At 65.4% G+C, this 57,671-nt stretch carries 47 protein-coding genes; 14 read left to right on the plus strand and 33 right to left on the minus strand.

Going from position 1 to position 57,671, the window contains the following annotated elements; all coding sequences use genetic code 11:
- Positions 1 to 172: 172 nt before the first annotated feature.
- Together map and PMN64_RS12950 are read right to left on the minus strand one after the other, a co-directional pair.
- Positions 173 to 997, minus strand: a complete 825-nt coding sequence (gene map / locus PMN64_RS12945) for a type I methionyl aminopeptidase (RefSeq protein ID WP_016844429.1) — start codon at positions 995 to 997, stop codon at positions 173 to 175.
- Positions 998 to 1,164: 167 nt separating this feature from the next.
- On the minus strand, positions 1,165 to 2,481 hold the full coding sequence (locus tag PMN64_RS12950) for a mechanosensitive ion channel family protein (RefSeq protein WP_411780969.1): 1,317 nt from the start codon (positions 2,479 to 2,481) through the stop codon (positions 1,165 to 1,167).
- Positions 2,482 to 2,720: 239 nt separating this feature from the next.
- Between PMN64_RS12950 and PMN64_RS12955 the strand changes: the two genes are divergently transcribed.
- Positions 2,721 to 4,514, plus strand: a complete 1,794-nt coding sequence (locus tag PMN64_RS12955) for a potassium/proton antiporter (RefSeq protein WP_028340443.1) — start codon at positions 2,721 to 2,723, stop codon at positions 4,512 to 4,514.
- Between the two features lie 9 nt (positions 4,515 to 4,523).
- Here PMN64_RS12955 and PMN64_RS12960 read toward each other — a convergent pair whose 3' ends face one another.
- From PMN64_RS12960 to mepA, 6 genes are all read right to left on the minus strand, one after another.
- Positions 4,524 to 5,753 (minus strand): hypothetical protein, encoded by a 1,230-nt coding sequence (locus PMN64_RS12960; RefSeq protein ID WP_411780970.1) that lies wholly within the window; start codon positions 5,751 to 5,753, stop codon positions 4,524 to 4,526.
- A gap of 94 nt (positions 5,754 to 5,847) precedes the next feature.
- Positions 5,848 to 6,519, minus strand: a complete 672-nt coding sequence (modC, locus tag PMN64_RS12965; RefSeq protein ID WP_411780971.1) for a molybdenum ABC transporter ATP-binding protein — start codon at positions 6,517 to 6,519, stop codon at positions 5,848 to 5,850.
- A 103-nt stretch (positions 6,520 to 6,622) separates the two neighbouring features.
- Positions 6,623 to 7,318 carry a molybdate ABC transporter permease subunit gene (gene modB / locus PMN64_RS12970; protein WP_168858344.1) on the minus strand — a complete coding sequence of 232 codons (696 nt, stop codon included), beginning with the start codon at positions 7,316 to 7,318 and terminating at the stop codon, positions 6,623 to 6,625.
- Positions 7,319 to 7,481: 163 nt separating this feature from the next.
- The gene (modA, locus tag PMN64_RS12975; RefSeq protein WP_411780999.1) at positions 7,482 to 8,267 is read right to left on the minus strand and encodes a molybdate ABC transporter substrate-binding protein; all 786 of its coding nucleotides are present in this window, start codon (positions 8,265 to 8,267) and stop codon (positions 7,482 to 7,484) included.
- 205 nt (positions 8,268 to 8,472) lie between these two features.
- Positions 8,473 to 8,982, minus strand: coding sequence for a hypothetical protein (locus tag PMN64_RS12980; RefSeq protein ID WP_411780972.1), 510 nt, complete (start codon positions 8,980 to 8,982; stop codon positions 8,473 to 8,475).
- Positions 8,983 to 9,112: 130 nt separating this feature from the next.
- Positions 9,113 to 10,075, minus strand: a complete 963-nt coding sequence (mepA, locus tag PMN64_RS12985; protein ID WP_411780973.1) for a penicillin-insensitive murein endopeptidase — start codon at positions 10,073 to 10,075, stop codon at positions 9,113 to 9,115.
- 252 nt (positions 10,076 to 10,327) lie between these two features.
- Between mepA and PMN64_RS12990 the strand changes: the two genes are divergently transcribed.
- Entirely contained in the window at positions 10,328 to 10,708 is a 381-nt protein-coding gene (locus tag PMN64_RS12990) for a L,D-transpeptidase (RefSeq protein ID WP_016843321.1), read from the plus strand.
- A gap of 356 nt (positions 10,709 to 11,064) precedes the next feature.
- Entirely contained in the window at positions 11,065 to 13,263 is a 2,199-nt protein-coding gene (locus PMN64_RS12995; protein WP_411780974.1) for a putative bifunctional diguanylate cyclase/phosphodiesterase, read from the plus strand.
- A gap of 6 nt (positions 13,264 to 13,269) precedes the next feature.
- Here PMN64_RS12995 and PMN64_RS13000 read toward each other — a convergent pair whose 3' ends face one another.
- The 3 genes from PMN64_RS13000 to PMN64_RS13010 are packed head-to-tail and all read right to left on the minus strand — an operon-like array spanning position 13,270 to position 15,151.
- Positions 13,270 to 13,716, minus strand: coding sequence for a DUF1801 domain-containing protein (locus PMN64_RS13000; RefSeq protein WP_411780975.1), 447 nt, complete (start codon positions 13,714 to 13,716; stop codon positions 13,270 to 13,272).
- A 35-nt stretch (positions 13,717 to 13,751) separates the two neighbouring features.
- Entirely contained in the window at positions 13,752 to 14,534 is a 783-nt protein-coding gene (locus PMN64_RS13005) for a sulfite exporter TauE/SafE family protein (protein WP_411780976.1), read from the minus strand.
- Between the two features lie 11 nt (positions 14,535 to 14,545).
- The gene (locus PMN64_RS13010) at positions 14,546 to 15,151 is read right to left on the minus strand and encodes a TetR/AcrR family transcriptional regulator (protein WP_304498388.1); all 606 of its coding nucleotides are present in this window, start codon (positions 15,149 to 15,151) and stop codon (positions 14,546 to 14,548) included.
- A gap of 107 nt (positions 15,152 to 15,258) precedes the next feature.
- On the opposite strand from PMN64_RS13010, the gene PMN64_RS13015 reads away from it, so the two are divergent.
- Positions 15,259 to 16,167, plus strand: coding sequence for a sterol desaturase family protein (locus PMN64_RS13015; protein WP_411780977.1), 909 nt, complete (start codon positions 15,259 to 15,261; stop codon positions 16,165 to 16,167).
- A gap of 218 nt (positions 16,168 to 16,385) precedes the next feature.
- Here the strand turns inward: PMN64_RS13015 and PMN64_RS13020 are convergent, their stop codons facing one another.
- From PMN64_RS13020 to lepA, 5 genes are all read right to left on the minus strand, one after another.
- On the minus strand, positions 16,386 to 18,353 hold the full coding sequence (locus PMN64_RS13020) for a cache domain-containing protein (protein WP_411780978.1): 1,968 nt from the start codon (positions 18,351 to 18,353) through the stop codon (positions 16,386 to 16,388).
- A 747-nt stretch (positions 18,354 to 19,100) separates the two neighbouring features.
- Positions 19,101 to 20,273, minus strand: coding sequence for an acyl-CoA dehydrogenase family protein (locus PMN64_RS13025; RefSeq protein ID WP_411780979.1), 1,173 nt, complete (start codon positions 20,271 to 20,273; stop codon positions 19,101 to 19,103).
- Positions 20,274 to 20,424: 151 nt separating this feature from the next.
- Entirely contained in the window at positions 20,425 to 21,651 is a 1,227-nt protein-coding gene (locus PMN64_RS13030) for an MFS transporter (protein WP_411780980.1), read from the minus strand.
- A gap of 252 nt (positions 21,652 to 21,903) precedes the next feature.
- Positions 21,904 to 22,236: a hypothetical protein gene (locus tag PMN64_RS13035; protein ID WP_411780981.1), complete on the minus strand. Its 333-nt coding sequence runs from the start codon at positions 22,234 to 22,236 to the stop codon at positions 21,904 to 21,906.
- Positions 22,237 to 22,336: 100 nt separating this feature from the next.
- Complete coding sequence (lepA, locus tag PMN64_RS13040; RefSeq protein WP_411780982.1) at positions 22,337 to 24,148, minus strand: translation elongation factor 4; 1,812 nt, start codon at positions 24,146 to 24,148, stop codon at positions 22,337 to 22,339.
- A 276-nt stretch (positions 24,149 to 24,424) separates the two neighbouring features.
- Between lepA and PMN64_RS13045 the strand changes: the two genes are divergently transcribed.
- Together PMN64_RS13045 and PMN64_RS13050 are read left to right on the plus strand one after the other, a co-directional pair.
- On the plus strand, positions 24,425 to 24,598 hold the full coding sequence (locus PMN64_RS13045; RefSeq protein ID WP_411780983.1) for a M15 family metallopeptidase: 174 nt from the start codon (positions 24,425 to 24,427) through the stop codon (positions 24,596 to 24,598).
- A 109-nt stretch (positions 24,599 to 24,707) separates the two neighbouring features.
- Complete coding sequence (locus PMN64_RS13050) at positions 24,708 to 26,321, plus strand: glycosyltransferase family 39 protein (RefSeq protein ID WP_411780984.1); 1,614 nt, start codon at positions 24,708 to 24,710, stop codon at positions 26,319 to 26,321.
- A gap of 168 nt (positions 26,322 to 26,489) precedes the next feature.
- Here PMN64_RS13050 and PMN64_RS13055 read toward each other — a convergent pair whose 3' ends face one another.
- From PMN64_RS13055 to PMN64_RS13075, 5 genes are all read right to left on the minus strand, one after another.
- The gene (locus PMN64_RS13055) at positions 26,490 to 26,816 is read right to left on the minus strand and encodes an HPr family phosphocarrier protein (protein ID WP_028340460.1); all 327 of its coding nucleotides are present in this window, start codon (positions 26,814 to 26,816) and stop codon (positions 26,490 to 26,492) included.
- Complete coding sequence (locus PMN64_RS13060) at positions 26,813 to 27,214, minus strand: PTS sugar transporter subunit IIA (protein ID WP_021076632.1); 402 nt, start codon at positions 27,212 to 27,214, stop codon at positions 26,813 to 26,815. The genes PMN64_RS13055 and PMN64_RS13060 overlap by 4 nt, the downstream gene beginning before the upstream one ends.
- 214 nt (positions 27,215 to 27,428) lie before the next feature.
- On the minus strand, positions 27,429 to 27,869 hold the full coding sequence (locus PMN64_RS13065; protein WP_411780985.1) for an HPr kinase/phosphorylase: 441 nt from the start codon (positions 27,867 to 27,869) through the stop codon (positions 27,429 to 27,431).
- Positions 27,866 to 29,674: a stimulus-sensing domain-containing protein gene (locus tag PMN64_RS13070; RefSeq protein WP_411780986.1), complete on the minus strand. Its 1,809-nt coding sequence runs from the start codon at positions 29,672 to 29,674 to the stop codon at positions 27,866 to 27,868. The genes PMN64_RS13065 and PMN64_RS13070 overlap by 4 nt, the downstream gene beginning before the upstream one ends.
- Positions 29,675 to 29,784: 110 nt before the next feature.
- Positions 29,785 to 30,486, minus strand: coding sequence for a response regulator transcription factor (locus PMN64_RS13075; protein ID WP_016843287.1), 702 nt, complete (start codon positions 30,484 to 30,486; stop codon positions 29,785 to 29,787).
- A gap of 241 nt (positions 30,487 to 30,727) precedes the next feature.
- Here PMN64_RS13075 and PMN64_RS13080 point away from each other — a divergent pair, with 241 nt between their 5' ends.
- Positions 30,728 to 31,474, plus strand: coding sequence for a HugZ family protein (locus PMN64_RS13080; protein ID WP_411780987.1), 747 nt, complete (start codon positions 30,728 to 30,730; stop codon positions 31,472 to 31,474).
- Between the two features lie 923 nt (positions 31,475 to 32,397).
- Complete coding sequence (locus tag PMN64_RS13085) at positions 32,398 to 34,014, plus strand: phosphoenolpyruvate carboxykinase (RefSeq protein WP_304498400.1); 1,617 nt, start codon at positions 32,398 to 32,400, stop codon at positions 34,012 to 34,014.
- 223 nt (positions 34,015 to 34,237) lie between these two features.
- On the opposite strand, the gene rocF is transcribed toward PMN64_RS13085, so the two are convergent.
- The 3 genes from rocF to PMN64_RS13100 all read right to left on the minus strand — a co-directional run bounded on the left by rocF (position 34,238) and on the right by PMN64_RS13100 (position 38,818).
- Positions 34,238 to 35,215 (minus strand): arginase, encoded by a 978-nt coding sequence (rocF, locus tag PMN64_RS13090; RefSeq protein ID WP_411780988.1) that lies wholly within the window; start codon positions 35,213 to 35,215, stop codon positions 34,238 to 34,240.
- A gap of 102 nt (positions 35,216 to 35,317) precedes the next feature.
- On the minus strand, positions 35,318 to 36,139 hold the full coding sequence (locus tag PMN64_RS13095; protein ID WP_411780989.1) for an acyl-CoA thioesterase: 822 nt from the start codon (positions 36,137 to 36,139) through the stop codon (positions 35,318 to 35,320).
- Positions 36,140 to 36,274: 135 nt separating this feature from the next.
- On the minus strand, positions 36,275 to 38,818 hold the full coding sequence (locus PMN64_RS13100) for a glycogen/starch/alpha-glucan phosphorylase (RefSeq protein ID WP_411780990.1): 2,544 nt from the start codon (positions 38,816 to 38,818) through the stop codon (positions 36,275 to 36,277).
- Between the two features lie 270 nt (positions 38,819 to 39,088).
- Between PMN64_RS13100 and PMN64_RS13105 the strand changes: the two genes are divergently transcribed.
- Positions 39,089 to 39,322: a hypothetical protein gene (locus PMN64_RS13105; protein ID WP_016843279.1), complete on the plus strand. Its 234-nt coding sequence runs from the start codon at positions 39,089 to 39,091 to the stop codon at positions 39,320 to 39,322.
- 291 nt (positions 39,323 to 39,613) lie between these two features.
- Here the strand turns inward: PMN64_RS13105 and PMN64_RS13110 are convergent, their stop codons facing one another.
- A complete protein-coding gene (locus PMN64_RS13110) occupies positions 39,614 to 39,907 on the minus strand; it encodes a GIY-YIG nuclease family protein (protein WP_411780991.1) in 294 nt (97 codons plus the stop codon).
- Positions 39,908 to 40,101: 194 nt separating this feature from the next.
- On the opposite strand from PMN64_RS13110, the gene PMN64_RS13115 reads away from it, so the two are divergent.
- Positions 40,102 to 40,533 carry a hypothetical protein gene (locus PMN64_RS13115; protein WP_016843277.1) on the plus strand — a complete coding sequence of 144 codons (432 nt, stop codon included), beginning with the start codon at positions 40,102 to 40,104 and terminating at the stop codon, positions 40,531 to 40,533.
- 131 nt (positions 40,534 to 40,664) lie between these two features.
- On the opposite strand, the gene PMN64_RS13120 is transcribed toward PMN64_RS13115, so the two are convergent.
- On the minus strand, positions 40,665 to 41,453 hold the full coding sequence (locus PMN64_RS13120; protein ID WP_411780992.1) for a DUF2865 domain-containing protein: 789 nt from the start codon (positions 41,451 to 41,453) through the stop codon (positions 40,665 to 40,667).
- Positions 41,454 to 41,641: 188 nt separating this feature from the next.
- Positions 41,642 to 42,205 carry an orotate phosphoribosyltransferase gene (gene pyrE / locus PMN64_RS13125; protein WP_018269561.1) on the minus strand — a complete coding sequence of 188 codons (564 nt, stop codon included), beginning with the start codon at positions 42,203 to 42,205 and terminating at the stop codon, positions 41,642 to 41,644.
- 226 nt (positions 42,206 to 42,431) lie between these two features.
- Here pyrE and PMN64_RS13130 point away from each other — a divergent pair, with 226 nt between their 5' ends.
- Positions 42,432 to 43,058 carry a glutathione S-transferase family protein gene (locus PMN64_RS13130; RefSeq protein WP_092122897.1) on the plus strand — a complete coding sequence of 209 codons (627 nt, stop codon included), beginning with the start codon at positions 42,432 to 42,434 and terminating at the stop codon, positions 43,056 to 43,058.
- Between the two features lie 250 nt (positions 43,059 to 43,308).
- Here PMN64_RS13130 and PMN64_RS13135 read toward each other — a convergent pair whose 3' ends face one another.
- From PMN64_RS13135 to PMN64_RS13160, 6 genes are all read right to left on the minus strand, one after another.
- Positions 43,309 to 43,944: a LysE family translocator gene (locus tag PMN64_RS13135; protein ID WP_411780993.1), complete on the minus strand. Its 636-nt coding sequence runs from the start codon at positions 43,942 to 43,944 to the stop codon at positions 43,309 to 43,311.
- A 243-nt stretch (positions 43,945 to 44,187) separates the two neighbouring features.
- On the minus strand, positions 44,188 to 47,226 hold the full coding sequence (gene polA / locus PMN64_RS13140) for a DNA polymerase I (protein ID WP_411780994.1): 3,039 nt from the start codon (positions 47,224 to 47,226) through the stop codon (positions 44,188 to 44,190).
- Positions 47,227 to 47,449: 223 nt separating this feature from the next.
- Positions 47,450 to 48,187: a response regulator gene (locus PMN64_RS13145; protein WP_028333805.1), complete on the minus strand. Its 738-nt coding sequence runs from the start codon at positions 48,185 to 48,187 to the stop codon at positions 47,450 to 47,452.
- Complete coding sequence (locus PMN64_RS13150) at positions 48,184 to 49,932, minus strand: DUF3369 domain-containing protein (RefSeq protein ID WP_411780995.1); 1,749 nt, start codon at positions 49,930 to 49,932, stop codon at positions 48,184 to 48,186. Before PMN64_RS13150 ends, PMN64_RS13145 begins: the two co-directional genes overlap by 4 nt.
- Positions 49,902 to 51,968: an ATP-binding protein gene (locus PMN64_RS13155; RefSeq protein WP_411781000.1), complete on the minus strand. Its 2,067-nt coding sequence runs from the start codon at positions 51,966 to 51,968 to the stop codon at positions 49,902 to 49,904. Before PMN64_RS13155 ends, PMN64_RS13150 begins: the two co-directional genes overlap by 31 nt.
- 34 nt (positions 51,969 to 52,002) lie before the next feature.
- Complete coding sequence (locus tag PMN64_RS13160) at positions 52,003 to 52,959, minus strand: TRAP transporter substrate-binding protein (protein WP_411780996.1); 957 nt, start codon at positions 52,957 to 52,959, stop codon at positions 52,003 to 52,005.
- A gap of 228 nt (positions 52,960 to 53,187) precedes the next feature.
- Between PMN64_RS13160 and ugpB the strand changes: the two genes are divergently transcribed.
- The 3 genes from ugpB to PMN64_RS13175 all read left to right on the plus strand — a co-directional run bounded on the left by ugpB (position 53,188) and on the right by PMN64_RS13175 (position 57,595).
- Positions 53,188 to 54,507 carry a sn-glycerol-3-phosphate ABC transporter substrate-binding protein UgpB gene (gene ugpB, locus PMN64_RS13165; protein ID WP_028340479.1) on the plus strand — a complete coding sequence of 440 codons (1,320 nt, stop codon included), beginning with the start codon at positions 53,188 to 53,190 and terminating at the stop codon, positions 54,505 to 54,507.
- 267 nt (positions 54,508 to 54,774) lie between these two features.
- The gene (locus PMN64_RS13170; protein ID WP_411780997.1) at positions 54,775 to 55,725 is read left to right on the plus strand and encodes an aminoglycoside phosphotransferase family protein; all 951 of its coding nucleotides are present in this window, start codon (positions 54,775 to 54,777) and stop codon (positions 55,723 to 55,725) included.
- A gap of 247 nt (positions 55,726 to 55,972) precedes the next feature.
- The gene (locus PMN64_RS13175; protein WP_411780998.1) at positions 55,973 to 57,595 is read left to right on the plus strand and encodes an ABC transporter substrate-binding protein; all 1,623 of its coding nucleotides are present in this window, start codon (positions 55,973 to 55,975) and stop codon (positions 57,593 to 57,595) included.
- Positions 57,596 to 57,671 lie beyond the last annotated feature (76 nt).

Consider the following 57,671-nt stretch of genomic DNA (forward strand, 5'->3'; position numbering starts at 1 on the left):
CCATGGGCGTCGGCAGCGTCAGATGTGTATAAGAGACAGGGGTGGGGGTGTCGCCACAAGCGAGATTCTTCTTAGGGGGAAAGCCCCCACCCGGATCGCATCTATCGATGCGATCCGACCTACGAGCGAGCTTCGCTCGTCTCGACCCCGCAAGCGGGAGAGGTAACAAGGACTACACCTGAACCCAGGGCTTCTCGCCATGGCGTTCGGACAGCGTGAAGATCTCGACGCCGTCGGCGGTGACGCCGACCGAGTGCTCGAATTGCGCCGACAGCGAGCGGTCGCGGGTCACCGCGGTCCAGCCGTCGGACAGGATCTTCACATGCGGCTTGCCGAGATTGATCATCGGCTCGATGGTGAAGAACATGCCGGGCTTCAGCGGCGCGCCTTCGCCGGGGCGGCCGATATGGATGATGTTCGGCTCGTCGTGGAACAGGCGGCCGAGGCCGTGGCCGCAGAAGTCGCGCACCACGCTCATGCCCTGCGGCTCGACATAGCTCTGGATGGCATGGCCGATATCGCCGGTGGTGGCGCCGGGCTTGACCGCGGCGATGCCGCGCATCATCGCCTCATAGGTCACCTCGATCAGCCGCTCGGCCTTCCGCGCGATGGCGCCGATCGCATACATGCGGCTGGAGTCGCCGTACCAGCCGTCGACGATGAAGGTGACGTCGACATTGACGATGTCGCCTTCCTTCAGCGGCCGGTCGCCCGGCATGCCGTGGCAGACCACATGATTGATCGAGGTGCAGGTCGAGTAGCGATAGCCGCGATACATCAGCGTCGCCGGATAGGCGCCGTGATCGAAGGCGAACTTGCGGACGAACTCGTCGATGACCGAAGTCGGGATGCCCGGCTTGACGATGTCGGTGAGCGCGTCGAGGCATTTCGACACCAGGGCGCCCGCCTTGCGCATGCCGGCAAAGCCGCTCGGTCCGTGCAGCTTGATCTGGCCGGTCTTGCGAAGCGAGGTGTCGGTGGCGTCGATATAGCTCATGGGCGGGCTGTTTCTGCGGGCAAGGGGCTGATTTCAGGCCCTAATTTAATGATCGGCGCGCCCGGCGCAAGCCAAGCTTGGGCATGGGGACATGTCCAAACGGCTTGATTTCCGGGCACAATCCGGAACAGCGGTCACCGGTCCTGCAAAAAGATTGTGCTCGAGGGTCAGTTGGAGACCTCGACCACGCTCTCGACCGGCAGCGCGCCGCCGCGGATGCGGAGTTCCCGCACCGGGTAGGGCACCCGGATGCCCTGCTGCTTGAAGGCGTCCCACAGCGCCAGCATGACGTCGCTCTTCACATTGTCCATGCCGTCAGGGTCGGCAATCCAGAAGGTCAGCGAGAACTTCATGCCGAGCTCGGCGAATTCGGTGAGGATGCAATTCGGCGGCTTGCCTTTGAGCGCGCGGGCGTGGGCTGCGGCGGTATCGATCGCGAGCTTGCAGACCAGCCTTGGATCGGCGTCGTAGTTGACGGCGAAAGCGATCTTCACCAGCGTATTCTTGTCGGTGTAGGTCCAGTTGGTGACCTTCTGCGTCACCAGGTCCTCGTTCGGGATCAGGAACTCGCGGCCGTCGCCGGCGGCGACCGAGATGTAGCGGGTTTTCATCGCGCTGATGCGGCCCTGGCTGTCGCCGATGGTGACGAGGTCGCCCGGCTTCACCGACTTGTCGACCAGCAGGATGATACCCGAGATGAAGTTGGCGACGATCTTCTGCAGGCCGAAACCGATGCCGACGCCGACGGCGCCGGACAGCACCGCCAGCGCCGACAGATTGATCCCGACCGCGCTCAAGGCAATGGCGACCGCGACCACCATCAGGCCGATGCGAATGATCTTGACCAACAACACCTGGATCGACGGGGTCAGGTCGGTCGAGCGGGTGATCTGGCCGTCGATGAAATTGCTGGCGATATTGCTCAGCCACAGCGCCACGATCAGCAGCGCGCCGGCCTTGATCAGCAGCAGCGGCGTCAGCCGCAGACCGCCCACCACGACGGCGAACGAATCCAGAGTCTCGGCGGCCCAGTCGAGCTGGCCGATGATGCTGAGGGCGGCAACCACCCAGGCTGCGATCGAGACCAGCTTGACGATGAAGGCGTTGTCGATCACCGAGGTGACGAGGCGGATCACCAGCCAGGCCAGCGCCAGCTTGGCGGAGACCGCGATCAGATAGCTGCGGCTCGGCCAGGTCGCGTGCCACATCACGATGCGCGAGATGATCATCAGGACCGCGAACACGGCGGTGGAGGCGCTCTTCACCATCACGCGGGCGAAGTGCCGGAGCGGCAGCGGCCAGCGCATCGCCAGCGACGCCGTGTCGACCCGCGCATGAATGGCGGTATCGGCGGCGTAGGCGAGGCCCGCGGCGGCGAGGATGATGCCGAACTGCAGATAGAACCAGGGCGAGGCGACCTCGGCGCCAACCGAGCGCGCCGCCATTTGGATCGATTCCAGGACGTCCTTCAGGCTCATGTCCATCGGCAAATTCTCAACTTGCAGTGCGGGTCAGCCAAATGTGATTCGAATGCCCAGCGAGAATCCCACAAAGGCGCTCACGCGACCATCGATACAACACAGTGTGGAGGCGACCTAGGGCTGATGAGACCGGGCACATTGCCGCTCATGTCAGAAATCGGTTGGCGTCCCAGTGTGGCGACGATAAGGATGCAATTGCAAGTATTTGAGACCTCCCAAGTCCTTGAGACCTCCGAAGGCGCATGGCATCCCTCGACTCCGTCAGTATAGCGATCCTGCTCGGTGCGGTGCTGGTGATGGCCGGCATCCTGTCGAGCCTGCTGGCCTTGCGGTTCGGCGCCCCCTTGCTGCTGGTGTTCTTGCTGGTCGGCATGCTGGCGGGCGATTCCGGTCCAGGCCGGCTGCAGTTCGACGACGTCCGCACCACCTATCTGGTCGGCTCGGTGGCGCTGGCGCTGATCCTGTTCGACGGCGGATTGAAGACGCGGTTTGCCAGCATCCGCACCGTGCTGGTGCCCTCGATGGTGCTGGCGACCGCCGGCGTGCTGTTGACCGCGCTGATCACGGCGCCGGTCGCCCGCTTTGTGCTCGACCTCAACTGGACCGAGTCATTGCTGGTCGGCGCCGTCGTGGCCTCGACCGACGCGGCTGCCGTGTTCCTGCTGGTGCACACCCAGGGCCTGCGCCTGCGGCCGCGCGTCGGCGCGACGCTGGAGGCGGAATCCGGCACCAACGATCCGTTCGCGATCTTCCTCACTTTGATGCTGGTCGAGTTCATCTCGATCGGCCAGAGCTCGGCCTCGCACATCGCGCTGGAGTTCATCCAGGAGGCCGTGTTCGGCGCCATCATCGGGGTGATCGGCGGCCGGCTGGTGGTGATCGCGCTGAACTATGTGGCGCTGCCGCAGGGCCTGCATGCGCCGTTCGTCACCACCGCGGCATTGGTGATCTTCGGCGGCTCGCAGATCGTGCATGCCTCGGGATTCCTCGCGGTCTATCTCGCCGGTATCATCATCGGCAACCGGCCGACCCGCGCGCATAATTCGGTGGTGACGTTCCTCGACGCCGCGACCTGGCTGGCGCAGATCGTGATGTTCGTGCTGCTCGGCCTCTTGGTCTCGCCGCATCGCCTGCTCTCCAGCGCCGGCGGCGCCGTGCTGGTGGCGTTCGCGCTGATGCTGGTGGCGCGGCCGCTGGCGGTGCTGATCTGCCTCGCACCGTTCAAGTTCAACTGGCGCGAGAAGGTCTTCATCGCCTGGACCGGGCTGCGCGGCGCGGTCGCGATCTTCCTCGCCTCGATCCCGATGCTGGTCGGACTGTCGAAGGCCTATCTCTATTTCGACGTCGCCTTCGTCGTCGTCATCATCTCGCTGCTGCTACAGGGCTGGACGCTGGCGCCGGCGGCGCGGCGGCTGCATGTCGCGCTGCCGCGCGCCGAACGCGGCCCGCGCCGTGTCGAGCTCGATCTGCCGGGCCAGCTCGAGCAGCAGCTGGTCGGTTATCCGGTGCGGCCGAAGAGCCTGTACTTCCGCCGCGGGCTGATCCCCTCCTGGTCGAAGCCGACGCTGGTGATCCGCGACGAGCGGATCCTGACGCCGACCGAGGCCGATCCGGTCGCGCCCGGCGACTACATCTACCTGCTGGCGCCGCCGAAGCGCGCCGAGGCGCTCGATCGCTTCTTCGTCGACATGGCGCCGTCGAGCGCGCCCGATCCGCATCTGCTCGGCGACTTCATGGTGTCGGCGGAGCATACGCTCGGCGAGCTCGCCGAGATCTACGGCGTCAAGGTCGACGAGCACCAGGCCAAGCTGACGCTCGCCGACTATTTCGACGTCAATCTCGACCGCGCGCCGAAGGAAGGGGCCGAACTGGCGCTCGACGAGATCGTGCTGGTGGCGCGCAGCATCAGCGGCGGCCGCGTCAACGTGGTCGGCCTGCGGTTGCCGGAGGAAGAGGAAAAGGTCGCGCCGCAAACGCGGATGCAGATCGTCAAGCGCAAGCTCGCCGATATCTGGGCGTCGGTGGCGGGGGTCTGAGCCGCGCCGTTACGTCTTGCGCAGGAAGTTCGAATCCGGGGCGAACTTCTTGATCATGTCGGACAGCCCGTCGTCCGGCGGACCGGATGGGCCCTTGGACGCTGAGTCCGGCTTGGGCTCGCCCTTGATCTTCTGACCGGAAATCTCGGCCAGCGCCGCGAGCAGCGTCTCGTCGAGATGATCGGCAGGTGTCTTCCCAGGTGGTGCCGGCGGAGGGGCAGGCGCGACGCTACCAATCTCGGGCTCGCGTTTCGCCGGCGACGGCGCGGGCTCCAGCGCCGGCTTGGGGGTGTCCTTGGCGTCCGCCCGCCGGACGGCGGCCTCGCTGACGGCGGCGATCAGCGATGCTTCGAGATCGGCGGGCGTCTCGGCCGGCATCGGCGGCGGTGCCGCTGGCATTGGCGGCGGCGAGGCTGGCATCGGCGGCGGCTCGGCGGGTTTGGCGTCCCGGGGGGCGCGACCGAATAGCGGTTGCCGCTGGCCCGCCGCCTGCGGCCGGCTGTCGGTTGCCTCGCCGGGCTCCTTGTTGAGCTCCTTGTTAATCTCCTTGGCAGGCTTGAAGAGACCCGCACGTTCGGCGGCGATCCTGGCGGAAGCCTCCTCGACCGTGGCGAGCAGGGACGCTTCCAGCGCATCGGCGGAATTGCTCGGCGAAGTCGCCGGCTTGGTGGCAGGGGCGGCCACCGGCTTCTTCGGCTCTGGCCGAGGCGGCAACGGCGGTGGCCGAGATGCTTCGACTGGTGCGGGCGGCGTCGGGATCGGCTGACCGTCGCGGGCACGCGCGATGATGCGGTCGACGATCGCCCCCAGGCGGCCCTTGTCGGGGGCGGCCAGATAGCTCGCCGCCAGCTCGTCGACATATTGCGGGCCGTAATCGGCGAGCACATTGGCGATTTGGGCGAGGTCGGGATCGCTCTCGACCAGCCGCCGCCACGCCTCGCGATCGTAGGGCGCGTCGTTGTTCTTGTCGGGCCAGGCCACCCGGCGCGGCTGACGCTGCCCGGTATCCTGGCCTGCGACCGGGTCGAGGGTCGGCGGCTGCAGCCCGTCGCTGAGGTGAGGCGGGGTAAATCCCGAGACGCCGGCCGGCACGGCAGCATCGGCCGGACGCCGGCGCCGCTCGGCGACCTGCAGCGCGATCAGGCCGACGCCCATCAGCAGGAAGCCGAGCGCGGCCCACGAAATCGTGGCGCACAGCAGCCCGCCGATCAGCAGCAACACCCAGCCAGTCAGTCGCACAAATTCACCCTTCCCCATGCCCGATCGGACGTCCCGACGCGGGCCTAGCAGACAAGATAGGCTATCTTATGCCGACTTTCGGAAAAACGGCCAGCTACCCGCCAGCCGTCAGCACCTTGACACCGCCGAACGCGGTCACCTGGCCGCCGCGCAGCATCACGATCTGGGTGGCGAGCTGGCGCAGCTCGGCGGCGTCGTGGCTGACATAGACCATCGGGACGCCGGCTTCGTCGCGCAGCCGGACCAGGTAGGGCAGGATCTCGAGCTTGCGGCTTTCGTCGAGCGCGCCCAGCGGCTCGTCAAGCAGCAGCAGCCGCGGCTTGGACAGCAGTGCCCGGCCGAGCGCGACGCGCTGGCGCTCGCCGCCGGAGAGCTTTCCGGGACGGCGGTCGAGCAGGGCGCCGATGTCGAGCAGGTCGACGACGCGCCGGTGTTGCGCGGGATCCTCGGTGAGGCCGTTCATGCGGCGGCCGTAGTCGAGGTTCTGCCCGACGTCGAGATGCGGAAACAGCCGAGCGTCCTGGAACACGTAACCGATGCGGCGGCGCCAGGTCGGGACGTGGATGCCGGTCGCGGTATCGTCGACGGTCTCGCCGTCGATCACGATAGTGCCGCGGTCAGGACGCAACAGCCCCGCGATGGTGTTGATCAGCGAGGTCTTGCCGGAGCCGGACGCGCCGAACAGGCCGGTGACGCGGCCCTCGCTGGTGAACGAGGCCGCGAGCGAGAACTCGCCGAGCTGCTTTTTGATGTCGACGCGCAGCATGGCTAAAGCGCGATGAGATTGAGTTGAACCGTCATCGCGCTTTAGCTCCTTGTTCGAGCATGATCTCTTCGGAAAACCGCTTCACACTTTTCCGGATCATGCTCTATTGCCCATGCAGGCGCGCGGTGGCGCGACGCGCGAACACTTCAGCCGCGACCAGTGCGCCGACCGCGAGCACGATCGAGATGATCACGAGCCGCGCGGCGGCGGTGTCGCCATCCGGCGTCTGGATCAGCGAATAGATCGCCGACGAAATGGTCTGGGTCTCGCCGGGAATGTTGGAGACGAAGGTGATGGTCGCGCCGAACTCGCCGATCGCCTTGGCAAAACCGAGCACCATGCCGGCCAGCACGCCGGGCAGCGCCAGCGGCAGCGTCACCGTTGCGAACACCCGCCAGGGCGCGGCGCCGAGTGTCTCGGCCGCCTGCTCGAGGCGGCGGTCGACTGCCTCGATCGAGAGACGGATCGGCCGCACCAGAAGCGGAAACGACATCACGCCGCAGGCGAGCGCAGCGCCGGTCCAGCGGAACGCGAACACGATGCCGAGATGGTCGGCCAGCCAGCCGCCGACCAGGCCGCGCTTGCCGAAGGTCAGCAGCAGCAGATAGCCCGTGACGACGGGCGGCAGCACCAGCGGCAGATGCACGGCGGCATCGAGCAGCGACTTGCCCCAGAAATCGCGCCGCGCCAACAGCCAGGCGAGCGCTACCCCGAACGGAGTCGCCACCAGTGTTGCGATGACGGCGACCCGCAGCGACAGCAGGATCGCCGTCCATTCGGCCGGCGAGATCTCGAACACTAGCGTCTGTTCCCGAAGTTCGTATGCAAGTGCGGCTCCTCAGTTACGAACTTCGGGAACAGACACTAGTAAGAGTCAATAGGCCAGTGCCGCTGGTCGATTTGACGTTCCTCACGGTGCGTGCGGCCATCACTGGAGGAACGTCAAATCGGCGGCGCTGGGCTTACGTCGTCGGGCTGATCAGGAACTTGAAGCCGTACTTCTCGAGGATCGTCTTCGCCGTCGAGGAGCGCAGGAAGGCGAGATACTCGGCGGTCTCGCCCTTCGCGGTCGTGGTCGCCGCGACCGGATAGATGATGGCCGGATGGGTGTCGGCCGGGAAGGTGCCCACGATCTTGACGCCCGGCTCGACCTTGGCGTCGGTCGAGTAGACGATGCCGAGCACGGCTTCGCCGCGGGCCACCAGCGTCAATGCGGCGCGGACGCTCTCGGCCATCGCGAATTTTGGCTCGGCCGCCTGCCAGGCGCCGAGCTTCTCCAGCGCGGCCTTGGCGTATTTGCCGACCGGCACCGCCTTGACGTCGCCGGTTGCGATCCTGCCGTCGCCGGCGAGCTTGGCGAGATCGAAGCCGGGTCCGATGTTGACGTTGTCGATCTTGGAATCCTTCGGCGCGATCAGCACGATCGAGTTGCCGAGCAGGTTCACCCGCGTCTGCTCATTGATGTTCTTCTGCTTGATCGCATAGTCCATCCAGTCGGTATCGGCGGAGACGAACACGTCGGCCGGCGCGCCCTGCTCGATCTGTTTTGCCAGTGCCGAACTCGCGGCATAGCTGGCGGTGATCTTGACGCCGGTCTTGGCGGTATAGGCTGCATCGATGTCGTCGAGCGCGTTCTTCATCGAGGCGGCGGCAAAGACGGTGAGCGTCTTGTCCTCCGCGCTCGCGGGCGAATGCAGCGCGCCGAGCAGGATGACGAAGGCGGTGAAAAGTCCGGCAAGCCTTGAAATTGAAAGTCGTGACATGGAAAGCGCTCCGTGCGAGTTCACGCGCGAACGGGCGCGCAAATCAGGCGTTGGGTGAGGTCTGGCCTGCGACGGACGGAAGCGCTGTTCCGCTGGTCCCCGACGGACTTACGGTCCTCAGGAATATCGCACTGCAAACATAGCAGACTGAGGCTTGCGGTAAAGGCGACCCTTTGACTAACGGATCGTCCTATTCATCCGACGGCTGGATCGCGACCGACAGCGAGTTCTCTTTTGAGCCGCTGACCTGCAGCACGAAGGGGCTGGCGGCGAGGTCATATTTCACGGTCTTGCGGATACCGTCGCAATCGGTCGCGCCGCTGAACGCCTTCGGCTTCAGGAAATGCCCGTCCTGCACCAGGTCGACCCAGGCCCCGGCCGACAGGCTGACGGTATAGATCCCGGCCTTCGGCGCGGCCTTGAAGCTGGTGAAGCCGGCGAAGGTGCCTTCCTTCGGCGCGCGCTCCGGCGGGCTCGGCAATTTGGCGTCGCCGGGGGCCACCAGCGCCAGCGTGATCGCGGTCGCCGGCAGCGCGGTCTGCTCGCTTCCCGATACGACCTTGGCACGATCGGGCGCGGTCAGCGCGGCGCGTGCGCGCTCGATCGACCATTTGAACTTGTCGCAGCCGCTCGGCTCCTCCGCCGCGAAAGCGGGAGCCGAGACGAGCAGCAGCGATGCGGCGAGGAGCGATTTGCGCATGTCTGGTCCATTCATGATGACGGATGAATAGATCAGCGGCCCCGATCCATCGCCCGAACGCGCTTACGGCGCGACGGCACGAGATCATATCGCAGTTCGAGCCGGCCGGCATAGCCGCCTGACGAAGATGTTATTGCCCTGGCAGCTGCTGTTTGGCGTCGGGGGCGTTCAGCACCGTCCTGCAGTCGGCCGGCATCTGCGCCAGCGTCATCGGCGGGCGGGGTTTCGGCGGCTTCGGCGGCGGCTTCGGGTGCAGCACCGAATCCTTGAACCAGAAGGCGAGATCGGACGCCTTGCAGCCTTCGCCCTCCGCTTGCGGCTTCTGTCCCTCGCAGCCAGGGCTGCCGGGCGGACATCGCATGCGAATGTGGAAGTGGTAGTCGTGGCCCCACCACGGCCGGATCTTCGACAGCCAGCCGCGATCGCCCTTGGCCTCGCGGCACAGCGCCTTCTTGATCGCGGGATTGACGAAGATGCGCTGCACCGCCGGCTCCCGCGCCGCGTCGCGGATGACCAGCACATGGCCCGGCGTGAAGACGCGTGGATCGATGTCGAGCCGGTCGTCGCGCACCATCATCACCGCCGACATCTCCTCGCGGTCCTCGCGCGACAATTTGCGATCGGGCATCGGCGTCAGCCAGATATCGGCGTCGAGTCCGATCTGGTGGCTGGCGTGACCGGAGAGCGCGGGGCCGCCGCGCGGCTGGCCGATATCGCCGACCAGGATACCCGGCCAGCCGGCGTCCTTGTGCGCGTTGGCCGCCAGCCGCTTCAGCAGCGCGACCATGTTGGGGTGACCCCAGTAGCGGTTGCGCGACAACCGCATCACCTGCCAGGTGTCACCGTTGAGCGGCATCTGCGCGGCGCCGGCGAGACAACCCTTGGTGTAGCCGCCAATCGACCGGGTCGGCAGCGCCGCCGGCAAAACCTTGCGCGCGAACAGCTGCTTCGCCCCGATCTTTGGATCGTCAGGGTTGGCGAGCGGCGGCAGCGGCTGCGGATTGAGCGAGCCCCTGTCCTGCGCCCGCGCGGAGATGGTGCAGGCGACGAGGGCTAAGATCAGGAGTGGGAACAGACGCAGGCGGGGTGTCATTCGGATCACTCTGTCGGCGCAAGGCTAGCATGGATTCGGAGCAGGCGGACCGCGCTTTCATCCCATTCGCTTGATCGCCCACGGGGTGGATTAAGATTACCCGCGGCTTCCAGGCTCCGATGTGAGCCACGCCACTTTACAAGCGCACGTTGTGGGCGACATCATGTCCGCAATAATTTCAGGGTAGGCGTTATTGTGACAAGCGTATCGTGCGTACGGCCGGCATTTGCCGCCGCGATAGCTGCGTCGATATTGGCGCTCTCCCCGGCGCGGGCCGACGTCGTCGTTCACATCGATAAATCATCGCAGCGCATGGCGGTCAGCGTCGACGGCGCGAGACGCTACAACTGGCCGGTGTCGACCGGCCGCCGCGGCTATGGCACGCCGAGTGGAGTGTTCCGCCCGCAGATGCTGGCGCGCCGCTGGTACTCGAAGAAGTACTATAACTCGCCGATGCCGCATTCGATCTTCTTCCATGGCGGGTTTGCCATTCATGGAACATACGAACTCACGCGCCTTGGCGGGCCGGCCTCGCATGGCTGCGTGCGCCTGCATCCCTCGCACGCCGCAATGCTCTATGGATTGGTCGAGCGCAATGGCCGCGGCGGCACGCGGATCGAGATCACCAACTAAGGTACGATTCGGCAAAAATGCGAAGGCTGAAGCGCACCGCGGCTTAACCGCACGATAACCCTGCCGCACGCTGACAAACATTGGTGCGCTTGAAGCGTCTTCGGCGCATTCATTGTGCAATCGCGCGCCGGTTTACGCTTCCTTCACCAAGCGCAGGCGCTTCCATGCTGCGATTCTGTGCCGTGCGCCGCTGGCGCGCCGCAAGCAAACTCACGCCCGGCGTGAATTCGCCTGCAAAGCAGGCATGCAAGGCTTCTCAGGCAGCGCAGCTACTCGCCAAGAGATACCAATTTTTCAGAGACTTATCGCAGATATATCGCCGAACTGGAATGCGCGTGGGGCGTGCGATACCGATGATGCGGCCGAAGAAAAACACCAAGAAACCGAACCAGGCCAAACTGTCCCGTCCTCGGGGCCGTCGGCCCACACCGATGCCGAAAGTGTCGGGCAGATCGCGCCGCCCCGCGGTCGAGATCGGCGAACTGGTGCGCCAGCGCGCGCAGGCCGAGGCCGCGATCGCCGAGGCGCGCAAATCCAACGCGCGGCTGCGTGAGGCGATCGACATCCTGCCGCAGGGCATCGTGTTCCTCGACCCCGAAGGCCGCTACACGCTCTGGAACAAGAAATACTCGGAAATCTACAAGCGCAGCTCCGATCTGTTCGAGCACGGTGCGCGCCTGGAAGACACCATCCGCGTCGGCGTCGCGCGCGGCGACTATCCCGAGGCTGCCGGCCGCGAGGAGGCGTGGATCGCCGAGCGGCTCAGGAAGATGTACCAGCCGGGCGAGCGGCACGAGCAGGTGCTGGCCGACGGCCGTGTGGTGCTGATCGAGGAGCGGCTGACCTCGGATGGCGGCATCGTCGGCCTGCGCGTCGACATCACCGAACTGAAGCAGCGCGAGGCGTCGTTCCGCCTGCTGTTCGACGGCAATCCGGTGCCGATGATCCTGTGCGCGCTCGACGGCGAGCGGATCCTCGCGGTCAACGACGCCGCGATCGCGCATTACGGCTACGTCCGCGCCGAATTCGAGCGGATGACGATCAGGAGCCTGCAGGCGTTCGATGCCGAGCTGCCCTGGGCGGCGGGTCGCAGCAGCGACGAGCAGGCGGCGCGGACCTGGAAGCATGTGCGCGCCGACGGCACGCTGATCGACCTTGCGATCTATTCGCGCCAGCTGATGCATGGCGACCAGCCGGCGATGCTGCTCGCGCTGATGGACATCACGGAACGCAAGCGCGCCGAGGCGCGGCTCGCCTTCATGGCCCAGCACGACAGCCTGACCGGCCTGCCCAACCGCAATCTGCTGCGCCAGCAAATGGACGAGATGCTGCAGCACACCCGCCGCTCAACCGACAAGGTCGCGGTGCTGATGCTGGGTCTCGACAATTTCAAGGCGGTCAACGAGACGCTCGGTCACGGCATCGGAGACAAGCTGCTGCGCGCGGTCGCAAAGCGCCTGCGCTCGACGCTGCGCGAGGAAGACGCGCTGGCCCGTCTCAACTCCGATGAGTTCACCATCGTGCAGGGCGGCGTGATGCGGCCCGAGGACGCGGTGCTGCTGGCGCGGCGGATCTTGGACGCGATCGGCGAGCCCTATCTGCTCGAGGGGCATTCGGTGGTGATCGGCGCCAGCATCGGGATCGCGATGTCGCCCGGCGACGGCGAGGATTCCGAAAAGCTCCTGAAGAGCGCCGACATGGCCTTGTCGCGCGCCAAGAGCGAATTCCGCGGCACCTTCTCCTTCTTCGAGGCGGAGATGGACGCGCGCGCCCAAAGCCGCCGCAAGATCGAGATCGACCTGCGCGATGCGATACAGAACGAAGGCCTGCGGCCCTATTACCAGCCGCTGGTCGATCTTGCGACCGGGCGCATCACCGGCTTCGAGGCGCTGGTGCGCTGGCCGCATCCGGAGCGCGGCATGATCTCGCCGGGCGAGTTCATCCCGGTGGCCGAGGAGACCGGGTTGATCAATCCGCTGGGCGCGCTGATGCTGCATCGCGCCTGCATGGACGCGGCGCAATGGCCTGACGACGTGCGCGTCGCGGTCAATCTGTCGCCGCTGCAATTCCGTACCGGCAATCTGCTGGCGCTGGTCACCGACGCGCTGCGGCAATCCGGCCTGCCGGCGCGGCGGCTCGAGCTCGAGATCACCGAGACGCTGCTGCTCGAGAAGAGCAGCCAGGTTTTGGCGACGCTGCATGCGCTGCGGGCGCTCGGGGTGCGGATGTCGATGGACGATTTCGGCACCGGCTATTCGAGTCTCAGCTATCTGCGCAGCTTTCCGTTCGACAAGATCAAGATCGACCAGTCCTTCGTGCGCGACCTCGGCGCGAACCCGGACGCGCAGGCGATCGTGCGTTCGATCGTCAGTCTCGGCATCGGGCTCGGCGTCACCATCACCGCCGAGGGCGTCGAGACCGAGGCGGAGTTGAGCTGCCTGCGCGCCGAAGGCTGCCACGAGGGCCAGGGCTTCTTGTTCAGCCGCGCCCGGCCGAACGCCGAGGTCATCAGACTCTTGAAGGCGCAGCGCGTCGCCGCGGCGCTGGTGGCGTAGTGGAGCCTACGAGGCTTTCTTGTTCAGATGATAAGTCAGCGCCAGCGCCACGCAGTGGCGCAGCGCGGGCTCCGGCAGCTTGCCCGCGACATCGAGCAGGATCGCGCGGTTGCCGCTGTAGCTGAGCTCGGGATAGAGCTCGCGAAAGGTCTCGACCAGATTGGTCTGGCAGTGGAAGTAGATCGCGACCCGGTCGGCGGCCGGCTTCAGCTGATCGATCCGGACCGTGCTGCCGCTGCCGGTCTCCGGCGTGAGGTAGCTCGGCTGGCCCCATTTCAACGTTTCTTCCAGCGCGCCGACGCCTTTGGTCGCCTTCGCGGTCTCGAAGATCAGGCGCCGCAGCGCCAGCAGCTTGGCCTTGACCGAGGCAGGGTAGGCGTCGAACAGCGCAGCTGCCGGTTTCGCGTGCGAACGTGATGCCGCCTTGCTGGTCGATGTTGCCGGCTTGCGCATGGTGGGCTCCGCGAGGAGGACGTATCCACGTCTATCTACCACAGCGCTTTGAAGGTCATATAGACCGCCATCAGCGTGACGAAGACGATCATCGCGCGACGCAACCGCGCGCGGTCGATGCGGTTGGCGGCGCGGGCGCCGAGATCGGTGCCGGCCAGCAGGCCGGCGATCACGCCCGCGAGCACCGGCCATGATGCGAGCGAGCCCTCGCTCCAATAGATCCAGGCCGAGGGGATCGTGGTCGGGATCAGCGACATCACGAGGCTTGCCATCTGCGCCTGATGCTGCGGCATGCCGAGCACGGCGCTCAGTCCGACCACGGTCGCCAGTCCGCCGCCGATGCCGAGAAAGCCCGACGACAGGCCGGCGAGCAGCCCGACAATGAGCAGCGCCGGCCAGGATATGTCGCGCGCTGTGCCTTTGCCGTCATGCTTCGCCTCGTCGCGTCCGCCGCGCAGGATCAGCATCGCGTCGAGCACGACGAGATAGGCCACATAGGTCCAGCGCAGTGCGGGCTCGGCGACATGGTTGGCGGCGAGCGCGCCGGCCGCGCCGCCGGCGACGAAGCCGACTGTCAGCAGCGCGATCCAGCGCAATGGCGTGCGGTTGCCGCTTTGCCAATAGCGCCTGATCCCGGTGAGGCTGGTCGGCGGCACTTGCGCGACCAGCGAGATGCCCTGCGCGACATGCTGCCCGGCGCCGAGCAGCAGCACCGAGAACACGACCAGTCCGCCGCCGGGGCTGACGCCGAGCAGCCCGGCGGTCAGACCGCCGGCGAGGCCCGTGGCGATGCCGGCGAGGAGGTCGTGGACGATCACCGCATCCCCCGTCAGCGCCTGGCGGCAAGGCCGGCGAGGAAGATGTCGAAGGCGTGCATCGCCTCCGCGGTCGAGACGGTCTCGCCCCACAGCCGTTGCAGCACGATACCCTGGAACATCGCGACCATCGCCCGCGCCGCACCGCGCGGCTGTACGTGAGGATCGATCGCGCCGCTCTTCTGGCCGCGTCGCAGCAGGTCCACGATCAGGGCGATCGGCTGACGGATACCGCTCACCACCTGGTCGCGGACGACGTCGTCGCGCAGCGCCTCCGCCCAGAGCTGCAGCGCGACGCGGCGGGCGCGCAGGCCTTCTTCCTTCTGCAGGTCGCCGAGAAAGCCGCGGGCGATCGACCGCAGGCTCTGCAACACATCGTCCGATGGATCCTTGAGCGCCAGCAGCGCGCTGTCGCGGCCATGGCGGCTTTCGCCGATCGCCTGGATCAGCTCCTCCTTGCCGGTGAAATGCCCGTAGATGCAGCCGGCGCTGAGCCCGGATTGCTTGATCACGTCCTGGATCGTGGTCTGGTGAAATCCCTGGCGGGCAAAGCAGATCTCGGCGGCCTGCAGGATCTCCTCGCGGCGGATCGCGAGCGTTTCGGGTTTCACCTTCGGCATTGTCGGCTCCTTGTCAGGTCGCGGCCGGCCGATGCGGCGGGCTTGACGATCATTCGCCGTCATTATAAAGAACAAATATTCGTTTTGTAAAGAGGGAGGCTATCGGCATGATCGGCTTTGCAAAGCTTCTGTGGCATCCGGGCGCAGGCGAGATCGCCCAAGTCGAGCTGCCGTCGACCGGCGCGCGGATCGCGTTCCTGCTCGCGTCCTTCGTGATCGTGCTGCTGTTCGAGGCTGCGTTTCCGCTGTTCAGCTATGCGCGCGGTGACCGGCTGCGCAATATTGGCCGTAACGCCGCCATCACCGTGATCTTTGTCGGCGTGAACCTGCTGCTCAGCCCGCTGTCGCCGCTGGCCGCGCAATGGACGCTGGATGCGAAATTCGGCCTGTCGCACTGGCTCGGCCTGTCACCCCTGAACCAGCTCCTGCTCGGCATCATCGGGCTCGACCTGTTCGCCTATTTCGCCCACGTCTCGATGCACAAGCTCGGCTGGATGTGGCGCTTCCACCGCATGCACCATGCCGATCGCTTCGTCGACGTCACGACGGCGTTCCGCGAGCATCCCGGCGAGACGCTGTGGCGGATCGGCTGGCACATCGCCGGCGTGGTCGTGTTCGGAACGCCGGCCTGGGTGCTGGTCACCTATCTGACGTTGTCGGCGCTGAACGCCCAGTTCGAGCACGCCAACATCCGCCTGCCCGAGCGGCTCGACCGCTGGCTGCGGCTCGTCTTCGTAACGCCCAACATGCACAAGATGCATCATTCGCGTCATCAGCCGGAGACCGACAGCAATTATTCGAACCTGCTCTCGATCTGGGACCGGCTCGGCGGCACCTATAATCGCGGTCCGCGCTTCGCGGAGCTGCGTTACGGCCTCGACGGCTTCGATGATCCCGAGAAGCAGTCGCTGCGCGGACTGCTGAAGATGCCGTTCATGCGCGATTGGGGGCGGGCTGGGGCAGGGCCGGACAAGACGGATCGATCCGTTCCGCCGCCCATGTTGCCGTGGCCATGATCGCGGCCTAGTCCTGCCGCGTCATAGCTCCGAGGCGTATGCTTTCTGTCCCGTCATCCTGAGGAGCCGCGTAGCGGCGTCTCGAAGGATGGATCGGCCCCGCTGGTGGCCGTCGACCCTTCGAGGGCCGCTGAAGAAGCGGCCACCTCCAGCGACAAAGGCGAAGCCTTTGCGCGGGGGTGACGGATGACGGGTATTGTGCCTATGACACAGTAAGATTACGCCGCGTTGCGCAGTCCGGCGAGGAAGGTGTCGACGCTGTGCGACAGCGCGGCGGCGTGATCGCCGAGCTGGCCGGACGTATCCAGCACATTGCCGGTGAGGGCCCGCGACTGGCCGGCGGCCTCGCTCGCGCCCGCGATATTGGCGGAGACCTCGACGGTCCCGGTGGACGCCTGCTGCACGCTGCGGGCAATCTCGCGCGTCGCCGAGTCCTGCTGCTCGACGGCGGCCGCGATCGCGGTGGCGATACCCGAGATCTCGCGGATGGTGCCGCTGATGTCGCCGATCGCGCTGACGCAGTTGCCGGTGGCGGACTGGATCGCGCCGACCTGGCCGGCGATCTCCTCGGTCGCCTTCGCGGTCTGGCTCGCCAGGTCCTTCACCTCGGCGGCGACCACGGCAAAGCCGCGACCGGCCTCGCCGGCGCGCGCGGCCTCGATGGTTGCGTTGAGGGCCAGCAGGTTGGTCTGGCTCGCGATCGCACTGATCAGGCGCAGCACGTCGCCGATCTTCTCCGCCGATGCGGCGAGGCTCGTCACCATCTCGGTGGTCTCCATGGCCTTGGTCACGGCGCTGTCGGCGACGCGGCTGGAATGGGTGACCTGGCGGCCGATCTCGGTGATCGAGGACGCCAGCTCCTCGGTCGCGGCCGCGACCGCGTTGACGCTGGTGGATGCTTCCTCGGACGCGGCGGCTGCCGCCGAGGTCCGTTCGGAGGCACCGTTGACGCTGGCCGTGATCTCGTTGGCGACGCGCTGCATGTCGCCCGAGGACCGTGCGACGGCGGCGACCATGCCCTTGACGTCGGCTTCGAAACGATCGGCCATCTGCCGCTGCAATGCCTGCTTGTCGGCCTCCGCCTTCACCTTGTCGGCCTCCTGCGCCTCGCGCAGCGAGGAGGTTTCGACCATGCTGCGGCGGAACACGTCGACCGCCTTCGCCATCGTGCCGAGCTCGTCGCGGCGCTCGCTGCCGGGTATCGTGACGCTGGTGTCGCCGCTGGACAGGCGGTTCATGACAGCGGTGATCGCGGTGAGCGGCCGTGATAGGCCGCGGCCGAGCAGGAACGCGAGCAGCACGGCTGCGGCCAGGATCGCCACTGTGCCGAGGATCAGATTGCGCTGCGCGCTCGCCGCGGCGGCTTCATAGTCGCTGGTGTCCTTGACGATCTCGAGCACGGCGACCGGCTCGCCGGCATAGTTCTTGATCTGGCCGAGATAGAGCTCCACCGCATGGCCGTCGAGAACAGCGTCGCGCAGCAGCGCCGCACCGTTCATGACCCGCTTGAGCTCGTCGGGGGTCGCGACCACGGTATCGCCGAAGGTCGAGGACAGCCGCTTGAAGCTCTGGCCGTCGTAGGAATGCACGGCGAGGTCGATGCCGAAGCGCCTCTTGGCGCGGTCGACGAATTCCTTGCCGAAGGCGGCGCCGACGTCGACATTGGCCAGCGTCTTGCCCTCGTGCATGATCGGGGTCATGCCGAAGATCGAAAGCGCTTCGCGGCCGGGCTCGACGCCGACGATCGGCTTGCCGGTCCTGTTCGATTCCACCACCGTGGTCCGCCGCGTCGAGGCGTCGTCGCCGAAGGTCTTCGGCGCGTGGACCCGGTAGAAGCTGGTCGCCGGGGGCTGCCAGAACGAGATCAGCGGGATGCCCTGCGCCTTCATCGACGCCCAGGAGGCGCCGAGCAGCTTTCCGAGGCCGTCGCGGTCGCCCTTGGCGATGGCATCTTCGACCGGCGGCAGGGCAGCGATGACCGCCGAGACCGCGAGCGCGGCGCGGCCTTCATAGTCGATCGCTGCGATCACGCTGTCATATTGCAGCTTGAGTTGCTGATCGAGCGCGAGCCGCGTCAGCGCCCGCTGCTGGCTGATGGAGAAGCCGCCGAGGATGGCGCAGGCGACTGCGACGGTCAGCGAAATCGCCAGAATCAGGCGGGCGGCAATCGATCGAAGCGTGAACATGGGACCAGCGGAACTCCAGGCATTAGCGCCGTCCGCAAACTCCCAGAAAAAGCTTAACAACCGGATGTTGCGCCGCCGGTATTCGTGCCGCGACCATTGCCGCCGGTGCTACTTTCGTACCATGCAGCTCAATCGAGATCAGGTTGGGCTCGAAGCCGACCTTGCCGCTTGTGGGCCGACGCTAATCTCCCCGGACGAAAAGGCTTAAACAGTAACCCGCCAAACAAGAGCGCGGAAAACCGAGAGCCATTGATAGGCGACGCGGCTATTCGTGTTAATGTCGGAAAATGAGATGGATGCGGTACTGGCTTTTTCAGCTCGCAATCACGCTTGGTTTCACGGTGGCATCCGCAGCGCTGTACTTCGCCGTTGGAAGGGGTGCAAGCATCGTCATTATGTTCATGGGTTTTTCGTTGGTCTTGGCGCTTTGCTTGGCCTTGACCGGCATTTTGCTCGGCGTACGTCAGCTCTTGCGAGGACGAAAAACCTCGAAGGTCTGGGAGCGCTGAGACACACAGCCGCATCAAGAGCTTTAGCGTCGTAGGATGGGTGGAGCGAAGCGATACCCATCAACCTTTATCCGCGCGGAGGGATGATGGGTATCGCTGCGCTCCACCCATCCTACAGACTGCGTTGGTGATTGGGTGATCCATTCAGGCTGGTCACCTTTTTGAAACGTGTCACGCCGCGCAAGGCTGTTCTGCTTCTGGCCCAAAACCGGGATGCCGTATCTGACTTGATCGCGCTTCAGCGCGCCGTCGGCGGAGCGCCGAGATTGCCCGCCAGGATCGCCTTGCCGGCGTCCTCATACTGGGTGTCGCGCGCCTGGATCTGCTGCGCGATCGCGTGCATGTCGCGAAACCGTCGCTCGAACGGATTCTTGGCGAACACCGCCGTCGCCCCCGCCATGTGATAGGCGATGTCGACCACCGAGGCGGACTGGTGGATGGTCCAGGTCGAGGCGATGCGGATCGCGACGCGGTGCGCCTCGGTGATGGGATCGCCGCGGACGAGATCGCTCCAGACGTCGTGGGCCGTCGCGTACAGATAGGCGCGCGCGGCGCGCAGGCTCGCTTCGGTGCGGCCGATCTGGCCCTGCACGGCGTTGTTGTCGCGCATCGCCTTGAGGCCCTGCGGGGTCTTGCCGCGGGCAAGCTCGCTCGCCGCATCCAGCATGGCGCGGGCGACGCCGAGCGAGGTGGCGGCAAAGCCCATGCTGAACACCATGTTGGTGGAGAGCTTGTAGAGCGGCCCCGGCTCGCGGCACGCGGCGGGATCGTCGCGCAGCGCGGCGAATTTTTCCGGAATGAAGAGGTTGTCGACCGAATAGGAATCGGTGCCGGTGCCCTTCAGGCCGATCACGTCCCAGACGTCATACATTGTCGCTGACGACATCGGGAACAGGATGGTCCGGATCTCCGGCGAACCGTCGGCCTTCCTGCGCGGTGAACCGTCGGCCTCGACGATTCGGACATGGGCGCCGAGCCAGCTCGCCTGCCGCGAGCCCGAGGCGAAATCCCAGCGCGCACTGGCGCGATAGCCGCCGGGCTCGGCACGGACCTCATGGGCGATCGCGCCCCAGGCGAGGATGCCGGGTGCGGTGTTGAAGATCTCGTGGGCCACGTCGGGCTCGAGATAGGCCGCGGTCATGGCGCAGACGCTGCACTGGCCGAGGCACCACGCCGTGGATGCATCGGCCTTGGCGATCTCCTCCTGCATCTGCATGAAGGCGTCCAGCGTCGCCTCGGCGCCGCCAAGACGCTTCGGCAGCAGCGCGCGATAGAGCCCGTTCTCGACCAGGGCCGCGGTGACCGATGGCGTCAGCCGCCGTGTCCGTTCGATCTCGTCGGCTTCGCTTGTGATCAGCGGCGCCAGCGCGCGCGCCCGCTCGACAAGGTCGAATCCCTGCGGCTTGTTCATGCGTGTCCTCGGCGCCTTCTGTCATTCTTGTTGGGCAGGCCAGGCGATGGTGGCTCATCCGGCAGAAGAGGGCAAGGCGGGACGGCGCCGATGCAGATCAGCTATCCATCCGTTATGCCGGTGCGCGCGAGCGTGACGAATGCGTCCGCGCTCAGGCGGCGGCGCGGCCGAGATCGAGCGACGGCTGGCGCTTGGTCGAAAAACTCAACGCCACCGCAACCGCGGCGAGACCGATCGCGAAGGAACCGGCGTGCAGCCACGTATAGCCGTGGAACGTGTCGAACACGTAACCGCCGGCCCACGGCCCGAGCGCCATGCCGAGGCTCGCGAAGGCGGACACCGCGCCGAACACCGTGCCCATGATGCGCGCGCCGAAGAACTCGCGCACCAGCACGGCGTAGAGCGGCATCACGCCGCCATAGGCGAGGCCGAACACGACAGACAGCGCGTAGAATTCGCCGAGCTGCGCGATCGCGAGATAGGTCGCGATCGACAGCGCCTGCACGAGCAGGCCGCCGACCAGGACCGGCTTGGCGCCGAGCCGGTCGGCGAGCACGCCGAGCAGCAGCCGGCCGCCGAGCCCGGAGAAGCCGGCGAGGCTGTAGACCGTGACCGCGGTGAGCGGCGCGATGCCGCACACCATGGCGTAGGACACCATGTGGAAGATCGGTCCCGAATGCGCCGCGCAGCAGGCGAAATGCGCCAGTGCCAGCGTGATGAATTGCGGCGTGCGCAGCGCCTGCGCCGCGGTCCATTCGGTTTGCGGCACATTCGCGGCGGTCGGGATTGCGACGTCCGTTCCCTGCGGCGCCGGGCGCACCAGGAACGATGCGGGGATCAGCAGCGCCCATGCGGCGATGCCGATGACGAGCATCGCGAAGCGCCAGTCATAGGCCGTGATCAGCCAGCTCGCGGACGGCGCCACGGTCAGCGGCGACACGCCCATGCCGGCCGACACCAGCGCGACCGCGAGGCTGCGATGCTTGTCGATCCAGGCGCTGGCGAGCGCCATCATCGGCGCATAGAAGCTGCCGGCGGCGATTCCGATCAGCACGCCGAAGCAGAGCTGGAATTGCCACAGGCTCTGCGCCTGGCTCGCCGTCACGAGGCCAAGCCCGAGCAGCACGCTGCCCGCCAGCACCACGACGCGGGTGCCGAAGCGGTCGGACAGCGCGCCCCAGGCGAACGCCGCAAAACCCATGCAGAGGAAATCCAGCGTCGCCGCCGCCGAGATGCCGGCGCGCGACCAGCCCATCGCATCCGAGATCGGTTGCAGGAACACCGCGAGCGACAGCATGGTGCCGAAGCCGACGCAGGTCATCAGCGCGCCCGCGCCGACGACGACCCAGCCATAATCGAACCGAGCGGCCTTGCTCATGCGTTTCCCCGGCGCTGTTGTTTGTTGTGGTGCGCGCAGGGAGGATGGTGGCCTATCCGAGGCCCAGGGGCAACATGACGGGCAACATGCCTCTCATTCCGGGATCAGCGGATTGTGAGTTGCGTGCGCAGGATGTCGCAGCGAGGCGCGGCTAGAGCCATTTCCGTTCCGATCGAATCGGAACGGGGCTCTAGATTCTTGCTTTGACGGTTTTCTTCACGCGAACCGGGAGCCACTTCGCTCGAAAACGCTCTACCCGCATTGCCAGGCCCGCCCGATCGGCGTCCAGGTCCAGCATGGACCAAAACTGCCGCCATTGTAGCGGCCGCGATAGAATCCCGGCCGGCCGAAATAGTACCAATCGCCGCCGTACCAGTATTGCGGCGAATAGTCCGGGTAGCCGCGGGCGGCGCCGCGCGGGCCGAACACCGGAATCGTTTGGTTCGGCGGCTGCCGGTAGCCGGGCAGGAAGCCATAGCCGTGCCAACGAGTGCTGCCGTGCCGCTTCTTCGAGGAGGCGGCCGAGCTCAGGTCCGGCTGCAGCAAGGCGAGGATGACGACAAGGAGGAACAGGATGCGCAACATGATCGCAGTCTAGTCGGAGCGCGATGCAGTGGCGATTCAAATCATGGTGCGTCTTGTTGCTGGGACAAGAATGCGCAACACTCGCGCCGGCGGCGTCGCCTCAGCTATCCACCTTGAGTGCGGCGATGAAAGCTTCCTGCGGGATGTCGACCTTGCCGAACTGCCGCATCTTCTTCTTGCCTTCCTTCTGCTTCTCCAGAAGCTTGCGTTTGCGCGTGATGTCGCCGCCGTAGCACTTCGCGGTCACGTCCTTGCGCAGCGCGCGGACGGTTTCGCGCGCGATCACCTTGCCGCCGATCGCCGCCTGGATCGGGATCTGGAACATGTGCGGCGGGATCAGCTCCTTCATCTTCTCGACCATGGCGCGGCCGCGGCCTTCGGCGCGGGTGCGATGCACCAGCATCGACAGCGCGTCGACCGGCTCGGCGTTGACCAGGATCTGCATCTTGACCAGATCGGCCGGCTTGTAGTCGGTCAGGTGATAGTCGAACGAGGCGTAGCCCTTGGAGACCGACTTCAGGCGATCGTAGAAGTCGAACACCACCTCGTTGAGCGGCAGGTCGTATTTCACCATCGCGCGGGAGCCGACATAAGTGAGCTCCTTCTGCGAGCCGCGGCGGTCCTGGCACAGCTTCAAGACGCTGCCGAGATACTCGTCGGGGGTGAGGATCGTGGCCTCGATCCACGGCTCCTCGATCTCGGCGATCTTGACCACGTCGGGCATGTCGACCGGGTTGTGGATCTCGAGCTCGGTGCCGTCGGTCAGCTTCATCTTGTAGATCACGCTCGGCGCGGTCGCGATCAGATTGAGGTCGAATTCGCGCGACAGCCGCTCCTGGATGATTTCCAGATGCAGCAGGCCGAGGAAGCCGCAGCGGAAGCCGAAGCCGAGCGCGGCGGAGGTTTCCATCTCGTAGGAGAAGCTGGCGTCGTTCAGCCGCAGCTTGCCCATCGCCGCGCGGAGCGTTTCGAAGTCGTTGGCGTCGACCGGGAACAGGCCGCAGAACACGACCGGAATCGCCGGCTTGAAGCCCGGCAGCATCTCGCTGATCGGCTTCCTGTCATCGGTGATGGTGTCGCCGACGCGGGTGTCGGCGACTTCCTTGATCGCCGCGGTGATGAAGCCGATCTCGCCGGGGCCGAGCTCGTCGACCTGCTCCATCTTCGGCGTGAAGAAGCCGACGCGCTCGATATCGTAGGCCGCGCCGGTGCCCATCATGCGGATGCGGCTTCCCTTCTTCATCACGCCGTCGACGACGCGGATCAGCACGACCACGCCGAGATAGACGTCGTACCAGCTGTCGACCAGCAGCGCCTTCAGGGTCGCGTCGCGGTCGCCCTTCGGCGGCGGCAGACGGGTGACGATCGCTTCCAGCACGTCGGGCACGCCGACGCCGGTCTTGGCCGAGATCATCACGGCGTCGGACGCATCGATGCCGATCACGTCCTCGATCTGCTGCTTGACCTTCTCGGGCTCGGCGGCCGGCAGGTCGACCTTGTTCAGAACCGGCACGATCTCGTGATTGTTGTCGAGCGCCTGATAGACATTGGCGAGCGTCTGCGCCTCGACGCCCTGGCTGGCGTCGACCACGAGCAGGGAACCCTCGCAGGCCGCCAGCGACCGCGAGACCTCGTAGGCGAAGTCGACATGGCCGGGCGTATCCATCAGGTTGAAGATGTAATTCTTGCCGTCCTTGGCGCGGTAGTTCAGCCGGACGGTCTGCGCCTTGATGGTGATGCCGCGCTCGCGCTCGATATCCATCGAATCGAGCACCTGCTCCTTGCCCGCCATTTCACGATCCGACAGGCCGCCCGTCATCTGGATCAGGCGGTCGGCAAGGGTCGATTTGCCATGGTCGATATGGGCGACGATGGAGAAGTTGCGGATGTTCGAAATCGGGGCAGTTGTCATTGGCGCGGGATAGCATCCGCACCCCCGCGCGGGCAACCAAATTGCGGTATTTTGCAGGGGTGTGACGGCGAATCACCGCGCCGTTTCCGGCAGGGTTGCCGTAACCGATTTCCGGGCATGTTCCTGCCAGTCTTTCGGCCCGAAAATCGTCTTTCGCGTTGCCGGCACCGGGCGGATGAGCATGCATGGCTACGCCGCCGCCATCGACCTCAACCTGAAAGTTAGGGATGACCGGCTGTGGGCCGGCAAGGGCAAGACATCCCCTGCAACAACCGGATGCCGCGCGAGATCGTCGACATCTTCGCGCGCCACGGATTCATCTGGGGCGGCAAGCGGCGTCACTACGATACCATGCATTTCGAGTCCCGGCCGGACTTCCCGGAAAGTGAATCCGCTTGCTGGAGGCGTTCTCACGCCAAGCTGATTTCACTGGCCACAAAAACGCGCTAAAGCGCGCTGAAATGCAGATCAGCACCCATCTGCGTTTCCGCTTCCATTCGGGCATGATCCTTCCGGGAAACCGCTTTCCACTTTTCCGGGCATGCCTCAGGCACAGGCCATGTCGACCGCCTCCACGCTCCCCGCCGCCCGGCGCACCAACCGCAAGCTGACGATCCGGCGGATCGCCGCCTGGATCGCCTCGCGCGCCACCGATCCCAGGACCAGCCTGTGGTTCGTGATCGGCTTCGCACTGGTTCATGCGGTGCTGTGGACGCTGATCCTGGTCAAGCTCAAGGCCGCGCAGGACATCCATATGGATGTTGCGGAAGCCTATGCCTGGGGCCAGCGCTTCTTGCTCGGCTATGGCAAGCACCCGCCGCTGTCGGGCTGGATCGCCGGGGTCTGGTTCAGGATTTTTCCCGTTACCAACTGGTCGACCTATGCGCTCGCGATGACGACGGTCAGCTTCGCGCTGGTGGTGTGCTGGCTGATCGCGCTGCGTGTCGTCGATCGCCGCCGCGCGTTCTTCATGGTGGTGATGCTCGCGCTCTACCCGATCTTCAATTTCAAGGGCTTCAAATACAACGCCGATCTCGCGCAGCTGGTGCCGCTGCCGCTGCTGGTGCTGGCCTATCTGAACGCGTTCGAGAAGCGCAGCTTCAAATCGGGTCTCTGGCTCGGCTTTGCCGGCATGCTGGCGCTGATGACCAAGTACTGGGTGGTGACGATGATCGGCGCCGTCGGGCTGGCCGCGCTGATCCATCCGCAACGGACGCAATTCCTGCGCTCGCCGGCGCCATGGGTTGCGATCGGCACGATGGCGGTGGCGATGATTCCGCATCTGGTGTGGCTGGAGGAGGTGGACTTCGTGCCGTTCACCTATGCCGGTGACGTCTACGCGCTGTCGAGCCGCGCACTCAACGTGCAGCTCGTGATCGGCTATGTCGTGCACAATGTCGGGCTGCTCGCGATTCCCGTCGTGCTGGGCCTCGTGGCGCTCCTGCTGGGCTCGGTGCCGTGGCGTCCGTCGGACGTGCTGGCGCGGATCTGGTCGCGCGGACCCAATCCGGCCGTCAACCTTCCGCAGGCGCTCAACGTCTGGATCATCCAGCTGATCGTCGCGATCGGGCCGCCGCTCGGCGCGCTGGCGTTCACCGTCTATATCAAGACCGATTGGGGCATCCCGCTGTTCTTCCTGGTGCCGCTTGCGCTGGTCGCGATCCCCTCGCTCCGCTTTCCGCGCATGGCGCTGTTCTCGATCACCGCGATCTGGTTCGTGGCCACGGTCGTCACGCTGATCGCCGCGCCCAGCATCGCGACGCAGGAGATCGCGTCCAACCATATCGGCGGCTCGACCTATGCCGCGCGCTCCGAGCTCGCGCGCGAGCTGACCCAGACCTGGCAGGACAGATTCCATTCGCGCTGGGCCGTGGTCGTCGCGCGGTCCGATATCGGCGAGCCGATGACGTTCTACAGTCCGGATCATCCGGCATCGCTGGTGCCGGGCGAAGCCTGGTCGTCGGGGCTGACGTCGCTCGACGAAGCCAAGCGCCTCGGCTTCATCGGCGTCTGCGACACCACCGATCCGGTGTTCCTGAAGCCCTGCGAGGCGTGGATGGCGGAGCACGCCAAGGATGCCGAGCCGCTGGTGATGACCACCATGCGCTTCTTCAACGGCCATCCCGGTCCGTCGACGGTGTGGAAGGTCTATCTGGTGCCGCCGGCGAAGTAGCCATTCCCGGCATCACCGCCGTTTTCCGTCATCCTGAGGAGCCGCGAAGCGGCGTCTCGAAGGATCGACGGCCACCGGCCGGGCCGTGCATCCTTCGAGACGCGCTTCGCGCTCCTCAGGATGACGGGAAGAGGCTTTCGCTTAGCGTCGCGGCACGCGAGGCAGCACCTAAGTGCCTTCCTCGTTGAACTTGCTGGCGACGAGTTCGGCGATGGCGTCGAGCGCCTGTTGCGCTTGCTCGCCCTTTGCGGAGACCACGACCGTGGTGCCGGGCCCGGCGGCGAGCATCATCAGGCCCATGATCGAGGTGCCGCCGACGGTCTCGGTGCCGCGGGTGACCCAGATCTCGGCGTTGAAGCGCTCGACCAGCTGGACGAACTTGGCAGATGCCCGCGCATGCAGGCCGCGCTTGTTGACGATCAGCAGCTCACGGGAAATAGCGCCCGCTGGCACGCCCGGGCCGATTTGATTTCCGCCCGGAGCCTCGTCGCTCATTTGCCTGCGAGAACGCGGCTGGCGATGGTGACGTATTTGCGGCCGGCTTCCTGGGCCATCGCGATCGCGTCGGGCAGCGAACGCTCCTCGCGAACCTTGGCAAGCTTGACCAGCATGGGAAGGTTGATGCCTGCGAGCACTTCCACCTTCGGGCGGCTCATGCAGGAGATCGCAAGGTTGGACGGCGTGCCGCCAAACATGTCGGTGAGAATCGCAACGCCGTCGCCGCTATCGACGCGGTTCACCGCCTCGATGATGTCGCTTCGACAGAGATCGGAATCGTCCTCGGCCCCGATCGTAATCGCTTCAATTTGTTTCTGCGGACCCATGACGTGTTCGAGCGCCGCTCGGAACTCGTCGGCAAGGCGCCCATGGGTCACCAGCACTAGACCAATCATCGGAAACTCCTCGCGGGCGCCCTTTGGTGCACCGCACGAACGCGCCACTTTGACCATCCAGAGGCCCTGCGCAAGAGGGCATCTTGGCTAGTCTCCCGGTTCCTGGCGGTAGAGAGGGGAGGCTGCGCCGGCAAAATCCGACGCGATAGTGGATGTGATATGGTTACCAATTCCCTTCCCACAATTGGCCGCAAGATTACGGGAACATGAACTTTCAGGTTGTCGTCAGCGCAGCGACAACCAGCGGCAGGGGTTGGAAGCCGATGCCGACGGGAATTCGCGGTATTAAAACACCATTAAGGCGAATCGTGAGCGCCTCGGGCGACGGCAGCCGCTCGGCGTCGTCGGCGGCGAGGTCGACGATCAGCCCCACCACGGCCTCGCCTGCGAACGGACAATGGCGGATTCCGAGGCCTCGGATCTCGATCAGACCGGCCAATTGCTGAACCGGACGAACCCACAATTGTTCGCCGGCTGTGTCGAGATGGACACGGTCATCCCCCACCAAAATGGCCGGCGGAAGCACTCCGGTGCGCCCGGCGAGAATCAGGTCGAAGGCGAGACGCGACTTGCCGGCGCCCGACGGGCCGCGGATCAGCACCGCACGCTCGCCGACCAGAACGGCGGATGCGTGCACGCTCGAATTGTCGCTCATAGTGTTGGCAGCCTGACCACGAAACGCGCGCCGGCGGCGGTGGGCTTGCCGTCTGTGTCCGCAGGGCCAAAGCGGTTCTCGGCCCAGATGCGTCCGCCATGCGCTTCGATGATCTGCTTGGAGATCGAAAGCCCGAGGCCGGAGTTCTGGCCAAAACCCTGGTGCGGCCGGTCGGTGTAGAAGCGCTCGAAGATCCGCTCCAGCGCGTCCTCGCCGATGCCGGGCCCGTCATCGTCGACCACGATCTCGACCTCGCCGCGGGTGCGGCGACAGACGATGCGCACCTTGTCGCCCGGCTTGGAGAATGATTGCGCGTTCGACAGCAGGTTCGAGATCACCTGGCCGAGCCGTGAATCATGGCCGGGCACCGACAGCGTATCGGTCGGTCCGCGGCCCTCGAAGCGGGCTTCGACGGCGACGTCGTGGCCGAGCCTTGTCTCGTTGGCGACGCCGGTCAGCGTCGTCAGCAGCCGCCGCAGATCGACCGGCGCCATGTCCTGGCGCTGCAATTCGGCATCAAGCCGGCTGGCGTCTGAGATGTCGGAGATCAGGCGGTCGAGCCGCCTGACGTCATGCTCGATCACGGCGAGCAGCCGCGCGCGGCTGTTCTCGTTGCGCGCCAAAGGCAGCGTCTCGACCGCGGAGCGCAGCGAGGTCAGCGGGTTCTTCAGCTCATGGGCGACATCGGCGGCGAACATCTCGATCGCCTCGATGCGGCTGTAGAGCGCGTTGGTCATGTCGCGCAGCGCGCCGGAGAGATGGCCGATCTCGTCGCGGCGCCCCGTGAAGTCGGGAATCTCGACACGGGTCTGGATGCGGTGGCGGACGCGTTCGGCACCGTCGGCGAGCCGCCGCACCGGGCCCGCGATCGTGCTTGCCAACAGCAGCGACAGCATGATCATGACGGCGGAGGCGACCCCGCCGATCTTGAGGATGGCGAGCCGCTCGGACATCACCAGCTGGTCGATGTCGTCGCCCTGGGTGGTCAGCATCAAGGCGCCGCGCACGGCGCGGAAATGCTGCACCGGGACGGCAACCGACACGATGATCGCGCCGCGTTCGGTGACGCGCACCGCGCTGCCCTTCATGCCCTCGAGCGATTGCGCGACTTCGGAATAGCCCTTGCCGCCTTCGGGGCCGAGTTCGCGGTAGATCGGCAGGTCGCCGCGGTTGAGCCAGGTCTTGATCGTGGCCTTGGTCTTCTCGTAGAGCGACGGCTTCTCCGACGGCGGCGGCAGCTCCATGCGCAGCACGTCGCCGCGCGCGAACAGATTGCGGCTGTCGAGGATCAGGCCGCCGTCGCGGTCGAAGATGCGGGCCCGCGTCTTGGTCGGTGCGATCAGGCGGCGCAGGACCGGCGCGACCCGCTCGGGATTGATCGGGAAATCCGCCGATTCGTCCGGCTGGCCATAACTCTCGCCGGGCTTGAGATCGAGCAGGCGATCGGGATCGATGGTGACGGTATTGCCTTCGACGGTCGCGGACGCCGCGATCGCCTCCGAGATGATCTCGGCATAGACCAGAAGGCTCTGCGTGCGCGCCTCGATCAGGCCGGCGCGGAACTGCGAGAGATAGAGGATGCTGGCGACCAGCGCGACGAGGCCGGCGAGGTTGAGCGAGACGATGCGGCGCGTCAGGCTCGAGAACGACAGCGCGAAGAAGAACTGGCCGGCGCGGCGCAGCCAGCCGAGCGGACGGCGCCACCCCTTGTCGCGCGCCAATTCGTCGGTCACGGCCTCTTGATCGAGGAGCTGCGACGCGTCCTCGGTGTTTTGGCCTTGCTCGAGCTGCGTTCGATCAAGCACTGGCAAAGCTGCCGGTTGGTATGGATGTCGTCCCGCGAAGCAGACAATCGCCCGAGCTTACCCCAGCCGTGCGGAACCTGTCAGTTAACAAGCCGCTCCGGAAGTGCAGATCAGGCTTCCTTGAAGCGATAGCCGACGCCGTACAGCGTCTCGATCATCTCGAAGTCGTCGTCGACCACCTTGAACTTCTTGCGCAGCCGCTTGATGTGGCTGTCGATGGTGCGGTCGTCGACATAGACTTGGTCGTCATAGGCCGCGTCCATCAGCGCGTTGCGGCTCTTCACGACGCCGGGGCGGGTGGCGAGCGCCTGCAGGATCAGGAATTCGGTCACGGTGAGCGTCACCGGCTCGTTCTTCCAGGTGCAGGTGTGGCGCTCCGGATCCATCCGCAGCAGGCCGCGGTCGAGCGCGCGGGCGTCCGGCTCCTTCGGCGCGGCGGTCGGATCCTTCGGCTGGCCGCGGCGGAGCACGGCCTTGACCCGCTCGACCAACAGGCGCTGCGAGAACGGCTTGCGGATGAAATCGTCGGCGCCCATTTTCAGGCCGAACAATTCGTCGATCTCCTCATCCTTCGAGGTGAGGAAGATCACCGGCAGGTCGGACTTCTGGCGCAGCCGGCGCAGCGTTTCCATGCCGTCCATGCGCGGCATCTTAATATCGAGGATCGCAAGATCGGGCGGCGACGTGCGAAACCCATCCAGCGCCGACGCACCGTCCGTGTAGGTCATGATGCGATAGCCTTCGGCTTCGAGCGCGATCGAAACCGAAGTGAGAATGTTGCGGTCGTCGTCGACCAGGGCGATTGTGGGCATGTGCTGCTTTCACAATGAGAGTGGCTTAGACGGCGGGCACTCTGGCGACGCGCCGTAGAATTGGGCTTCGAACGCGGTCAACGAGCAATGCAAGCTGGGCTGAAGTGTGACCGAGTTCCGCAAAAATCCGCTTCTGCGACCCACGCGATGGGTCCCCATATAGCACCCTTAGACCATGAGAAAAGGCCCTTTTTTCACAGGGAACCCGCCCGATTCGCCCCCAAAATGACCCGATAGGCCCATGCAACCGACCGCCGACTTCGATCCTGCCCACCTTGCCCGCTCGCTGCTCCGCCGCAGCCGCCAGGGCGCCCTCGCCACGTTGATGGCCGGCACCGGCGCTCCCTATTGCTCGCTGGTCAATCTGGCCAGCCATCCCGACGGCTCGCCGATCCTGCTGATTTCCCGGCTGGCGCTGCATACCAAGAACATCCTGGCCGATCCCAGGGTGTCGCTGATGCTGGACGAGCGCGCCGAGGGCGATCCGCTGGAGGGTGCCCGGATCATGCTGGCCGGTCAGGCGGAGGAAGTTGCGGAGGGCGGGCGGGAGCTCGTCCGCCGGCGCTATCTCGGCGCCCATCCGTCAGCGGAAGCCTTTGTGGAATTTAAGGATTTTTCGTTTTTCCGGATCAAGCCGAGCGGCGCCCATCTGGTCGCCGGGTTTGGCCGCATCGTGGACCTCAAACCCGCGCAATTCCGGACCGATCTCGGGGGAGCCGAGGAGCTGCTCGAGGCCGAGCCCGGCGCGGTGGCGCATATGAACGAGGATCACCGCGAGGCCATGAACCTCTACGCCACGCGGCTGCTCGGTGCGGAAAGCGCCGACTGGCTCTGCACCGGCTGCGATCCCGACGGCATGGACATGCAGGCCGGCCGCGACACGCTGCGGCTGGATTTCCCCGAGCGCGTCACCACCGGCACCGGGCTGCGCAAGATGCTGGTGCGGCTCGCCGGCGAGGCGCGCGCCAAGGAACGCGTCAAGGAATAGGAAGCGATAGGAGCAAACCACCTGTCCGCCCGGCGGCGCTGCGGCCGTGGCGAGGCATGGTGTCGCATGGCCGCGGCGGCGCGATTGCGCGGTCGCCGAGGCGAAGCGTCCTTTAACCGCGCGTCGCTTCCAGTCTGCGCGGATTTGACAGCGCGATCATTTCGCACGGGCGTGTCGTGTCATCGCCGTTGGCTCGATGTGCATGCAAGAATGTCTGGCGCGGCTGCATCGGAAAATCAGCCGGATCGCGGTGTCGACCGCACTGACGCGCGCGCGTGCGACCGCGCTGATTGCGTTATCATCGATCGCCGGGGTCAGCGATCGCCGCCGAACGCCACGCGTTGCGGAACATTCATCGCAGTTGAGCATTGATATAATCGGGCTTCGACGAAGGCGTGTTGAGCGCAATCGAAACTGCTCGTCAGCAGCTTTCATCTGCAGCTCAATGCCGATCAGGTGGTGCCGCGTGCAACACGATCGTGGTCATGCTCGGCTCTGCAGCGCTGCGTCAATGCGCGGCGGCTCATCTCAACGATACATCCTCAGCGCGAAATGCATACCCGGCATTCTCCGCGCCGTTCGCCTCGATCGGCGAAGGCGCTGCCTGCCGGCTGGCACTTTTTGTGCATCGCAAAGCTCCGTGCGCGGCAGGAAAGGCGACGAAACGTCGCTCGACTGTCGGGAAAACAACGAGAAAACGAAAGCAAGACGAAAGGGTTTCGCGCTGCGGTATTTGCGCCAGATGATGTGCCTGCCTTGGAATCAGCCAAAAGCCGTTCGATTGGCTTGGCAAGCCCGGCGATCCCCACTATTAGGTCGCCGGACCGAAGCCGAGAGGCTATATTCTGATCACGGTCACCGCGGCGGGGCGCGACTAGCGACATTCGCGCGAACAAGGATACGCGGGTTCGAGGAGGTTCTTCGTGCAAGAGACGGGCGTGCATAACGGTGCCTTCGGCGCCGACAAATTCGGCTTAAAAAATCTCAAGGGCGTGCATTGGAATTATGGCGCGCCTCAGCTTTACGAGCATTCGCTGCGTAATGGCGAAGCGGTGCTGTCGGCCGATGGCGCGCTTTGCGCGGATACCGGTGAGTTCACCGGCCGCAGTCCGAAGGACAAGTTCACGGTCCGCGACGGCCTGACCGACAAGAGCATGTGGTGGGCCGGCAACCAGTCGATCACCTCGGAGCAGTTCGCGGCGCTCCATGCCGACTTCCTCAAGCATGCCGAAGGCATGACGCTGTTCGCGCAGGACCTCTATGGCGGCGCCGATCCGAAGCATCGCATCAAGACCCGCGTCTTCACCGAGCTTGCCTGGCACTCGCTGTTCATCCGCACGCTGCTGATCCGCCCCGAGGCGTCGGAGCTCGCGAGCTTCGTGCCGGAGCTGACGATCATCGACCTGCCGAGCTTCCGCGCCGATCCGAAGCGCCACGGCTGCAAGTCGGAGAACGTCGTCGCGATCGATTTCGCCCGCAAGATCGTCCTGATCGGCGGCTCGCAATATGCCGGCGAGATGAAGAAGAGCGTGTTCACCACGCTGAACTTCTATCTGCCCGAGAAGGGCGTGATGCCGATGCACTGCTCGGCCAATGTCGGCGCCGACGGCGACACCGCGATCTTCTTCGGCCTGTCCGGCACCGGCAAGACCACGCTCTCGGCCGATCCGAAGCGTACGCTGATCGGCGATGACGAGCATGGCTGGAGCGAGGACGGCGTCTTCAATTTCGAAGGCGGCTGCTACGCCAAGTGCATCAAGCTGTCCGGCGAAGCCGAGCCGGAAATCTACGCCGCCAGCAAGCGGTTCGGCGCGGTGCTGGAAAACGTCGTGCTCGGCGCCAATGATCGCGTGCCCGATTTCGACGACGGCTCGAAGACCGAGAACACCCGCTCGGCCTATCCGCTCGATTTCATCCCGAACGCCTCGCGCACCGGCTGCGCGCCGCATCCGAAGAACGTCGTGATGCTCGCCGCCGACGCCTTCGGCGTCATGCCGCCGATCGCCAAGCTCACGCCGGCGCAGGCGATGTATCACTTCCTGTCCGGCTACACCGCGAAGGTCGCTGGCACCGAGCGCGGCCTCGGCAACGAGCCGCAGCCGGAATTCTCCACCTGCTTCGGTTCGCCGTTCCTGCCGCGCGATCCGTCGGTCTACGGCAACATGCTGCGCGAGCTGATCGCCAAGCACAATGTCGATTGCTGGCTGGTCAACACCGGCTGGACCGGCGGCAAGTACGGCACCGGCCGGCGCATGCCGATCAAGGTGACCCGCGCGCTGCTCACCGCGGCGCTGAACGGCTCGCTCCGCAACGCCGACTTCCGCACCGACAAGTATTTCGGCTTCGCGGTGCCGACCTCGCTGCCGGGCGTCGAGCCGCACATCCTCGACCCGATCAAGACCTGGGCCGACAAGGTCGAGTTCGACAAGACCGCGCGTGCGCTGGTCGGCATGTTCCAGAAGAACTTCGCCAAGTTCGAAGCGCAGGTCGACGCCGAAGTCCGCGCCGCCGCGCCGGAAGTGAAGCTGGCGGCGGAGTAAGCCGCGCAAGCAGTACGCGATTTGAAAAGGCGGCCGTTGTGGCCGCCTTTTTTGTTGCTTTGTTACGCAGCGCGCAACGCTATCTCCCCGTCATCCTGAGGTGCGAGCTCTTGCGAGCCTCGAAGGATGCACGGCCACAGTCGGGCCGTCGACCCTTCGAGACGCGCGCAAGTGCGCGCTCCTCAGGGTGACGGGCAGGAGCTGGAGCGCGTTTCGCTATGCCTTACTCCCCCATCTCCGGCAGCACCGCGTTGCTCGGCGTCTGGCGGTCGGTGATCTGCAGGCCGAACAGGCTGCCGATCAATTCGACGGCGACGCGCGCGGTGCGGCCGCGCTCGTCGAGGAAGGGATTGAGCTCGACGATGTCGAGCGAGCGCACCAGCCCGCAATCGTGCAGCAGCTCCATGATGAGATGGGCTTCGCGATAGGTCGCGCCGCCCGGCACCGTGGTGCCGACGCCGGGTGCCACCGCCGGATCGAGGAAGTCGACATCGAACGAGACGTGCAGCACGCCGTTCTTCGCCCTGACGCGTTCGATGACGCGGCGCGTGAGCACCGCGACGCCGAACTCGTCGATCTGGCGCATGTCCGCGATCGACACGTTGCGCTGCCGCAGCAGCTTGCGCTCCAGCGGATCGACCGAACGCGTGCCGATCAGGTCGAGCTGATCGGGCGGGATCGAGGCGCGCGGCAGCCCGCCGAGCAAATCGTCGAGACCAGGCTCGCCGCACAGGAAAGCGGCCGACATGCCGTGCATGTTGCCGGTGATGGTGGTGGCCGGCGTGTTGTAGTCGGCATGGGCATCGACCCACAGCGCAAACAGCGGCCGGCCCTTTTCCTGCCAGTAGCGTGCGACGCCGTTGATCGACCCCATCGACAGCGAGTGATCGCCGCCCATGAAGATCGGGATCGCGCCGGAATGCGCCAGCCAATAGGCGCGCTCGGAGAGCGCACGGGTCCAGGTCTTCACTTCATCGTAGAACCTGGTGTTGGCCGGCACCGGGCCGTCGGCGACGACCTGGGGGATCGCAAGGTTGCCGTGGTCGTCGACCTGGAAGTCGAGCTGCTCGAGCAGGCGCGCGATGCCCGCGGTGCGTAGCGCGTCCGGTCCCATCAGCGGGCCGGCCTGCGACGCGCCGATCTCGATGGGAACGCCAAGCAGGGCGATGCGCGAGGGTCTTGAAGTGTCGGCTTCGGACATGCAGCAGTGCTCCCAAAGGTGTGGAACAGAAGCGACGTGCCAATGTTCCCTCAACCCTTGAAATAGGCAATGCGGTCCTGACAGACCAATGTGGATATTTGGCTACGCCTTGAAGTACGCGATCTGCGTCGTGGTCGCGAGCAGCCGGCCGGAAGGCGACCACAATTCGCCGTGCTGGTCGCCGTAGCTCTTGTGGAAGGTCTTGGCGTCGGCTGTGGCGAGCACGCGGGTGATGTCCTCCGCATCCAGGTCGGCCGCGTCGGCGTGGAAATAGGTCGTCAGCGACACGGTGCCGAACGGCACCAGCTCATGCCTTGCGTGGAAGACGCGGCCGAAGAACGCGTCCGACATCGACATCAGCGACAGCGCATCGAGCTTGCGCGGCACACGGTCGGCGATCCAGAGCTTTGAGTAAGGGCTCGACGGCTGCTTCGCGCCGCCGCCGCCGGCGAACTTCGGCTCGCCCTCGGCGAAGCGGAAATCGTACTGGTTGGCCCAGGTCATCTTGAGCTTCGGAAAGGAGCGCAGCTCTTCGAACGGCGCGGCGCCCGGAAACCCGGCGGGCTGGTGCGACCAGGACGGGCGGCGCTCGGCGAACACGGCGGTCGCCAGCGTCGCGACCTCGCCGCCGCCCTGCGTCATCTCGACCGACCAGTGCTGGCTCGAGCGGTTGGCCTTGACCAGGCGGACATCGAGATCGAACACGCCCTCGGCGACCGGCGCGCAGTAGTTGACCGTCAGCGCCAGCGGATCGCCCGCGCGCTGCGGGTGCTGCATCAGCGCGCGCAGGATGGTCGCGGCCGTGCAGCCGCCGAACGGACCGACGAACGCCCAGTAATCGGGACTGGTCTGTCCCTGCCAGCGGCTGTCGCCGGCGGTCACGGCGGTTGCTTCATCGAAAAGGTGCGGGGTCTTGGTGAGCATGCAGATCTTTCAATATCGACTGGCGCTTCCGTATCGCCATACGCAATGACGAGCAATGACGTTCGTCATGCAATATCGCGGGCGATCGCGCTGATTTCAATGACGTCGGGCGTAATCGATTTCCGTGTCCCGGGATTAGCCCTTCGCCTCGCGCTGGGCGCCGAGCTGCGGCGAGGCGCCCGGATGCACCGGCACGTGCCAGATGTCCTCGGCATATTCGCGGATGGTGCGGTCGGAGGAGAACCAGGCCATGCGCGCGACGTTGAGGATCGAGGCGCGGGTCCAGGCGGAAGGCACGCGCCAGCGCGCGTCGATGCCGCGCTGCGCGTCGTAGTAGGAATCGAAATCGGCGGAGACCATGTAGTGATCGAGGTAGCGCAGCGCGTGCCCGATCGAGGCGAAGCGTGCGGGATCGCCGGGCGAGAACTCGCCGCTCTCGATGGCGCGGATCGCGCGCTCGAGCCGCGGCGATTTGCGGATCGCGTCGCTGGCGTCCAATCCCTGCTTGCGGCGGACCATGACGTCGCCGGCCTCGAGGCCGAAGATCGCGATGTTCTCCTCGCCGACATTGTCGCGGATCTCGATATTGGCGCCGTCGAGCGTGCCGATCGTCAGTGCACCGTTCAGCGCGAGCTTCATGTTGCCGGTGCCGGAGGCCTCCATGCCGGCGGTCGAGATCTGCTCGGAGAGATCGGCGGCCGGAATGATCACCTCGGCGAGGCTGACATTGTAGTCGGCGAGAAAGGCGACCTTCAGCCTGCCGCCGAGCGAAGCGTCGTTGTTGACGACCTCGGCGACGTCGTTGATCAGCTTGATGATCAGCTTGGCGTAGCGGTAGCTCGCCGCCGCCTTGCCGGCGAAGATTTTCACGCGGGGCACCCAGTCGCGCCGCGGATCGTCCTTCATCGCGTGGTAGAGCGCGATCGTCTCCAGGATGTTGAGCAGCTGCCGCTTGTATTCGTGGATGCGCTTGATCTGCACGTCGAACAGCGCCGAGGGATCGACCTGGATGCCATTACGCTCGCGGATCAGCCGCGCCAGCGCCAGCTTGTTGTGATGCTTGACGTCGCGGAAGCGCTTCTGGAATTCCAGATCGCTCGAATGGGTCTCGAGGCGCTCGAGCAGCGAGAAGTCGTCGAGCACGGCCTCGCCGCAGGTTTCGCGCAGCAGCGCGGTCAGCCGCGGGTTGGCCAGCATCAGCCAGCGGCGGAAGGTGATGCCGTTGGTCTTGTTGGTGATGCGCGACGGATAGAGATGGTGGAGGTCGTGGAACACGGTCTCCTTCATCAGGTCGGAATGCATCGCGGAGACGCCGTTGATGCGGTGCGAGCCGACGAAGGCGAGCTGGCCCATCCGTACGCGGCGGCCGCTGCGCTCGTCGATCAGCGAGACCGAGGCGCGATATTCGATGTCGCCGGGGAAGCGTTCCTCGGCGAGCGCGAGATGGGCCACGTTGATGCGGTAGATGATCTCGAGATGCCGCGGCAGCAGCCGCTCGAACAATTCGACCGGCCAGGTCTCGAGCGCCTCCGGCAGCAGCGTGTGGTTGGTGTAGGACAGCGTCGCGACCGTGATCTTCCAGGCCTCGTCCCAGCGGAAATTGTGCAGGTCGACCAGGATGCGCATCAGCTCGGTGACCGCAAGGCTCGGATGGGTGTCGTTGAGCTGCACGGCCGCCTTCTGCGCGAGGTTGCGCAGCCCGCCGTCGGAGGCGAGATGCCGCTTCACGAGATCCTGCAACGAGGCCGAGACGAAGAAATATTCCTGCCGCAGCCGGAGCTCGCGGCCCGCCGCGCTCTCGTCGTTCGGATACAGGAATTTGCAGATCGCTTCCGCGCGGGCCTGCTCGGCGCTGGCCGAGACGTAGTCGCCGGTGTTGAAGACGTCGAGCTCGAGCGGGTCGGGCGCATGCGCCGACCACAGGCGGAGCGCGTTGACGTGCTGGCCGCGCCAGCCGACGATCGGCGTGTCGTAGGCCATGGCCTCGACGGTTTCCGCCGGGTGCCAGGTGGCGCGGTCGCGGCCGCGATCGTCGACATGCTCGACATGGCCGCCGAAGTGAACGTTGTACACCACCTCCGGCCGCTGGAATTCCCAGGGATTGCCGAAGGCGAGCCACTCGTCGGGATATTCCTGCTGCCAGCCATGGTTCATGATCTGGCGGAACAGCCCGAAATCGTAGCGGATGCCGTAGCCGGTCGCGGGGATCGCCAGCGTCGCCATGCTCTCCATGAAGCAGGCCGCAAGCCGGCCGAGGCCGCCATTGCCGAGCGCCGCATCCGGCTCGCATTTGCGCAGGTCCGAGAGATCGACGCCGAGATCGCCGAGCGCCGCCTCGAACAGCGGCAGTAGTCCCATATTGTTGAGTGCGTCGGTGAACAGGCGCCCGATCAGGAACTCGAGCGAGAGATAATAGACGCGCTTGGCGCCGGCGTCGTAGCTCTGCTTCTCGGCCGTCAGCCAGTGGTGCACGATGCGGTCGCGCAGCGTCAGCGCCGCGGCCTTGTACCAGTCGCGTCTGGTCGCAACGGTGGCGTCCTTGCCGATCGCAAGCCGAAGCTTGGCCAGGATCGCGCTCTTGATCTCGGTCAGCGCCAGCTCGTCGATCGGCTGGTTCAATGCCGGGTAGTTTGTCTGTTCCTGCAACGCGCCCAATCCCTGCCGTTCAAACCGGAACATGATGCGATGATCGGCATCATGACCTCATCTCATTGGTGGAGCATGGTTCCCCCGGAAATCCCGGTTCCGCGGCCTTCCGATCACGCTCCGGCGCAATGATACCCGCGTTGCATGGCAATCGAAACCGTCAGGGACGATGCCATACACAGCGCTGCCGTGATTTTATGCAAGGACCGGGCCGCTTCGGGAACCTTCCGGAGCAGCCGTCATGGGTGCTACGATGGCGTTGCAGAAGCCGGGATTTGGCGACAATTGACCGGAGGATGCGTGATGAGACTCTTGATCGAGATCGCGGCCGCGGCGTTGCTCGTGGTGTGCATCACGGCGACCAGCGCAGCCGATGCAGCGGGCAGACCGGGCCGCAGCGCCGACGGCCTGAGTTGCGGCTTCAGCGTGGCGCAGAACGCATCGCCCGCCGCGCGCTGCGCCGCCATCAAGCGGCAATGCGGCGGCAAGTTCTACGCAAATGCCTGCGGTGACAAGCTGCTCTCGGCGGCGAACTAAGCGGCCGCGCAACGCGCTTTCACGCGCAATCAGAAACACCGTGGTGATACGGATTTCCAAGGCTTAACGGAGCCTTTACAAACACAGCTGTCGCTCGTGGGGCGGGCACATTTTTCAGCTCCGACGCATTTCATTCCGACGCATTTCATTCCGAAGCCATTTTCAACGGGCCGCTGACCTGGTCAGCGGCCCGAATTGCTTTGGGGGCAGCATCCGCGCGCGACGGGGCCATGATGCTCGCTCGCGCCGCATCGTCGTCCTGGCGAAAGCCAGGACCCATTACCCCAATAGTCAGATGAGGCCCGACAGGTCGTTCCAATCCGGATTTTCCGCTTCGATCAGCTTGATCTTCCAATCGCGCTTCCAGAACTTCAGCTGCTTCTCGCGTGCGATGGCTTCCTGCGGCGAGGCGAATTCCTCGATATGGACGAGGCGGAATATTTTGTACTTCAGCACAAATCTGGAGCCTCGCCCGGAACGATGCAATTCAAGCCGCGCGCCGACATCATTGGTGACCCCGATATAGATCGTGCCGTGATGCCGGCTTGCGAGGATGTAGACGTAATAGCTGCCAGCGGTGCTCATTCGTGGCCCGAGCTCGCGAGATGTCGGCCTATTGGGGTAATGGGTCCTGGCTTTCGCCAGGACGACGTCCGGGGGCGGTCTATAAACCAATCAGAACGAATTAAGAACACTTTAGCAAGTCTTTGATATATCATTGTGATTCGGTGCCTGCGCCGACACAATATCTATGGTCTTTCAGTCTCTGCGAGGACTACATGTCCACCATCGCCTTCGATCAATTCGCCCTGACCCGGATTGCCGATTTCGCGCGGTCGCTGTCGCGGCTGCACCAGGCCTCGCGGCGCCAGCCGATCGACGACGACCAGCTCGATCGCGAGTTCAACGCGGTCTGCATGTCGATCTGGGGCTACACCACGGACGATTTCAGCGACGAGCTGTTCTCGGACGAGGATCACGCCTGGCTCGATTCGCTCGATGAAGCGCATGCGCGGATTTTCGCCGGCGAGCAGGGTTATGATCTCGTCGACGATCACGGCATGCTGACGGACTGGTGGGGCTATTGCTGGATGATCCTCGCCGAGAAGCGCGGCATCCTCAATCCGGAGAACCGCGCGGCCGCGCGGGCCGCGATCGAGGAGAAATACATGGCCGCGCCGAACGTGATCGGCGTGATCGTGGCGCGCTGACAGTTTGCTATCCCGTCATTCGGGGATGGTGCGTTAAGCACCAGACCCGGAATCTCGAGATTCCACAATTCGCAATTGCGAATTGGGGGCTCGCCTCTTCGAGGCGCCCCGGAATGACGGGCTTACGCCCGTCAGTTCGCCTCGGCCCGCTTGGCGGGCTTTGCGGCGTTGCCCTTCGGCACACCAGACGACGGCGCGACATCGCTTCTGGTTTCAGGCAGCGGCGCATCGCCCGCGATCTCGGCGCTGACGGGGGCGACCTTCATTTCGCCGAGCCGCGCGCGGACCGCCGAGGTCAATCCGGGATAGGAGGCAACCGGCGTGAAGTCGAACGACTGCTCGTTGCCGACACGGATGCCGGTGTAGGCGACGAGGCCGTCGGTGGTCGCGATCACGTCGCCGGCACGCAGCGAGGCATCGAGCGCGAGGTCGACCGGCGCAAGCCCCGCCGGGTCACGGCCGTTGCAGGTGCAGTCGGCGCGCAGCGCCTTGCGATAGGCGAAGGCGTTCTCGCTGTCGGCGTAGCGTTCGCCGGCGGTCGATGCGGCGCTGTCGATATGGCTGCCGTAATAGACCTTGGTCGCGCTCGCCGGACAGAACGCCTGGCAAAGCTGCGCCGGCGTGGCGTTGCCGCGCATCGTCAGCGGAAAATATTTGCCGTCGCAGCTGCGCACGCAATATGCCGGTCCGGAACCGGCCACGCGCGGCGCCGAGATGGGGGCGGACGGCTGCCGTTCAGCCTGCTGGTTGAGGCCGAACGGGTCGGCGAAGAAACTGGCTTGCGGCGGTGCCTGCCGGCTCTGCTGCTTCTGGGAACCGCCGAAGAAGAAGTCGAGCAGCCCTTCGGCTGACACAGGCGCGGGCACCACCAGGATGGAACCCGCAACGGCTGCGGCGGCAAGCATCACGCGGCGCCGCATGCGCCGATCACTCAACTCTGTACGCAACGCCAACTCCACCCGACGCGCCACGCCGCGGCGACAAGCTGCCCCGGCGGAATCACCTTAAGGCGGGATGGTAAACGAGCGATTGATTGAGGGTGACGGCGTCACATGAAACGCGCACCGCGCGGCGATACGCGAAGACGGGAGATAGCCGCCAAAGCGCCTCAGTCCTTCAGGAACTCGCCCGCCTTGTAGAGCGCGCGGAACGGCAAGCCGGCTTCGGCAAACGTCTCGGTCGCGCCTTCCTCGCGATCGACCATGGTGAAGACCAGCGCGATCTCGCCGCCGGCCTCGCGTACGGCTTCCACCGCCTTCAGCGCCGAGCCGCCTGTCGTGGTGACGTCCTCGACGATGACGATGCGCTTGCCCGCAAGGCTCTCGCCCTTCGCAAGCCCTTCGACGGAAAGCTTAGCGCCATGCTCCTTCGGCTTCTTGCGTACGAAGAACGCCGCGATCGGGTGGCCCTTCAGCCAGGACAGCTGCGCGATGGCGCCGGCGAGCGGCACCGCGCCCATCTCGAGCCCGCCGACGAAATCGAGCTTGTCGTCCTTCAGCGCTTCATAGGTGAGCTCGGCGAGCAGCGCCGCGCCTTCAGGATCGAGCATCGTCGGCTTCAGGTTGAAATAGAAGTCGCTCTTGCGGCCCGACGCCAGCGTGATCTCGCCGCGGCCGAACGAACGCTTGCGGATGATCTCGGCGAGGCGGGCGCGGGAGGCTGATTTGGACAAAGACTTTTTCCCTTGAGGGTTTGAGGCGGGCGGCAATCTATCCACGCTTACCGGCACATTCCAGCGTGGAAATTCCGCCGTCAACAGTGCCCAAGCCGCGATTTCCGCGGGCGTGCTTTCCGGAAAGCGCGGTTGTGCGGCCGTTCCGTTCCCCGTAAGCAGGTGCCAAACACTCGACCAAACACTCGACCAAACACTTGCCCAAACACTTGCACGGGAAGCGGAAATGACCATCGAGCTGCACACCTGGAACACCCCCAACGGCCGCAAGATCTCGGTGGCGCTGGAGGAAATGGGGCTGCCCTACAAGGTGATCCCGGTGAACATCGGCAAGGGCGAGCAGATGGCGCCCGCCTTCCTCGCGATCAGCCCGAACAACAAGATCCCGGCGATCGTCGATCCGGATGGGCCCGGCGGCAAGCCGGTCAGCATTTTCGAGTCCGGCGCGATCCTGCTCTATCTCGGCGAGAAGACCGGCAAGTTCCTGCCGAAGCCGCTCGCCGAGCGAATCCCGGTCTATGAGTGGCTGATGTGGCAGATGGGCGGCTTCGGCCCGATGCCGGGCCAGGTGCACCATTTCATCGCGCTGGAGAACGAGCAGGACCGCGCCTACGGCCTGAAGCGCTACATGGCCGAGACGCGGCGACTCTACGGCGTGCTGGATCGCCGGCTTGATGGGCGCGAATTCGTCGCCGGCGATCTGTCGGTCGCCGATTTCGCCATCCTCGGCTGGGCCTGGCGCCATCCGCGCCACAAGGTCGACCTGGCCGACTTCCCCAACGTCAAGCGCTGGTACGAGACGCTGATGGCTCGCCCCGCGACGAAGCGGGGCATGGAGGCGAAGCTGGATTGAGGGTTGCTGAACCGTAGGATGGGTAGAGCGAAGCGAAACCCATCACTTCGAATCCGCGGCGGTCATGATGGGTTTCGCTGCGCTCTACCCATCCTACGCGCTTACTTCCCTTCTCCCCTTGTGGGAGAAGGTGGCGCGAAGCGCCGGATGAGGGGTTGTCCCCGCAGACGAACCCGTGGAAACAACCCCTCACCCGGCTTCGATGCGAAGCATCGAAGCCACCCTCTCCCACAAGGGGAGAGGGTACTCGCTAGGCCCGCCGCGCCTCGAGCGCCATCTTCATCGCCAGCCCTGCGAGCACCGTGCCCATCAGCCAGCGCTGCACCAAAAGCCAGGTCGGGCGGGTGCCGAGGAACACCGCGATCGAACCGGCGGCGAGGGCGATCATCGCGTTGACGCTGACGCTGATCACGATCTGGATCGAGCCGAGCGCGAGCGACTGCGTCAGCACGCTGCCGCCGGCGGGATCGATGAACTGCGGCAGCAGCGCCAGATAGAGCATCGCGATCTTCGGGTTGAGCAGATTGGTGACGAAGCCCATCGCGAACAATTTACGCGGGCCGTCGACCTTCAGCGTCTTGACCTGGAACGGCGAGCGGCCGCCGGGCTTCAATGCCTGCCACGCCAGCCAGAGCAGATAGCCCGCGCCGGCAAAGCGCAGCGCGTCATAGGCGTAGGGAATCGCAAACAGCAGCGCGGTGATGCCGAATGCCGCGCACAGCATGTAGAACACGAAGCCGAGCGCCACGCCGCCGAGCGAGACGATGCCGGCCGCCGGCCCCTGCGTGATCGAGCGCGAGATCAGATAGATCATGTTCGGCCCCGGCGTCAGCACCATGCCAAGGCAGATGAGCGCAAAGCCGAGCAAAGCGGATGTGTGGGGCATGATGGGTCTCGCGAGGGATGCGCACACTTCTAGCGTGTCGTCCGTCGCGCGGCCATGCTGGAATTGCTCTCGGAGCAATGTCGCGGCGAAGCCGGTGCGCTCCCTCGCCCCGCTCTTGCGGGGAGAGGGTTGGGGTGAGGGGCTCTCTCCACCTGTAGCGGCCGTGGTTAGACCTGTACCCCCTCACCCGGATCGCAAGAGCGATCCGACCTCTCCCCGCAAGCGGGGAGAGGTGAGGAGCCGCTAATGCGCCTCGTCCCAGTTGTTCGCGGCGCGGGCATCGACCTGCAGCGGCAGCGACAGGAGCACCGCCGGGAACGGCGCATCCTGCATCACCTTCTGCACCACCGGCAGCGTCGCCGCGACCTCATCGTCCGGCACCTCGAAGATCAGTTCGTCATGCACCTGCAAAAGCATCTGCGCCGAGAGCTTCTTCTCGGTGAGCGCGTCCTCGACGCGGATCATGGCGCGGCGGATGATGTCGGCCGCGGTGCCTTGCAGGCGCGCATTGATGGCGGCGCGTTCGTTGAAGGCGCGCACCGAGGCGTTGGAGGCCTTGATGTCGGGGTAGTAGCACTTGCGCCCGAACAGCGTCGTCACATAGCCGTTGCGGCGGCAGAAATCCTTGGTCTCGTCCATATAGGCGCGGATGCCCGGGAAGCGCTCGAAGTATTTCTTGATGTAGGCCGAGGCCTCCTCGCGGGCGATGCCGAGCTGGTTGGCGAGGCCGAATGCCGAGATGCCGTAGATGATGCCGAAATTGATCGCCTTGGCGCGGCGGCGCACCTCGCTCGGCATGTCCTTGATCGGCACGCCGAACATTTCGGATGCGGTCATGGCGTGAATGTCGAGCCCGTCGCGGAATGCCTGGCGCAGCACCGGCACGTCGGCGATCTCGGCGAGCAGCCGCAACTCGATCTGTGAGTAGTCGGCCGACACCAGCTTGTGGCCCGGCGTCGCGATGAAGGCGCGGCGGATCTTGCGGCCGTCCTCGGTACGAACAGGGATGTTCTGCAGGTTCGGCTCGTTCGACGACAGCCGGCCCGTGGTGGTCGCGGCCAGCGCGTAGGTGGTGTGGACGCGATGGGTCTGCGGATTGACGTAGGTCGGCAGCGCGTCGGTGTAGGTCGACTTGAGCTTCGAGACCTGGCGCCACTCCAGGATCTTCTTCGGGAATTCGTGGCCCTGCTCGGCAAGCTCGTCGAGCACCTGCGCGGTGGTCGACCACGCGCCGGTCTTGGTCTTGCTGCCGCCGGGCAACCCCATCTTGCCGAAGATGATGTCGCCGATCTGCTTCGGGCTGCCGACATTGACCGGCTCGCCGGCGATCTCCTGGATCTCGGCCTCGACGCGTGCGGCGGTCTGGGCGAAATCGCCCGACAGCCGCGACAGCACCTGGCGGTCGATCGAGATGCCGCGCCGCTCCATCCGCGCCAGCACCGAGACCAGCGGCCGTTCCAGCGTCTCGTACACCGTCGCCATCCGCTCGGCGACGAGACGCGGCTTCAGCACGCGCCACAGCCGCAGGATCACGTCGGCGCTTTCGGCCGCATATTCGCCGGCCTTGTCGATCGTGACCTGATCGAAGGTCAGCTTGCCCTTGCCGCTGCCGACGAGGCCGCCGTAGTTGACGACGGCGTGGCCGAACCAGCGCTCGGCGAGCGCCTCCAGCGCATGCGAGCCACGGCCCGCATCGAGCGCGTAGCTCATCAGCTGCGCATCGTCGATGTTGCGCAGCGTGATTCCGTGCTGCGCCAGCATCACCGACGTGAACTTGACGTCGAAGCCGACCTTCTGGATGCCGACGGACTCCAGCAGCGGCCTCAGCGCCGCCAGCGCCTCGGCCGTCTTGATCTGGCCGGGTGCGAGGCCGGCATCGAACAGGCCCGCGCCACCGCCGGCCTGCCTGTGGCTGAGCGGGACGTAACACGCATCGTTTGGCGCCAGCGCCAGTGCAAGGCCCGAGAGCTCGCCCTGCATCGGGTCGATCGATTCCGACATCGCCTCGATCGCGACATAGCCGGTGTCGGGCACGCGGGCGATGAAGGCGTTGAGCTGATCGAGGCTGCCGATCGCCTGATACGCCTTGCGGTCGAAGCCGGTCTTCCTGATTGCCTCGCCACGGGCCTCGGCCAGCGTCGCCGGCGTGCCCTTCAGGTTTGAATTCTTGTCGTCACGCGCACCGGTCGGCTTGGCTTTCGGCAGCGGTGCCGCGGCCGATGTCGGGGTGTCTCCGGGCGCCGGCGTCACATCCGACGGCGGCAACGGCGAGAACACGCTCGCGCCGCTCTTGTTGCCGGGGTCGGCCTCGACATTGGCCGGGTCGATCTGCGCGTAGTCGGCGACGCGGCGGGTGAGGGTGGTGAACTCCATCGCCTTGAGGAAGGCGATCAGCCGGCGCGAATCGGGGTCGTTCACGGCGAGGTCGTCGAGCGGCACTTCGAGGTCGACCTTGTCGTCGAGCAGCACGAGCTGGCGCGAGATGCGCGCCTTGTCGGCGTTCTCCAGCAGCGCCTCGCGCCGCTTCGGCTGCTTGATCTCGCCGGCGCGGAACAGCAGCTGATCGAGATCGCCATATTCGATGATCAGCTGCGCGGCGGTCTTGATGCCGATGCCTGGCACGCCGGGCACGTTGTCGGTGGAGTCGCCGGCCAGCGCCTGCACCTCGACCACCTTCTCCGGCGGCACGCCGAACTTCTCGATCACCTCGTCGCGGCCGATGCGGCGATCCTTCATCGTGTCGTACATCACGACCTTGTCGTTGACGAGCTGCATCAGATCCTTGTCCGATGACACGATCGTCGTGGTCGCGCCGCGCTCGCTGGCGAGCCGCGCATAGGTCGCGATCAGATCGTCGGCCTCGAAGCCGACCTGCTCGAGGCAGGGCAGTTCGAAGGCGCGCACCGCCTCGCGGATCAGCGCGAATTGCGGGATCAAATCGTCGGGCGCCGGCGGCCGGTGCGCCTTGTAGTCAGGGTAGAGTTTGTTGCGGAACGTGATCTCCGACTTGTCGAACACGATCGCCAGATGCGTCGGCCGGTTGTCCTCGGGCATGTCGCGCAACAGCTTCCACAGCATGTTGCAGAAGCCGAGCACGGCGTTGACCTGCAGCCCGTCGGATTTGCGGTTCAGCGGCGGCAGCGCGTGGTAGGCGCGGAAGATGTAAGACGAGCCGTCGACCAGGAAGACATGGTCGCCCTTCGCCGTGGCCTTGGCGGCGACGGGCTTGGGGTCGGTCTTCGATGCGGGCTTGGCGGGGGCTTTGGAGGCTGTTTTCGGCATGGCCGAAACTTAGGGATTTTTGCGCGGATTGACAGCCTTTGTGTCGCTGAATCCGCCGGTGCCACACAACGATTTGTCGTCCTGGCGAAAGCCAGGACCCATTACCCCAAATGATCGTTGTTTGAGCCCGCTGTGGGTCCAGCCTACCCAACCCGGGCAGTCGTGGTTATGGGTCCTGGCTTTCGCCAGGACGACATTGAGAGGCGGGACAGCTTTCGCGGCGCTACGCCTTGTCCCCGGTCGGCGAGAACAGGTAGCCGCCGCCGCGGATGGTCCGGATCACCGACGGCTTGGTCGGGTCGAATTCGATCTTGCGGCGGATGCGCATGATGCGGAGGTCGACGGCACGGTCGAAGGCTTCCGCGTCGCGCGCATTGGCGAGTTCCAGGAGCCGCTCGCGCGACAAGACCCGCTTCGGGTTGGCCGCGAACACCTTCAGGAGGCCGAATTCGGAGGCCGTTAGCGGATGCTCATTGCCCTCGTCGTCGCGCAGCGCCTGGGCCTCGAGATCGAGCCATTTGGTGCCGAACCGCACCAGCTGCTCCTTTTCGGCCTTGGCGCTTGCCGGCTCCGGCGCCGCCGCTTTCGCCGGCCCGCTCCGCCGCAGCACCGAGCGGATGCGCGCCATCAGCTCGCGCAATTCGCAGGGCTTTGCCACGTAGTCGTCGGCGCCGAGCTCCAGCCCGACCACCCGGTCGATCGGGCTGGCAGTAGCTGTCAGCATGATGACGGGAACGTTGATCTTGCTCTTGAGGTCGCGAATGATCGACAGCCCGTCTTCCTCGGGCATGTTGAGGTCCAGCACCACGAGATCGGGCGTGCAGCCCTCGATCTCCTTGCGCAGGCTCTTGCCGCCATCGCACAGCGTCACGCCGAAGCCGTGCATCTTGAGGTAATCGCCGACCATTTCGCGGGCCGGCGCCTCATCGTCCACGATGAAGATATGCGGGTTCTGGCTCATGATGTCTCTGTCGCCGGCAGTGTAACCGTAAAGGTCGACCCCTGTCCGGGGCCCGGGCTCTGCGCGGTCACATGGCCGCCATGCATGTCGATGATGCGCTTGACGATGGAAAGGCCGAGGCCGGTCGAGCTCTCGCCCGCGGTCGGCTTGGCCGACAGCCGCTGGAACCGGCCGAACAGCCGGCCGAGATCCTCCGGGCTGAGGCCGGGACCCTGGTCGACGATCCGGATCACGGTGTCGTCGCCGTCATGGCTGACCGTGACCGTGATCTTGCCGCCGATCGGCGAATACTTGATGGCGTTGCTGACGAGGTTGTCGATCGCCTCGCGGATCCGGTCGGCGTCGCACATCGTGACGAACTGCTGCGGCCCCGAGACCGAGATGCTCTGCTGCTTGTTGACCGCCGAGGGCAAATTGGCCTCGGTGACCTCGTTGACCAGGGCCGCGACGTCGACCGGCTCGCGGCGGATGGTGATGTCGAACGCATCGGCCATCGCGTCCGAGATCAGATGGTCGACCATCGAGGTCAGCCGCTTGGTGGCGTCCCTGATGTGCTCGACTTGCGACGTGACGTTTTCCTTCGGCGAGCCGGCGCCGATCAGCTCGGTCAGCATCTCTGTGCGGCCGAGGATGACGCCGAGCGGGTTCTTCAGATCGTGGGCGACGGTGCCGAGGATCTCGTTCTTGAAGCCGTTGGCGCGCTGCAGCCGCAGCCATTGCGCCGAGAGCCGCCGGTTGGCCTGCATCAGCGCGCGGGTGCGCTGCGCGACGCGGTCCTCGAGCTGGGTATTGGCCTCGTGCAGCTGCTGGTAGAGGATCACATTGTCGAACGCGATCGACAGCCGGCTCGAGAAGATCTCGACCAGCGCACGGTCGGTGTCGGAGAGCTGGCGCTCGGCCTGCAGCAGCACCACGACCTCGCGGCCGCTGCCGGTGCGCGAATAGAGCACGCTGCGGTGGTCGGCGAACTCGTTCTTGCGGCGCTGGAATGCTTCCTCCACCATGTGCCGCAGGTCCGGATCGAGCGCCTTCGACGAGGTGGTGCCGATGAAGCGGCTGTAGCAGCCCGAGCAGGCCAGCACCGAGAAATCGGCCGCCGCCGAATTGCCGTCGTCGCGCAGCACCAGAATGCCGGCGCAGTCGACGTTGAGCAGCGAGGCGAGCTGGGTCAGCACGCCCTCGGCCAGCCGCTGCATCGATTTGAAATCGTACAGCGTCGAGGCCGCGTCGATGATGATCTCGAGCCCGCGCCGCGTCTGCACCATGCGCTCGAGTTGCTGGTAGCTGCGCAGCGCGGCCGTCAGCGACGTGAACAGCTTGTCGGCGGTGAGCTCGGTCTTCGCCTTGTAGTCGTTGATGTCGTATTGCACGATGACGCGCCGTTCCGGCGCCTGGCCGGGCTGGCCGGTGCGCAGGATGATGCGCACGGTCTCGTTCTTGATCTCGTTGCGGATGAACTCGACGAGCTCGAGGCCGGCGACGTCGGTCTCCATGATGACGTCGAGCAGCACGGCTGCGATGTCGGGGTTGTCCCGCATCAGCGTGCGGCCTTCGGCCGCAGAGTAGGCGGAGAGGATCTCCAGCGTCGAACCGTTCAGGTTGTAATCGCTCAGCGCGAAGCGGGTGCCTTCATGGACGGCGTGATCGTCGTCGATAACGGCGATCTTCCATTTGCGGGCCGACGAGTCCTCCGGGGGGCTCTCGGTATCGTCGATCAGTTGGAGGACATCGTCCTGTTCGGCCATTGACTGGTTCCGTCGGCTGCTGCGTCAGTGATCGTGGGCTGGCCCATGGGCTGTCCTTTGGCGATCCTGGGCATGATAATGCGAAAAGTGGTGCCTTGTCCTACCCTTGACTCCAGCATCATGCGTCCACCGAGCTGCTGGGTGACGAGGTTATAGACGATGTGGAGGCCGAGGCCCGTACCACCTTCGTTGCGGCGCGTCGTAAAGAACGGGTCGAACGCCTGCCGCTGCACGTCCGGCGTCATGCCAGCCCCGTCGTCCGCGAAGATGATCTCGACATCGTCAGCGCCGCGCCCGCGCGCCGAGATGGTGATGGTGCCGGAGCGGCCATCGGCGAAGGCATGATTGACGGCGTTGAGGAAAAGATTGGTTAAGATCTGCCCATAGGCGCCGGGATAACCGTCGATCAGCAGTCCCTCGGGCACATCGACCGAGAGTGCGATCGCGGCCTTCTTCAGCACCGGCCGCAGGCTCGCCACGATCTGGTCGGTGGATTCGCTCAAGGCAAACTGGCGGCGCTCGGCATGCGAGCGATCGACGGCGACCTGCTTGAACGACTGGATCAGCTCGCCGGCGCGCGTCAGGTTCGCGACCAGTTGCTGCGATGCGTCACGCGAGGCGCGCACGAACTCGTCGAGCTTGGAGCGGCGCAGCGGCTCGGTCTTCAGGTCGTTATCGAACATCTCGCTGCGGCGGGCGAAGCTCGAGGCCACCGTCAGGCTGATGCCAATCGGATTGTTGACCTCGTGGGCGACGCCGGCGACGAGGCCGCCGAGCGCGGCGAGACGCTCGGCATCGATCAGGTTCTGCTGCGCGGTATTGAGCTCGAGCAGCGCGCTTTCGGCCTCCTCCTTGGCGGTGCGCAGCTCGTCCTCGGTCTTGCGCTTGGCGATCGCGTTTTCGCGGAACACTTCGACCGCACGCGCCATGGCGCCGACCTCGTCCTTGGCCGAGGTGCCCTGCACCGGCCGGTCGAGGTCCCCCGAGGTGATGGTGCGCATCGCGGCCATGATCTGCGCCAGCGGCAGGCGGATCGACAGCGCGATCATGACGCCGGCCGACATGATGACGCCGAGGAAGATCACGGCGATCGACAGCACCCGGCGCGAGATTGAGGTCAGCGTCTTGTCGAACGTCTCCTGCGCCTTCTGCTCGCGCTGGCGCATCTTCACCGAGAGATCGTCGATCGCGCCGATCGCGTCGGCCTGGCTGGCGTCGATCGAGTTGCGCAACAGATCGGTGCGGTTGGTGAGCTGCTCGCTGAGCTTGCCGAGCCCGTCGCGCAGCTCGGCGGTCTTGACCTTGAGCCGCGCCAGCGCCATCCGCTGCAGATCGTTCTCGGCCAGATCGGTCATGACGGGAATCGTCCGCTCGATCGTATCGATGTTGCGGCGGGCTTCCTCGGCCGACGAGGAGGCCAGCGAGAGGTAATAAGCGTTGGCGGCGACCAGCAGCGAGGTGAACGCTTCGCGCGACTTGCCGAGCGCGGGCCAGATCAGTGCATCGCGATGGCCGGTCGCGCCCTCGATGATCGAATAGAGTCCGGCCATGTCCTTGGTCGGCGACAGCACCTGCTCGTCATAGGTCTTGGCGATCCTGGTCTGCACGGTGCGCAGTTCGCCGAAGCCGTCGAGGAAACGGCTGGTGACGCGCTCCAGCTGCTCGACCGAGCCTGACAGCATCGGGTCGGTCGAGGCCCGGTTGGTCAGCGTGCCGAGCACGGCCTCGCGGAGCAGCAGGATTTCCGCGAACAGGTCCGGGCTCGGCTGGTTGATGTAGCGATGGATCAGGTTCTGCAGGCGGCTGGTCTCGCTTTCGAGCTTGGCCAGGATCTTGTCGGATTCCCGCACCTGGCGGACATCCTCCCAGGCCGAGCCGAGCACCTTCGCGCCGTTCCAGATCAGCACGGCCAGCACGATCACGACCGCGGAGTTGAGCAGGGCGATCGAAAGGATGCGCCAGCGGATCGGGACCGCACGCAGCAACTGGACGATGCGGAAACGGCCCTGCGGCCCGAAGGCCGCCCGCCGTCGCATCGTCCCGTCCTGCTTTGATGCGTCCAAGATCCGGTTACTCCATGTTGCGGATGCGTTCGATCAGCGCCGATATCGCGGGATCGCGCTCGGCCCTGGCGTAGATGCCGGCCATTGCAGCTTCGAACGGCTTGCGGTCGATATCGGCCACGATCTCGACGCCCGCCAGCTCCGCCTGCTTGCGCGAGCGCTGTTCGAGCTCCCGCCACCTCTCGCGCATGTAGACGCTGGAGCGCTGTGCGGCCTCGCGGAAGATCGCCTGCTCCTCCGGCGAGAGGCTGGCCCAGGCCTTTTGTGACATCAGCAGCACGTCCGGACTGAAAGTGTGTTGGGTCAACGTGTAGTAGCGGGCATGTTTGTAGTGACCGGTGGTGACGAAGGACGCCCAGTTGTTCTCGGCGCCGTCGATCAGCCCGGTAGCGAATCCGGTCAATACCTGGCCGTAGGGCATCTGGACCGGCTGGGCGCCGAGCGCGCGCATCACGTCCGACATCCGTTCGGATTGCTGCACGCGCAACCGCAGTCCCTTGACGTCGTCGAGCGAATGGACCGGGTGGACGCTGTTGTAGATCGAGCGGGCGCCGGAATCGTAGAAGGCCAGCCCGACGAAGCCGTGAGCCCCGAGACTGTTCAGGATCTCGCTGCCGATCGGTCCATCCAGCACGTTCTGCAGGTGCTCGGGCGATCGAAACAGGAACGGCATTGCCAGCACGTTGACCGACGGCACCATTGTCCCGATCAGCGCGACATTGGTCCGGTTCAGGTCGATGGCGCCGGCCCGGGTCTGCTCCAGCGTCTCCTTTTCCTCACCGAGCTGGCGGGAATGGAAGACCACGATGCGGTGCCGGCCGGCGGTGCGTTCAGCGATCAGGCGGTCCATGTAATTCAGCGCCTGGACGGTCGGATAGTCCTCATTCTGGGTATCGGCGGTACGGAATTCGCGCGCAAAAGCGCTCGCCGGGACCGCTGCCCATGACAGCGCGACGGCAAGCATCGTTATCCGCGAAAGGCCGGCGCGGCGGTACACAGGCTACAATTCCCCTTGTGATTTGTGTCCAGGGCGGGAAGAAAAGGTTCAACGCATTTTTAGCAGAATGGCGCCGGTTCGCCATCGGCCAAACGTTAAATCCGCGGTGCAACCTGTGGTGTCGGTTGAATCTGTGGTTGTAGCGCCTTATGAGGGCGTGTTGGCATCCGGGAACGGCTCGTCGTGAAGTTCGCTTTGAAGCTCGCCTTGAAGCTTTTGCACCTCGTCGTCGCGGCTCTTCTGCTTGTGTCGCCGGCGCGAGCGGCCACCGAGATCATGTGGTGGCACGCGATGTCGGGCGAGCTCGGCAAGCAGCTCGAGAAGCTTGCCGCCGATTTCAACGCCTCGCAATCCGACTACCGGATCGTGCCCGCCTACAAGGGCAACTATACCGAGACCGTCACCGCGGCGATCTTCGCCTTCCGCTCGCGCAGCCAGCCGGCGATCGTTCAGGTCAACGAGATCGCGACCGCAACCATGATGGCGGCCCGCGGCGCGATCTATCCGGTGTTCGAGCTGATGCGCGATCAATCCGAGGCATTCGCGCCGTCGGCCTATCTGCCCGCGGTGGCCGGCTACTATGCCGATGTCGACGGCAACATGCTGTCGTTCCCCTTCAATGCCTCGACGCCGATCCTCTACTACAACAAGGATATGTTCCGCTCCGCCGGGCTCGATCCGAGTGTGCCGCCGAGGACCTGGCCGGAGCTCGGCGTCGTGGCCAAGCGGCTGCGCGCGGCGGGCGCGATGTGCGGCGTGACCACGTCGTGGCCCTCCTGGATCAATGTCGAGAACTTCTCGGCCTTCCACAATCTGCCGATCGCAACCAAGGCCAACGGGTTTTCCGGGCTCGACGCCCAGCTGATCTTTAACAATCCGCTGGTGGTGCGCCACATCGCGCAGCTCGCGCAATGGCAGGCCGACAAGACCTTCGACTATAGCGGCCGCGGGCAGGCGGCCGAGCCGCGCTTCCAGAAAGGCGAGTGCGGCATCTTCATCGGCTCGTCGGGTACGCGCGCCGACATCAGGGCCAATTCCAAATTCGAGGTCGGCTACGGCATGATGCCGTACGAACCCGACGTGCAGGGCGCGCCGCAAAACTCGATCATCGGCGGCGCGACGCTGTGGGTGCTGCGCGACCGGCCGCGCGCCGAGTATGCCGGCGTGGCGAAGTTCTTCGCCTATCTGTCGCGGCCGGAGGTGCAGGCCGCCTGGCACCAGAACACGGGCTACCTGCCGATCACCCGCGCCGCATTCGATCTGACCCGTGCGCAGGGTTTCTACGATCGCAATCCCGGCGCCTCGATCTCGATCGAGGAGGTGACGCTGAAGCCGCCGACCGACAATTCGAAGGGCATCCGCCTCGGCTCGTTCGTCCTGATCCGCGACGTGATCGAGGAGGAGCTCGAGCAGGTGTTCGCCGGCAAGCGTTCGGCGCAGGCCGCGATGGACAACGCCGTCGAACGCGGCAACCGCCTGCTGCGCCAGTTCGAGCGCGCCAATCCGGATAGGTGAGGGGCATCCAGGCTGCTCAACTGTTTCTCCGTCATCCTGAGAGGATGTGAATGTATGACTCTGTGGTCGCGCAACAGATTCCATGTCGTCCCTGCGAAAGCAGGGACCCATAACCACCGAAGCTCATAGTTGTGCACCACTGGAACGACGGGTCCCTTTCACAACATCCGCCGCGGAGTATGGGTCCCTGCTTTCGCAGGGACGACAGTTGAATAAGCCTTTGCGCGGGGGATGACGGGGATGGATTGGGCGACGAGATTCCTTGAAATGATATCCCTTCCACCCCTCACCAACTACGACAGCTACCGCGCCTGGCGCAGCGACGCGTCGCGCTGGCTGCCGGTCGCGCGCGATATTGCCGATGGCCACGGGCTGTCGTGCGCCGCGCCGCACGTGTTCTCGACCGGTACCAACCTCGTCGTCGGGCTCGACGATGGCCTGATCCTCAAGCTCTTCCCGCCGTTTCTGCGCCCGCAATTCGTGTCCGAACGCGGCGCACTCGCGGCGTTGCGCGGAAGGCTCGGCATTCCGATCCCTGACCTGGTCGCGGAGGGCGAGCGTGACCGCTGGCCGTATCTCGTCATCACGCACCTCGCCGGCACCGTCGGTTCGGAGGTGTGGCCGGCGCTGCCGGAGGCCGAGCGGGAGCGTGTGCTCGCCGAGATCGGGGCCGTGATCGCCGAGGTGCAGCGCGTGCCGCCTGGCAACCTGCTTGCGATCGAGCCGCGCTGGGAGGCCTTCATGCGCACCCAGATCGCGCAGTGCCGGACGCGGCACCAACGGCTCGGCCTGCCGGCGAAATTCCTCACCTCGCTCGGCGATCTCCTGCGTGACGCCACTGAGTTGATCCCGATGAACGCGCCGCCGGTGATCCTGACCGGCGAATACATCCCGGAGAACTTTCTGCTCGGACGCCGGGCCGACGGCTGGCACGTCGCCGGCCTGTTCGACTTCGGCGACGTCCGGACGGGGTGGGGTGAGTACGACCTGCTCGGCCCCAGCGCCTTCATGGCCGCCGGGCATCCGCGCCGGGTGCGCAGCCTGTTCGACGGTTTCGGCATCTCGCGCACTGACGTGACGTTCACGCTGAAGCGGCGGCTGATGGCGCTCTTGATGCTGCACTCTGCGAGCGATCCGCTCCGGCACATCTGCATCGAGCGTTGGCCGGAGCGGGTTGATGACTTCGTGCAGTTGCAGGAGTTGGTCTGGCCGGATTAGCGCGCTTCAGCGCGCGACATCCATTGCCGGCCACAAAGCAAGCAGGAGTCGTTTCTTGCTCATTCATTGAGCATATCGCCCGTCTTTGTATGCAATTGGCGATGGGAGATTTTGCCCGACCGGGATACCTGTCGACGTTTTCTCTCGCCCCGGCAAGGCATTAGCAGGACATAAGATTTCGTTAAGGGTTGGCACAATCCTTGCGATCTGAGTTCCAAGGCCGTTTCCCAAGGCGTTGGAGCATCACATGAAGCGTCGCGATTTCCTCAAATCGGTGTCCGGACTGGCCGCGGGGGCGCTGGCGCCGACCGCGCCGGCGATCTGGTCGCCGGCCAAGGCCGACGCGCGCTCCGAGACGCTGCTCATCGTCTCCGAAGGCGGTCCCAACAATCTCGATATCCACGGCGTCGGCACCAACGTGCCGGGCTATGAGGTGTCGTGGAATTGCTACGACCGCCTGATCAGCCACGAGATGAAGAGCGGTCCGGGCGGTGTGCCTTATTACGACCGTGACAAGTTCAAGCCCGAGCTCGCCGAGGATATCAACATCGGCGACATGTCGGTCACCTTCAAGCTGCGCAAGAACGCCAAATTCCACGACGGCACGCCTGTCACGGCGAAGGACGTCAAATGGTCGCTCGACCGTGCCGTCTCTGTCGGCGGCTTCCCGACCTTCCAGATGAGCGCGGGCTCGCTGACCAAGCCCGAGCAGTTCGTGATCGTCGACGACACCACGGTGCGCGTCGACTTCCTGAAGAAGGACAAGCTGACGATCCCCGACCTCGCGGTCATCGTGCCCTGCATCGTCAATTCCGAACTGGTGAAGAAGAACGCCAGCGAAAAGGATCCGTGGGGCCTCGAATTCACCAAGCAGCAGACCGCGGGCTCCGGCGCCTACAAGGTGACCAAGTGGACCGCCGGCACCGAAGTCGTCATGGAGCGCAACGACGATTGGGTCTGCGGTCCGCTGCCGAAGATCAAGCGCGTGATCTGGCGCATGGTGCCGCAGGCCGGCAACCGCCGGGCGCTGCTCGAGCGCGGCGACGCCGACATCTCCTACGAGCTGCCGTTCAAGGATTTCCAGGAGATGAAGGCGAACGGCAAGCTCAACGTGGTCTCGCTGCCGTTCTCCAACGGCATCCAGTATATCGGCATGAACGTGACCAAGCCGCCGTTCGACAATCCCAAGGTGCGGCAGGCGATGGCCTACGCGATGCCGTACCAGAAGATCATGGATGCGGTGCTGTTCGGTCTCGCCAACCCGATGTTCGGCGCGGCAAAGGACAAGCCGACCGAGGCCGCCTGGCCGCAGCCGACCAAGTATTACACCGACATGGAGAAGGCCAAGGCGCTGCTCGCGGAGGCCGGCTACGCCAACGGTTTCGAGACCACGATCTCGTTCGACCTGAATTTCGCAGGCGTCAACGAGCCGCTCTGCGTGCTGGTGCAGGAGAGCCTCGCGCAGCTCGGCATCAAGACCACGATCAACAAGGTGCCCGGCGCCAACTGGCGCACCGAGCTCACCAAGAAGGAAATGCCGCTGTTCACCAACGTGTTCTCGGGCTGGCTCGATTACCCCGAGTACTTCTTCTACTGGTGCTACCACGGCAACAATTCGATCTTCAACACGATGAGCTACAAGTCATCAGAGATGGACAAGCTCATCGACGGTGCGCGCGTCGCCGCCGCGAATGGCGACACCGCGGCCTACGACGCCGACGTCAAGGGCTTCGTCGATCTCGCCTTCGCCGACATCCCGCGCATCCCGCTCTATCAGCCCTTCGTCAACGTCGCGATGCAGAAGAACGTGACCGGCTACGAATACTGGTTCCACCGCCGCCTCGACTATCGCGCGATGGCGAAGGGGTGAGGCGGTGATGCTGATGGCCCGCCACGCATCGGCATATGGCGTTCATTCGCGTGAGGTGAGCACATCTCTCAGGCTC

This window comes from Bradyrhizobium sp. UFLA01-814, assembly GCF_046718885.1.
GTDB lineage: Bacteria > Pseudomonadota > Alphaproteobacteria > Rhizobiales > Xanthobacteraceae > Bradyrhizobium > Bradyrhizobium elkanii.

Excerpts from the sequence above, each read along its gene's own strand:
- map (WP_016844429.1), bottom strand. The coding sequence starts at position 997 with ATGAGCTATATCGACGCCACCGACACCTCGCTTCGCAAGACCGGCCAG.
- PMN64_RS13145 (WP_028333805.1), bottom strand. The coding sequence starts at position 48,187 with ATGAGCCAGAACCCGCATATCTTCATCGTGGACGATGAGGCGCCGGCC.
- PMN64_RS13095 (WP_411780989.1), bottom strand. The coding sequence starts at position 36,139 with ATGCTCACCAAGACCCCGCACCTTTTCGATGAAGCAACCGCCGTGACC.
- PMN64_RS12995 (WP_411780974.1), top strand. The coding sequence starts at position 11,065 with ATGCGGCCGAAGAAAAACACCAAGAAACCGAACCAGGCCAAACTGTCC.
- PMN64_RS13055 (WP_028340460.1), bottom strand. The coding sequence starts at position 26,816 with ATGAGCGACGAGGCTCCGGGCGGAAATCAAATCGGCCCGGGCGTGCCA.
- PMN64_RS13000 (WP_411780975.1), bottom strand. The coding sequence starts at position 13,716 with ATGCGCAAGCCGGCAACATCGACCAGCAAGGCGGCATCACGTTCGCAC.
- PMN64_RS12980 (WP_411780972.1), bottom strand. The coding sequence starts at position 8,982 with ATGCGCAAATCGCTCCTCGCCGCATCGCTGCTGCTCGTCTCGGCTCCC.
- PMN64_RS13045 (WP_411780983.1), top strand. The coding sequence starts at position 24,425 with ATGCCGCGCGAGATCGTCGACATCTTCGCGCGCCACGGATTCATCTGG.
- rocF (WP_411780988.1), bottom strand. The coding sequence starts at position 35,215 with ATGTCCGAAGCCGACACTTCAAGACCCTCGCGCATCGCCCTGCTTGGC.
- PMN64_RS13130 (WP_092122897.1), top strand. The coding sequence starts at position 42,432 with ATGACCATCGAGCTGCACACCTGGAACACCCCCAACGGCCGCAAGATC.
- PMN64_RS13050 (WP_411780984.1), top strand. The coding sequence starts at position 24,708 with ATGTCGACCGCCTCCACGCTCCCCGCCGCCCGGCGCACCAACCGCAAG.
- PMN64_RS13025 (WP_411780979.1), bottom strand. The coding sequence starts at position 20,273 with ATGAACAAGCCGCAGGGATTCGACCTTGTCGAGCGGGCGCGCGCGCTG.
- PMN64_RS13150 (WP_411780995.1), bottom strand. The coding sequence starts at position 49,932 with ATGGCCGAACAGGACGATGTCCTCCAACTGATCGACGATACCGAGAGC.
- PMN64_RS13030 (WP_411780980.1), bottom strand. The coding sequence starts at position 21,651 with ATGAGCAAGGCCGCTCGGTTCGATTATGGCTGGGTCGTCGTCGGCGCG.
- PMN64_RS13160 (WP_411780996.1), bottom strand. The coding sequence starts at position 52,959 with ATGCTTGCCGTCGCGCTGTCATGGGCAGCGGTCCCGGCGAGCGCTTTT.
- PMN64_RS13060 (WP_021076632.1), bottom strand. The coding sequence starts at position 27,214 with ATGATTGGTCTAGTGCTGGTGACCCATGGGCGCCTTGCCGACGAGTTC.
- polA (WP_411780994.1), bottom strand. The coding sequence starts at position 47,226 with ATGCCGAAAACAGCCTCCAAAGCCCCCGCCAAGCCCGCATCGAAGACC.
- PMN64_RS13020 (WP_411780978.1), bottom strand. The coding sequence starts at position 18,353 with ATGTTCACGCTTCGATCGATTGCCGCCCGCCTGATTCTGGCGATTTCG.
- modC (WP_411780971.1), bottom strand. The coding sequence starts at position 6,519 with ATGCTGCGCGTCGACATCAAAAAGCAGCTCGGCGAGTTCTCGCTCGCG.
- PMN64_RS13175 (WP_411780998.1), top strand. The coding sequence starts at position 55,973 with ATGAAGCGTCGCGATTTCCTCAAATCGGTGTCCGGACTGGCCGCGGGG.
- PMN64_RS13015 (WP_411780977.1), top strand. The coding sequence starts at position 15,259 with ATGATCGGCTTTGCAAAGCTTCTGTGGCATCCGGGCGCAGGCGAGATC.
- PMN64_RS13105 (WP_016843279.1), top strand. The coding sequence starts at position 39,089 with ATGAGACTCTTGATCGAGATCGCGGCCGCGGCGTTGCTCGTGGTGTGC.
- PMN64_RS13065 (WP_411780985.1), bottom strand. The coding sequence starts at position 27,869 with ATGAGCGACAATTCGAGCGTGCACGCATCCGCCGTTCTGGTCGGCGAG.
- PMN64_RS13075 (WP_016843287.1), bottom strand. The coding sequence starts at position 30,486 with ATGCCCACAATCGCCCTGGTCGACGACGACCGCAACATTCTCACTTCG.
- PMN64_RS12955 (WP_028340443.1), top strand. The coding sequence starts at position 2,721 with ATGGCATCCCTCGACTCCGTCAGTATAGCGATCCTGCTCGGTGCGGTG.
- PMN64_RS13115 (WP_016843277.1), top strand. The coding sequence starts at position 40,102 with ATGTCCACCATCGCCTTCGATCAATTCGCCCTGACCCGGATTGCCGAT.
- PMN64_RS13100 (WP_411780990.1), bottom strand. The coding sequence starts at position 38,818 with ATGTTCCGGTTTGAACGGCAGGGATTGGGCGCGTTGCAGGAACAGACA.
- PMN64_RS13010 (WP_304498388.1), bottom strand. The coding sequence starts at position 15,151 with ATGCCGAAGGTGAAACCCGAAACGCTCGCGATCCGCCGCGAGGAGATC.
- PMN64_RS12950 (WP_411780969.1), bottom strand. The coding sequence starts at position 2,481 with ATGGACATGAGCCTGAAGGACGTCCTGGAATCGATCCAAATGGCGGCG.
- PMN64_RS13110 (WP_411780991.1), bottom strand. The coding sequence starts at position 39,907 with ATGAGCACCGCTGGCAGCTATTACGTCTACATCCTCGCAAGCCGGCAT.
- PMN64_RS13155 (WP_411781000.1), bottom strand. The coding sequence starts at position 51,968 with ATGCGACGGCGGGCGGCCTTCGGGCCGCAGGGCCGTTTCCGCATCGTC.
- PMN64_RS13035 (WP_411780981.1), bottom strand. The coding sequence starts at position 22,236 with ATGTTGCGCATCCTGTTCCTCCTTGTCGTCATCCTCGCCTTGCTGCAG.
- mepA (WP_411780973.1), bottom strand. The coding sequence starts at position 10,075 with ATGACACCCCGCCTGCGTCTGTTCCCACTCCTGATCTTAGCCCTCGTC.
- PMN64_RS13080 (WP_411780987.1), top strand. The coding sequence starts at position 30,728 with ATGCAACCGACCGCCGACTTCGATCCTGCCCACCTTGCCCGCTCGCTG.
- PMN64_RS13120 (WP_411780992.1), bottom strand. The coding sequence starts at position 41,453 with ATGCGGCGCCGCGTGATGCTTGCCGCCGCAGCCGTTGCGGGTTCCATC.
- PMN64_RS13170 (WP_411780997.1), top strand. The coding sequence starts at position 54,775 with ATGATATCCCTTCCACCCCTCACCAACTACGACAGCTACCGCGCCTGG.
- PMN64_RS13135 (WP_411780993.1), bottom strand. The coding sequence starts at position 43,944 with ATGCCCCACACATCCGCTTTGCTCGGCTTTGCGCTCATCTGCCTTGGC.
- lepA (WP_411780982.1), bottom strand. The coding sequence starts at position 24,148 with ATGACAACTGCCCCGATTTCGAACATCCGCAACTTCTCCATCGTCGCC.